This is a genomic window from Gilliamella sp. B3023, from assembly GCF_026536845.1.
Lineage (GTDB): Bacteria > Pseudomonadota > Gammaproteobacteria > Enterobacterales > Orbaceae > Gilliamella > Gilliamella apicola_E.
On record NZ_JAFNNH010000006.1, the window covers coordinates 59,474 to 117,144 of the forward strand.

The 57,671-nt window shown below is 35.8% G+C and carries 54 protein-coding genes (1 of these 54 cut by a window edge); 36 read left to right on the forward strand and 18 right to left on the reverse strand.

Annotated elements, in window-relative coordinates; all coding sequences use genetic code 11:
• Positions 1–212: 212 nt before the first annotated feature.
• The gene (locus J3U16_RS05300; RefSeq protein ID WP_065735230.1) at positions 213–1,355 is read left to right on the forward strand and encodes an iron-containing alcohol dehydrogenase; all 1,143 of its coding nucleotides are present in this window, start codon (positions 213–215) and stop codon (positions 1,353–1,355) included.
• Between the two features lie 57 nt (positions 1,356–1,412).
• Here J3U16_RS05300 and J3U16_RS05305 read toward each other — a convergent pair whose 3' ends face one another.
• Positions 1,413–2,162, reverse strand: a complete 750-nt coding sequence (locus tag J3U16_RS05305; protein ID WP_267331004.1) for an IclR family transcriptional regulator — start codon at positions 2,160–2,162, stop codon at positions 1,413–1,415.
• Between the two features lie 256 nt (positions 2,163–2,418).
• On the opposite strand from J3U16_RS05305, the gene pgi reads away from it, so the two are divergent.
• A complete protein-coding gene (gene pgi, locus J3U16_RS05310; protein WP_220225518.1) occupies positions 2,419–4,068 on the forward strand; it encodes a glucose-6-phosphate isomerase in 1,650 nt (549 codons plus the stop codon).
• 93 nt (positions 4,069–4,161) lie between these two features.
• Here pgi and crr read toward each other — a convergent pair whose 3' ends face one another.
• From crr to J3U16_RS05330, 4 genes are all read right to left on the reverse strand, one after another.
• On the reverse strand, positions 4,162–4,665 hold the full coding sequence (gene crr, locus J3U16_RS05315; protein WP_065561785.1) for a PTS glucose transporter subunit IIA: 504 nt from the start codon (positions 4,663–4,665) through the stop codon (positions 4,162–4,164).
• 9 nt (positions 4,666–4,674) lie between these two features.
• Complete coding sequence (gene ptsI / locus J3U16_RS05320) at positions 4,675–6,402, reverse strand: phosphoenolpyruvate-protein phosphotransferase PtsI (RefSeq protein ID WP_220225519.1); 1,728 nt, start codon at positions 6,400–6,402, stop codon at positions 4,675–4,677.
• Positions 6,403–6,454: 52 nt separating this feature from the next.
• Positions 6,455–6,712: a phosphocarrier protein Hpr gene (ptsH, locus tag J3U16_RS05325; RefSeq protein WP_065561787.1), complete on the reverse strand. Its 258-nt coding sequence runs from the start codon at positions 6,710–6,712 to the stop codon at positions 6,455–6,457.
• 140 nt (positions 6,713–6,852) lie between these two features.
• Positions 6,853–7,179 carry a hypothetical protein gene (locus J3U16_RS05330; RefSeq protein WP_065561788.1) on the reverse strand — a complete coding sequence of 109 codons (327 nt, stop codon included), beginning with the start codon at positions 7,177–7,179 and terminating at the stop codon, positions 6,853–6,855.
• Between the two features lie 129 nt (positions 7,180–7,308).
• Here J3U16_RS05330 and J3U16_RS05335 point away from each other — a divergent pair, with 129 nt between their 5' ends.
• Positions 7,309–7,851 carry a YecA family protein gene (locus J3U16_RS05335; protein WP_065561789.1) on the forward strand — a complete coding sequence of 181 codons (543 nt, stop codon included), beginning with the start codon at positions 7,309–7,311 and terminating at the stop codon, positions 7,849–7,851.
• Positions 7,852–7,884: 33 nt separating this feature from the next.
• Positions 7,885–9,198 (forward strand): Xaa-Pro aminopeptidase, encoded by a 1,314-nt coding sequence (pepP, locus tag J3U16_RS05340; RefSeq protein ID WP_220225521.1) that lies wholly within the window; start codon positions 7,885–7,887, stop codon positions 9,196–9,198.
• Positions 9,199–9,289: 91 nt separating this feature from the next.
• On the opposite strand, the gene J3U16_RS05345 is transcribed toward pepP, so the two are convergent.
• Entirely contained in the window at positions 9,290–10,105 is an 816-nt protein-coding gene (locus J3U16_RS05345) for a TonB family protein (protein WP_267331005.1), read from the reverse strand.
• Positions 10,106–10,259: 154 nt separating this feature from the next.
• Here J3U16_RS05345 and ispB point away from each other — a divergent pair, with 154 nt between their 5' ends.
• Positions 10,260–11,243, forward strand: coding sequence for an octaprenyl diphosphate synthase (ispB, locus tag J3U16_RS05350; protein WP_267331006.1), 984 nt, complete (start codon positions 10,260–10,262; stop codon positions 11,241–11,243).
• A gap of 109 nt (positions 11,244–11,352) precedes the next feature.
• A complete protein-coding gene (locus J3U16_RS05355) occupies positions 11,353–12,225 on the forward strand; it encodes an EamA family transporter (protein ID WP_267331007.1) in 873 nt (290 codons plus the stop codon).
• Between the two features lie 68 nt (positions 12,226–12,293).
• On the opposite strand, the gene ffh is transcribed toward J3U16_RS05355, so the two are convergent.
• The gene (ffh, locus tag J3U16_RS05360) at positions 12,294–13,661 is read right to left on the reverse strand and encodes a signal recognition particle protein (protein WP_267342593.1); all 1,368 of its coding nucleotides are present in this window, start codon (positions 13,659–13,661) and stop codon (positions 12,294–12,296) included.
• A gap of 146 nt (positions 13,662–13,807) precedes the next feature.
• On the opposite strand from ffh, the gene J3U16_RS05365 reads away from it, so the two are divergent.
• From J3U16_RS05365 to galU, 6 genes are all read left to right on the forward strand, one after another.
• Complete coding sequence (locus tag J3U16_RS05365) at positions 13,808–14,191, forward strand: RidA family protein (RefSeq protein WP_267342595.1); 384 nt, start codon at positions 13,808–13,810, stop codon at positions 14,189–14,191.
• 264 nt (positions 14,192–14,455) lie between these two features.
• Positions 14,456–15,652: an aromatic amino acid transaminase gene (locus tag J3U16_RS05370; RefSeq protein WP_267342596.1), complete on the forward strand. Its 1,197-nt coding sequence runs from the start codon at positions 14,456–14,458 to the stop codon at positions 15,650–15,652.
• Between the two features lie 63 nt (positions 15,653–15,715).
• Positions 15,716–15,826 (forward strand): entericidin A/B family lipoprotein, encoded by a 111-nt coding sequence (locus J3U16_RS05375; RefSeq protein ID WP_370632592.1) that lies wholly within the window; start codon positions 15,716–15,718, stop codon positions 15,824–15,826.
• A gap of 95 nt (positions 15,827–15,921) precedes the next feature.
• The gene (locus J3U16_RS05380; protein WP_267339171.1) at positions 15,922–16,371 is read left to right on the forward strand and encodes a hypothetical protein; all 450 of its coding nucleotides are present in this window, start codon (positions 15,922–15,924) and stop codon (positions 16,369–16,371) included.
• Positions 16,372–16,381: 10 nt separating this feature from the next.
• The gene (locus J3U16_RS05385) at positions 16,382–16,915 is read left to right on the forward strand and encodes a DUF2569 domain-containing protein (protein WP_267342598.1); all 534 of its coding nucleotides are present in this window, start codon (positions 16,382–16,384) and stop codon (positions 16,913–16,915) included.
• Positions 16,906–17,820: a UTP--glucose-1-phosphate uridylyltransferase GalU gene (gene galU, locus J3U16_RS05390; protein WP_065561799.1), complete on the forward strand. Its 915-nt coding sequence runs from the start codon at positions 16,906–16,908 to the stop codon at positions 17,818–17,820. Before J3U16_RS05385 ends, galU begins: the two co-directional genes overlap by 10 nt.
• Before the next feature lie 80 nt (positions 17,821–17,900).
• Here galU and J3U16_RS05395 read toward each other — a convergent pair whose 3' ends face one another.
• From J3U16_RS05395 to orn, 5 genes are all read right to left on the reverse strand, one after another.
• Positions 17,901–19,322, reverse strand: coding sequence for a cation:dicarboxylate symporter family transporter (locus J3U16_RS05395; RefSeq protein ID WP_267342599.1), 1,422 nt, complete (start codon positions 19,320–19,322; stop codon positions 17,901–17,903).
• Positions 19,323–19,444: 122 nt separating this feature from the next.
• Entirely contained in the window at positions 19,445–20,770 is a 1,326-nt protein-coding gene (locus J3U16_RS05400) for a CoA-disulfide reductase (protein WP_267342601.1), read from the reverse strand.
• Between the two features lie 158 nt (positions 20,771–20,928).
• Positions 20,929–21,903 carry a ferrochelatase gene (gene hemH, locus J3U16_RS05405; protein WP_267342603.1) on the reverse strand — a complete coding sequence of 325 codons (975 nt, stop codon included), beginning with the start codon at positions 21,901–21,903 and terminating at the stop codon, positions 20,929–20,931.
• Positions 21,900–23,177 carry a lipid IV(A) 3-deoxy-D-manno-octulosonic acid transferase gene (waaA, locus tag J3U16_RS05410; protein ID WP_267342604.1) on the reverse strand — a complete coding sequence of 426 codons (1,278 nt, stop codon included), beginning with the start codon at positions 23,175–23,177 and terminating at the stop codon, positions 21,900–21,902. Before waaA ends, hemH begins: the two co-directional genes overlap by 4 nt.
• A gap of 2 nt (positions 23,178–23,179) precedes the next feature.
• A complete protein-coding gene (gene orn / locus J3U16_RS05415) occupies positions 23,180–23,734 on the reverse strand; it encodes an oligoribonuclease (protein ID WP_416380113.1) in 555 nt (184 codons plus the stop codon).
• Positions 23,735–23,815: 81 nt separating this feature from the next.
• Here orn and rsgA point away from each other — a divergent pair, with 81 nt between their 5' ends.
• A complete protein-coding gene (gene rsgA, locus J3U16_RS05420) occupies positions 23,816–24,841 on the forward strand; it encodes a small ribosomal subunit biogenesis GTPase RsgA (protein WP_267332375.1) in 1,026 nt (341 codons plus the stop codon).
• Positions 24,842–24,922: 81 nt separating this feature from the next.
• Here rsgA and J3U16_RS05425 read toward each other — a convergent pair whose 3' ends face one another.
• On the reverse strand, positions 24,923–25,474 hold the full coding sequence (locus J3U16_RS05425; RefSeq protein ID WP_065561805.1) for an HdeD family acid-resistance protein: 552 nt from the start codon (positions 25,472–25,474) through the stop codon (positions 24,923–24,925).
• Positions 25,475–25,650: 176 nt separating this feature from the next.
• Positions 25,651–27,324: a C4-dicarboxylic acid transporter DauA gene (gene dauA / locus J3U16_RS05430; protein ID WP_267342606.1), complete on the reverse strand. Its 1,674-nt coding sequence runs from the start codon at positions 27,322–27,324 to the stop codon at positions 25,651–25,653.
• Between the two features lie 185 nt (positions 27,325–27,509).
• Between dauA and J3U16_RS05435 the strand changes: the two genes are divergently transcribed.
• Complete coding sequence (locus J3U16_RS05435; RefSeq protein WP_267342607.1) at positions 27,510–28,877, forward strand: histidine-type phosphatase; 1,368 nt, start codon at positions 27,510–27,512, stop codon at positions 28,875–28,877.
• Between the two features lie 3 nt (positions 28,878–28,880).
• Here the strand turns inward: J3U16_RS05435 and dtd are convergent, their stop codons facing one another.
• From dtd to rpsT, 4 genes are all read right to left on the reverse strand, one after another.
• A complete protein-coding gene (gene dtd / locus J3U16_RS05440; protein ID WP_065561808.1) occupies positions 28,881–29,315 on the reverse strand; it encodes a D-aminoacyl-tRNA deacylase in 435 nt (144 codons plus the stop codon).
• A gap of 17 nt (positions 29,316–29,332) precedes the next feature.
• Entirely contained in the window at positions 29,333–30,166 is an 834-nt protein-coding gene (locus J3U16_RS05445) for a virulence factor BrkB family protein (protein WP_065735210.1), read from the reverse strand.
• A gap of 12 nt (positions 30,167–30,178) precedes the next feature.
• Entirely contained in the window at positions 30,179–30,763 is a 585-nt protein-coding gene (locus J3U16_RS05450) for an SPOR domain-containing protein (RefSeq protein ID WP_065735209.1), read from the reverse strand.
• A gap of 117 nt (positions 30,764–30,880) precedes the next feature.
• Positions 30,881–31,144, reverse strand: a complete 264-nt coding sequence (gene rpsT / locus J3U16_RS05455) for a 30S ribosomal protein S20 (RefSeq protein WP_025316521.1) — start codon at positions 31,142–31,144, stop codon at positions 30,881–30,883.
• A gap of 229 nt (positions 31,145–31,373) precedes the next feature.
• Between rpsT and pgk the strand changes: the two genes are divergently transcribed.
• The 22 genes from pgk to J3U16_RS05565 all read left to right on the forward strand — a co-directional run.
• Positions 31,374–32,537: a phosphoglycerate kinase gene (gene pgk / locus J3U16_RS05460; protein ID WP_065561811.1), complete on the forward strand. Its 1,164-nt coding sequence runs from the start codon at positions 31,374–31,376 to the stop codon at positions 32,535–32,537.
• 73 nt (positions 32,538–32,610) lie between these two features.
• Positions 32,611–33,690 carry a class II fructose-bisphosphate aldolase gene (gene fbaA, locus J3U16_RS05465; RefSeq protein ID WP_065561812.1) on the forward strand — a complete coding sequence of 360 codons (1,080 nt, stop codon included), beginning with the start codon at positions 32,611–32,613 and terminating at the stop codon, positions 33,688–33,690.
• 169 nt (positions 33,691–33,859) lie between these two features.
• Positions 33,860–34,288, forward strand: coding sequence for a 50S ribosomal protein L11 (gene rplK / locus J3U16_RS05470; RefSeq protein ID WP_034884321.1), 429 nt, complete (start codon positions 33,860–33,862; stop codon positions 34,286–34,288).
• A gap of 3 nt (positions 34,289–34,291) precedes the next feature.
• Positions 34,292–34,993 carry a 50S ribosomal protein L1 gene (rplA, locus tag J3U16_RS05475; protein WP_065561813.1) on the forward strand — a complete coding sequence of 234 codons (702 nt, stop codon included), beginning with the start codon at positions 34,292–34,294 and terminating at the stop codon, positions 34,991–34,993.
• Positions 34,994–35,216: 223 nt separating this feature from the next.
• On the forward strand, positions 35,217–35,714 hold the full coding sequence (gene rplJ, locus J3U16_RS05480) for a 50S ribosomal protein L10 (protein WP_065561814.1): 498 nt from the start codon (positions 35,217–35,219) through the stop codon (positions 35,712–35,714).
• Positions 35,715–35,772: 58 nt separating this feature from the next.
• Positions 35,773–36,141, forward strand: a complete 369-nt coding sequence (gene rplL, locus J3U16_RS05485; protein ID WP_065561815.1) for a 50S ribosomal protein L7/L12 — start codon at positions 35,773–35,775, stop codon at positions 36,139–36,141.
• A 243-nt stretch (positions 36,142–36,384) separates the two neighbouring features.
• Entirely contained in the window at positions 36,385–40,413 is a 4,029-nt protein-coding gene (gene rpoB / locus J3U16_RS05490; protein ID WP_267331018.1) for a DNA-directed RNA polymerase subunit beta, read from the forward strand.
• A 90-nt stretch (positions 40,414–40,503) separates the two neighbouring features.
• Positions 40,504–44,721, forward strand: coding sequence for a DNA-directed RNA polymerase subunit beta' (rpoC, locus tag J3U16_RS05495; protein ID WP_065561817.1), 4,218 nt, complete (start codon positions 40,504–40,506; stop codon positions 44,719–44,721).
• Positions 44,722–44,801: 80 nt separating this feature from the next.
• Entirely contained in the window at positions 44,802–45,113 is a 312-nt protein-coding gene (locus J3U16_RS05500; protein WP_065735208.1) for an antibiotic biosynthesis monooxygenase family protein, read from the forward strand.
• A gap of 436 nt (positions 45,114–45,549) precedes the next feature.
• Positions 45,550–46,146 (forward strand): LemA family protein, encoded by a 597-nt coding sequence (locus tag J3U16_RS05505; protein WP_065561819.1) that lies wholly within the window; start codon positions 45,550–45,552, stop codon positions 46,144–46,146.
• 370 nt (positions 46,147–46,516) lie between these two features.
• Complete coding sequence (locus J3U16_RS05510) at positions 46,517–47,443, forward strand: TPM domain-containing protein (protein ID WP_267331019.1); 927 nt, start codon at positions 46,517–46,519, stop codon at positions 47,441–47,443.
• A 181-nt stretch (positions 47,444–47,624) separates the two neighbouring features.
• A complete protein-coding gene (locus J3U16_RS05515) occupies positions 47,625–48,527 on the forward strand; it encodes a TPM domain-containing protein (RefSeq protein WP_267342609.1) in 903 nt (300 codons plus the stop codon).
• Between the two features lie 713 nt (positions 48,528–49,240).
• Positions 49,241–50,149 carry a TPM domain-containing protein gene (locus tag J3U16_RS05520; protein WP_267342610.1) on the forward strand — a complete coding sequence of 303 codons (909 nt, stop codon included), beginning with the start codon at positions 49,241–49,243 and terminating at the stop codon, positions 50,147–50,149.
• A 321-nt stretch (positions 50,150–50,470) separates the two neighbouring features.
• Positions 50,471–50,800, forward strand: a complete 330-nt coding sequence (locus J3U16_RS05525; RefSeq protein ID WP_065561825.1) for a PRD domain-containing protein — start codon at positions 50,471–50,473, stop codon at positions 50,798–50,800.
• A 45-nt stretch (positions 50,801–50,845) separates the two neighbouring features.
• Positions 50,846–51,214, forward strand: coding sequence for an SFCGS family glycine-rich protein (locus J3U16_RS05530; RefSeq protein WP_065735204.1), 369 nt, complete (start codon positions 50,846–50,848; stop codon positions 51,212–51,214).
• 13 nt (positions 51,215–51,227) lie between these two features.
• A complete protein-coding gene (locus J3U16_RS05535) occupies positions 51,228–51,524 on the forward strand; it encodes a DUF4312 family protein (RefSeq protein ID WP_065561827.1) in 297 nt (98 codons plus the stop codon).
• 15 nt (positions 51,525–51,539) lie between these two features.
• Positions 51,540–52,292, forward strand: coding sequence for a DUF4311 domain-containing protein (locus tag J3U16_RS05540; RefSeq protein WP_065735203.1), 753 nt, complete (start codon positions 51,540–51,542; stop codon positions 52,290–52,292).
• A gap of 18 nt (positions 52,293–52,310) precedes the next feature.
• Positions 52,311–52,964: a DUF4310 family protein gene (locus tag J3U16_RS05545; RefSeq protein ID WP_065561829.1), complete on the forward strand. Its 654-nt coding sequence runs from the start codon at positions 52,311–52,313 to the stop codon at positions 52,962–52,964.
• Between the two features lie 49 nt (positions 52,965–53,013).
• Positions 53,014–54,150, forward strand: coding sequence for an amidohydrolase/deacetylase family metallohydrolase (locus J3U16_RS05550; protein WP_267342611.1), 1,137 nt, complete (start codon positions 53,014–53,016; stop codon positions 54,148–54,150).
• The gene (locus tag J3U16_RS05555) at positions 54,128–55,267 is read left to right on the forward strand and encodes a DgaE family pyridoxal phosphate-dependent ammonia lyase (RefSeq protein ID WP_220225543.1); all 1,140 of its coding nucleotides are present in this window, start codon (positions 54,128–54,130) and stop codon (positions 55,265–55,267) included. The genes J3U16_RS05550 and J3U16_RS05555 overlap by 23 nt, the downstream gene beginning before the upstream one ends.
• Positions 55,267–56,007 carry a 2-dehydro-3-deoxy-phosphogluconate aldolase gene (gene dagF, locus J3U16_RS05560; protein WP_267331121.1) on the forward strand — a complete coding sequence of 247 codons (741 nt, stop codon included), beginning with the start codon at positions 55,267–55,269 and terminating at the stop codon, positions 56,005–56,007. Before J3U16_RS05555 ends, dagF begins: the two co-directional genes overlap by 1 nt.
• Before the next feature lie 3 nt (positions 56,008–56,010).
• Positions 56,011–57,671: the 5' portion of a BglG family transcription antiterminator gene (locus J3U16_RS05565; protein ID WP_267331122.1), read on the forward strand. Its footprint extends 259 nt past the window's final position; only the first 1,661 of its 1,920 coding nucleotides appear in the window; the start codon lies at positions 56,011–56,013; its stop codon lies beyond the right edge, outside the window.

Here is a 57,671-nt window from a genome sequence, read left to right on the forward strand (position 1 = left end):
TTGTTCACTGAGTAGAACATAATTTCTTTGTTGCGAACAAATTATTGGTGAAAAAATTTCGAATTGCAATCAATTAATACAAAAGAAAATTAATTTTGTGATCATTCTCTCATTGTAAAGATTATTTTTTTTTGAAGTTTATTTTTTCCGTATAATGAAATTAAGTTCTTTTCTGGGAATTTTTTAAAGTGTTATTAATTTAAGAGGTAAATATGATTTATTACATTCCACCCGTTAATTTATTAGGTAAAGGTTGCCTGTCTGAGTTAGGCGTACCAGTGAAAAAATTAAATTGCAAAAAAGCATTCGTTGTTAGTGATAAGTTTTTAATTGGTAATGGCACTGTAGATAGAGTGGTTGATATCTTAAAAAAAGAGGGTATTGAATCAGTTATTTTTTATGATGTGAAACCAAATCCAACGGTTGCCAATGTTGAAAATGCATTAAAATTATGTCAAGAATCAGAGTGTGATTTTATTGTATCAATCGGTGGAGGTTCACCTCAAGATTGTGGTAAAGCCGTTGCTGTTTTGGCCACCAACGGTGGCAAAATTACCGATTATGAAGGGATGCATAAAAGTAAACAAAAATGTTTACCTATTGTGGCAATAGCAACCACTGCAGGTACTTCTGCTGAAGTTACCATTAATTATGTTATTACCGATGAAAGTAGACATGTAAAAATGATTATGGTCGATCCCAATACGCTGGCATCAATAACCGTTAGCGATCCTGATTTAATGATTTCCAAACCTGCCAATTTAACCGCTGCAACAGGTATGGATGCGTTAACTCATGCAATTGAAGCGGTAGTTGCTAAAGGTGCGATGGATGTTACTGATTCAACCGCATTATATGCTATAGCTCAAACTTTTAAATATTTAGCCAGAGCAGTTAAAAACGGTAATGACATTCAAGCCAGAGAACAGATGAGTTATGCCTGCTTTTTAAATGGTATCGCTTTTAGTAATGCTGGGCTAGGTAATGTGCATGCTATGGCACATCAACTAGGTGGGCTTTATGATTTACCTCATGGTGTTTGTAATGCGATGCTATTGTCGGTAGTCGAAAAAGAAAATGCTAAACATGCACCACAAAAATTTAGAGTGATTGCTGAAACAATCGGGTTTGATACAAAAGATAGAAGTGATCAAGAATGTGTTGATTATGTGATAAAAAGAATTGAAGATTTAGCGCAAGAAGTCGGTATTCCTAAATCATTAAAGGAATTGGGGGTTAATAATCCTGATTTTGAATTATTGGCGGAAAATTCAATGAAAGATGCCTGTGCTGGCGCCAATCCCGTATTTTTTGATAAACAAAAACTTATTGAGCTATTTAAACAGATCGCTTAATAACTTCTTGAATAAAATAGTTAAAATAATATTGAATTATAATTATTCAATATTATTTTAAAACTTATTGGTTAACTGTTGGCAGGCTTTACGGACTAACTCTGAGTATTTTTCAATTTTATCAACCGGTAGTTGAAAAAGAACGCCGGAAATACTTATAGCCGCAATTGGTTCATGATTTTTATTAAATATCGGTGCTGCGATACAATGTACGCCTTTTACATCTTCCTGATTATCGTAAGCCCAACCTTGCGACCGGATTTTAGCTAGCTCTTTTTTTAACTGTTTTTTGCTGGTTATAGTGGTGTCGGTATATTTGGGCAATTTGTCTTCGGGTATCAGTTGGTCGATTTTCTCATCAGGTAACCAAGCTATTAATGCTTTACCAATACCAGAACTATGTAATGGTAATTTTTTGCCAATCCAAGTACGAATACCAATAGCTTGGTCATTTTCAATTTTTGCAATATAGACAGAGTAAAGCCCATCAAGAACACCTAGATGACAGGTTAAGTTGGTTTGATCTCTTAATTTAGTCATCAATGGTTCTGCGATTTTTGTGATATCGAACTGTTCTAACGATTTATCTCCCCATTCATGCAATTTTAGTCCAAGATAAAACTTATTTTGATCTTGACGTAAAATACCATGCATAACTAACGCATTAAGCAGTGTCGAAGTACTACTTTTAGGTAAATTAAGGTCTTGAAATATTTGACTAAAAGTTGCACCTTTATTTCCATCTAAATAATCACAAATGCGAACAATTTTATCCAAGGCTGGTACTAGAGTCTGAATATTTGGCATGAAATATCCTAATATAATAATGTAAGAAATTTATTTAGTTTATTGGTTCTAATTTATTAAAAAATCATTTTTTGAACGGTTATGTGTATCAAATATCTTATTTTTTACATTATATTCAAGTTATTTGATTTGGAAAAGAAAATAACTTCTATTATTTTTCTATCAACTCGATTTGAAAGGATAAATCCTTATCTTGCATCATGTTATCCATAGTTATATCATGGTTAATAGTGCTATATTAATTAAGGAATAAGTTATGTTAAAGTCAATAGATCCAACTACTACATCCGCTTGGAAGTCCCTTCAAGTTAGTTATCAGAAGCATTGCGATAAGACGATTGCTCAAATTCTAAAAGATGAACCTAAACGAGTTGAAAAGTTAAGTATTCCTTTTGAAGATGAGTTCTTGGTTGATCTGTCTAAAAACCGCATTACTGAGGAGACCCTAAAGCAACTTTATCAGCTCGCTGACGAGTGTGATTTAAGCGGGGCTATTAATGCCATGTACAGTGGTGAAAAAATTAATCGGACCGAAAACCGAGCCGTTTTACATATTGCGCTTCGCAATGTATCAAATTCACCAATTTATGTTGATGGTAAAAATGTTATGGATGACGTCAATGCTGTGCTGGCGAAGATGGAATCCTTTAGTAAAAAAATTATTAGTGGTGAATGGAAAGGCTATACTGGTAAAGCGATTACTGATGTAGTTAATATCGGAATTGGAGGTTCAGATTTAGGGCCAGTGATGATTACCGAAGCATTACGCCCTTATAAAAACCATCTAACTATGCACTTTGTTTCTAATGTCGATGGTACTCACATTGTTGAAGCTTTAAAAGGTTTAAATCCAGAAACAACGCTATTTTTAGTTGCATCGAAGACCTTTACAACTCAAGAAACTATGACTAATGCACAAACCGCTCGTCAATGGTTACTTGATGCTGCAAAAGATGATAAAGCTGTTGCGCTTCACTTTGTAGCTTTATCAACCAATGCCAAAGAAGTAGAAAAATTTGGTATTGATACTGCCAATATGTTTGAATTTTGGGATTGGGTTGGTGGTCGTTATTCTTCTTGGTCTGCAATCGGCTTATCAATTGTACTTTCAATTGGTTTTGAAAACTTTAAACAGTTTTTAGCTGGTGGACATGCGATGGATAAACATTTCCAAAGCACACCAATTGAAAAAAATATCCCAACATTACTTGCTTTAATTGGGATTTGGTACAATAACTTCTATGGTGCAGAAACCGAGGCAATTCTACCTTATGATCAATATATGCATCGCTTTGCAGCTTATTTTCAGCAAGGGAATATGGAATCAAATGGTAAAAGTGTTGATCGTAATGGCAACAAGACTACTTATACTACAGGTCCTATTATTTGGGGTGAACCAGGGACAAATGGTCAACATGCGTTTTATCAATTAATTCACCAAGGTACTAAACTTATTCCTTGTGATTTTATTGCACCGGCAATTAGTCATAATCCAGTTGGCGATCATCATCCTAAATTGCTTTCTAACTTTTTTGCTCAAACAGAAGCTTTAGCTTTTGGTAAGACTGCTCAACAAGTAGAACAAGAGTTTCTTGCTGCTGGTAAAAAGCTTGAAGAAGTTAAATCTATTGTTCCATTTAAAGTTTTTGAAGGCAATAAACCGACTAACTCTATTTTAGTGAAAAAAATTACACCGTACACTTTAGGCGCATTAGTGGCGATGTATGAGCACAAAATCTTCACGCAAGGTGTTATTTTAAATATCTTTAGCTTCGATCAGTGGGGGGTTGAATTGGGTAAACAGTTAGCTGGTCGCATTTTACCTGAACTTGCTGATGATAAACCAGTCAGCTCGCATGATGAATCAACCAACAGCTTGATTAATCAATACAAAAAATGGCGTTAAACGAATTATTTGAACTCTATGTTTGATTATTTTCAATAAAAAACCTTCAGTGAAAACTGAAGGTTTTTTTATGAGTAGTAACTTTGTGCGATGTTATTTTTTAACACGCATAATTGGTGTTTTACCTGCCTCAACTGAGCCGGATAACTTAGTTAATTCAACAACAGTTTCCATATTAGATATCACGACTGGTGTTAACACTGATTTGGCTTTACTTTCAAGTAAAGGCAGATCGATTTCGATGATAGTATCTCCAATTTTAACTTGTTGTCCTTCTTCGGCAACTCGTGTAAAACCTTCACCTTTTAATTCCACCGTATCTATACCGAAATGAACAAAAAGTTCGATACCTTCATCTGATTCAATAGCAAATGCATGATTGGTTTCAAAAATTTTACCAATTTTACCATTTAATGGTGCTACAATTTTATTACCAGAAGGTTTTATAGCAACACCATCACCAACGATTTTTTCTGCAAAAACTACATCTGGCACATCTTCGATCTTAACGATTTCACCACTAAGAGGTGCAATAATTTCGATGCTGTTTTTGTTATCATCAGATACAAATTGCTTTATTTTATCGAATAAACCCATCATTGCCTCCTAACAAATTTGCTTTTCAGCAGTATATTTTTCAATTAAATCGGTTATTTCTTTAGCTGTTGCTTTTTCAAGAACAGTATCAGCAAATTTCTTCGCTTCTTCATAATTAGTATTACGAATTAATTTTTTGATTTTAGGAATTGATACCGCACTCATACTGAACTCATCAAGCCCCATACCTAGTAATAAAATTGTTGCTCTTTCATCACCAGCAAGCTCTCCACACATTCCTGTCCATTTACCTTCTTTGTGAGAAGCATCAATTACATTTTTAATCAATGTTAATACTGATGGTGAAAGTGGATTATAAAGATGTGAAATAAGCTCATTACCACGGTCAACAGCAAGGGTATATTGGGTTAAATCGTTAGTTCCAATACTAAAGAAATCAACTTCTTTAGCTAAATGTCTAGCAATAACCGCAGCAGCTGGTGTTTCGATCATCACACCAATTTCAATGCTTTTATCGAATGCTTTACCTTCAGATGTTAATTGTTCTTTAAGGATATTAATTTCAGATTTTAGAATACGAATTTCTTCTACCGAAATAATCATTGGGAACATAATACGCAATTTACCAAATGCAGAAGCGCGTAAGATTGCTCGTAATTGTGCATGTAGTATTTCTTTACGATCTAAACAGATACGAATTGCACGCCAACCTAAGAATGGATTTTCTTCTTTTGGTAAATGCATATATGGTACATCTTTGTCTCCACCGATATCCATTGTACGAACAATAACTGATAGGCCATTAGTTGATTCAGCAACCTCTTTATATGCTTTGAATTGTTCATCTTCATTAGGATAAGCTTCACGATCCATGAATAAGAATTCTGTACGATAAAGCCCAACACCTTCATAACCATTACGATCTGCACCAGCAATATCACGAACAGTACCAATATTTGCACAAATTTCAACTTGATGACCATCAAGTGTAACAGCCGGCAGATCTTTTAATTTTGCTAACTCTTCTTTATCCGCAAGATATTTCGTTTGTACTTGTTTTAGTTTTTCTTGAGTTGCATGATCTGGATTAATGTAGATAGCATTGTTGATTGCATCTAAAATAACAAAATCACCTTGTTTGATTTCTTGTGTTGCATTAGATGTACCCACGATTGCTGGAATTTCTAATGAACGGGCCATGATTGATGTATGTGAAGTGCGCCCTCCCGCATCAGTGATGAAACCTAACACCATATCTAAATTTAATTGTGCAGTTTCAGACGGTGTTAAATCAGTCGCAACTAAAATACAAGGTTGGCTAATAGCACTTAGATCAACAATTTCAATGCCTAAAATATTTTTTAGTAGTCGTTTACCAATATCACGGATATCGGCAGCACGTTCTTTTAGATATTCATCATCTAAATTTTCTAACTCTTTTGCTTGGGTTTCAAATACAGATTGGACAGCTGCGTCAGCACTTGAGTGTTTACTTTTAATGCGTGAAATAACTTCTTGTTCAAGATCTTCATCTTCAAGAAGCATGATATGACCTTCAAAAATAGCAGCTTTATCCTCACCTAAAGTGGTTTTAGCTCGTTCCATGATCGCATGTAATTGTTCGCTTGATTTTTCACGTGCTTCTTTAAAACGATCAATTTCAGCGTCAATTTTGTTATCAAGAATTTGCCTATTATTTATAACAATAGGTTCTTCTTTTAATAATAGCGCTTTTGCAAAAGCGATACCTGGGGAAACAAGTATACCTGATACCATAACATTTAATCCTTATCTAATATTAAAACCGTTCAACGCTAACATGGGAGTATTATTCCAATTCAGGAATTAATTTTACTAAATGAGTTACTGCTTCTTTTTCATCTTCACCTTCGGCTGAAATAGTAATAGTTGTACCTTGAGTTAAGCCTAATGTTTGTAATTTGAATAAGCTTTTAGCACTTGCACTTTTTCCATTTGATGTGACAGTAATTTCAGAATTGAAGTTTTTAGCTTCCTTTACAAATTGTGCAGCAGGGCGGGTGTGAAGACCGTTCGATGCAGTAATAGTTACATCTTGCTTGTACATAATTATTTTACTCCCAAAAATATATTTGTTCATGCGACAATATAAATAAAAACAGCTTGAAAGGCTAGTAAGATTTCACGGATATGTGACAATTAGTCAATCTTATTAGCGATACTTTACAAAGTAAGCTGAAATATTTATTAATATCGGTAAATTCGAGTGACTCTATCACTACATTTTTTAAATTCAACCTGACCGTGAATTCCTCGTTTGATATTTTCAAATACCATCTCTTCACTACCATCTAGTTGTGAGGCACGGATCTCGTCTCGGCAGAAAGCTTCAAACTTATCAAGTTCTTGTTCTCCATTGCCTAACTGATAATCTTTAGGTAAGTCTTGGCTGGTTATATAGGTATTATTCTGTACATCAAGAACAATCACACCTTTATTTTTCAGCCATGAACTACAAGCAGTTAACGATATAACTATATATAGTGATGTTAAAATTAATCTAAAAATGTTCAAAATAATTCCTTTATAAAGCACAATAACCTGTTTATTATTTACAGCTAGGCACAAATTATATACTAATAATGAGTGAAAGTGCAGAGGGATGTATTTTCACTATTATTATAAACTAATAAGGTGGAGTTAATGACTAATACCAAGATTTATGACGAGCTTAATCGTCAACTTATCCAAAATAAAGTTGGCATAACTGCAGCTGAATTACATGGATTCTTATCTGGCTTATTAGCTGGAGGAAATCATGACGAAAGTTGGAGAGTGTTAGTTCAAGACATGTTGAATGATGGGCAAAAAATAGCTGAACCTTTAAATAAGGAAGTGGAAGAGTTATATCATACAACTAAACAACAATTTATTGATGAAGATTTTGAGTTCCAACTTCTACTTGGTGAGCAAGATTTGTTTACGCAAATTGACGATTTAGTGGGATGGGTAAATCATTTTTTATTGGGTATTGGTTTAGTTCAACCTAAACTTAATCGAGTTAAAGGTGATGTGGGTGAAGCAATATATGATCTAAGACAAATAGCTAAACTCGGTTATGATGAAGATGAAGATCAGCAAGAGCTGGGCTTTGCATTTGAAGAGATCAAAGAGTACGTTCGCATTACGGCGATGTTATGTTTTGATGAATTTAATGAACCCGATATCACACCAACACTTCACTAATATTCAAGATTACTGATTATTAAGGTAAACGCTATGATAGATATTCAGACCAAGACAGAACTGCTAGATCGGCGAAATAAATTATTGGCTCAGATGGAGCCAAATAGCATTGCCTTATTTTTTGCTTCACCAGAAGTTAAACGAAGTAATGATACCCACTATCCTTATAGACAAGATAGTGACTTTTGGTATTTTACTTTTTTTGCAGAGCCAGAAGCGCTTTTGGCAATAATTAAACAACAAGACGGTCAAGGACGATATATTTTATTCAATCGTAAAAAAGATCCTTTAGCCGAAACATGGACTGGCTACCGCTTAGGCCAGCAAGAGGCATTAACAAAGATTTTAGTCGATGAGGCTTATCTTTTCGATGATATAGAGAGTGTTTTACCAAATTTAATAAATGGAAAAAAAGCAATTTATTATGCAGACCAACTATATGATTATGCTGACGAGATAATTAAGAAAGCAATCAATACATTACGGCAAGGTGCTCGATTCAAACTTTCTGCGCCGAGTACAGTTATTGATTGGCGACCAATTGTTCATGAAATGCGAATGTTTAAGTCTGAATATGAAATGGCTCTTTTACGTAAAGCGTGCGAAATCAGTGCTCAAGCACATATTCGGGCAATGCAAAAATGCCAGGCTAATTGGTATGAATATCAATTAGAAGCTGAAATATTACATGAGTTTGCATGGCATGGCGCTCGATGGCCGTCATATAATACTATTGTTGGCGGAGGTAATAATGGTTGTATATTGCATTATGAAAATAATAGCGACACGCTCAAAGATGGCGATTTAGTCTTAATTGATGCAGGTTGTGAATATCATTATTATGCAGGTGATATTACTCGAACATTTCCGATTAATGGTAAATTTAGTCAAGCACAACTCGAAATATATAACATTGTGTTAACTGCGCAATGTACAGCTATCAAATTATTGAAACCAGGCACCTCAATATCATTAGTTAATCAAAAAATTATTCGGATTATGGTTGAAGGATTAGTTAAGCTTGGAATTATGCAAGGTGATGTTGAAACATTGATTACAAACAAAGCTTATTTAGCATTCTATATGCATGGATTAGGTCACTGGTTAGGTATTGATGTGCATGATGTTGGCAGTGATCGTGATCGCATACTCGCTCCGGGTATGGTCTTAACCGTTGAGCCTGGACTTTATATTAATAAAGATGCTGATGTGCCAGAATGTTATAAAGGTATTGGGATTCGTATCGAAGATAATATTTTGGTTACCGAATCTGGCAACGAAATTTTAACCTCAACGGTACCTAAACAACCGCAGGAAATTGAACTTTTAATGCAAAAGAATAGATAAACTATTTATCAACTAAGCACTAATTGAATTATAAAATTAGTGCTTTTACAGTTTTTTATTTAATAATAGTTATTGATTAAGGAATGAGTGATTAATTGCTTCCTAAGCTAATTGAACTATCACGATTGAAAACAATTTTTATTTTGAGATCTTTTCCGGCAATCGGCTTATATTTCCACATTTTCATTGCTGAGATAACCGAGCGATTAAAAATATTATTAGGTTGGGCTTCAATAATCCTAATATTTTCAACACGGCCCTCACTGGTTACATCAAACATAGCAACAACATAACCTTCTAAGCGCATATCTAGTGCTCTTCGAGGATATTCTGGTCGATTACGACTAATTGGAGAGGGATTACCAGAATATTGTCGATTATCAGATATTTTAGGAGCTACTGAAGTATTTGCTATATTATCACTTGTCACATCTTGTCTAACTTGTTGACGAGATGATTTTTGTGTCGGTGGTTTTTTCTTATTTGGTTTAGGTTTAACAATAACTGGTTTATCTGGCTCTGTTGCTGGTTTTTTTTGTTCTATTTCAGGTGTAGGTTCCGGAATCTTTTCTTCAACGACTTCTGGCTCTACGACTGGTTCTTCAATTGGTTTATTGTCAATGATTTCACTGTTTTCAGCACCTTTGATTTCAGGTGTTTCTTCAACCAATGATTGTTCCGGAGCTGCTAACTGAGTAAGGTCAATCATAACAGCTTTAATTGAATTATCACCTTCATCAACAACGATATTATTTGCAAATAGAGCAGAGCTGAACAATAATCCAAATAAAAATAAATGTGATATTACAGAGATCGATGTATATATATAGGCATCCTTTTGCTTATTAGAAGCAGGTGATTGCGGCTCTTTTTCGTTGTTGATATCTATATCAAAGTTGATCTTCATAACAGTAATTAATGTTCATTTAAGGTGTGTATTCTAAATGAAAATGCTTATCATTTGTAGTATTTTTTTAAATATGATTTAGCAGTACTTGTTGCATAAAAATATTTATCAGATAATAGTAAATAAATATCTCCCATTTGTAGTGGTTAGACTGATGAATAATCCATCGATAAAACAAATACTCGATCTAGTGCAAGATGATTTAGTTAAAGTTAATGAAGCAATACAAGCAGAACTTAGTTCCGATGTTGTACTAATTAATCAATTAGGGAATTACATCATTAGTAGTGGTGGAAAACGGATTCGCCCAGTTATTGCCTTGTTAATAGCTAAAGCGCTTAATTATCAGGGTGATAAACATATTATTACCGCAGCTTTTATCGAATTTATTCACACTGCAACTTTATTGCATGATGATGTTGTTGATGAATCTGATTTACGGCGAGGTAAATCAACTGCTAATGCGCTATTTGGTAATGCGGCAAGTGTCTTAGTTGGTGATTATATTTACACAAGATCTTTCCAAATGATGGTACGCACAGAATCATTCAAAGTCTTGACGATAATGTCAGAAGCAACAAATATTATTGCTGAAGGTGAAGTTCAACAGCTGATAAATTGTAATGATCCTGATATTACTAAAGAGCAATACTTACAAGTTATTTATCGCAAAACAGCAAGACTGTTTGAAGCAACATCGCATTCAGCAGCAGTATTAGCAGGAGCAACACCAGAGCAAGAATTTGCACTGCAAGAGTATGGAAAATACTTGGGAACCGCCTTTCAAATTATTGATGACTTATTAGATTATAGTGCGGATAGTAATCAAAAATTAGGTAAAAATTTGGGTGATGATCTCAATGAAGGTAAACCAACCTTACCATTATTGCATGCAATGCATCATGCTAATTCAGAAGATGCGACGTTAATCCGTCAAGCTATCGAGCAAGGTAATGGCAGGCATTTATTAGATCATATTTTAAAAGTTATGCAGTCGTGTGGATCTCTTGAATTTACTTTAAAAACGGCTCAACAAGAGGCCAATAAAGCATTCAATGTTATTTCAATCTTACCTGATTCCCCTTATAAAAAAGCGCTACAAGATCTGGCTTTACTATCAGTAAAAAGGGATAACTAAACGTGATGTGATATTTAAAAAATATTATTTATACGAAAATTGATTTTACGTTGCTGTATAAACAAATTGCTTCCCTTAATATGCAATTACTTTAATCTAGGTAGTCATTATGCTCAAAAGATCTTGGCCTGTTTTTTTAATTTTTATTTCGATGATATCAGTGCAAGCAAGTGCTTCATTTGCTAAATACTTGTTTCCTGTACTAGGGCCTGAGGCGATGACAGCATGGCGGTTGTTTTTCTCAGCGATTTTATTGGTAATAATCTTTAAACCTTGGCGTAAAACTATTACTAAGTCAGCCATTAAATATATTATTCTGTATGGTGTCGCTATGGGATGTATGAATTTGGCTTTTTATAATGCCATATCTCGAATCCCAATAGGAATTGCTGTGGCAATAGAGTTAACTGGACCAATTATGGTTGCGATGTTTTCTGGGCGCCGATTAACTGATTTTGTTTGGTTAGCTATTGCGATCATTGGATTGGGGATGTTGCTTCCTATTCATCAGGCTTCTAACGATTTGGATCCTATCGGTATATTACTAGCTTTATGTGCAGGAAGCTGTTGGGCTGGTTATATTGTTTTTGGGCGAAAAGCGGGTGAAATTTATGGTGCCTCAAGTGTTGCGGTAGGTTCGATTATTGCCTCAATATTACTCTTTCCTATTGGTGTATGGCACAGTGGTAGCACCATGTTTTCGATGGATCTGTTGCCTCTCGTTTTTGTCGTTTCATTATTGGCGTCTGCTATTCCATATGGCCTGGATATGATCGCTTTGCCACGATTACCCGCACAAACTTTTAGTACTTTGATGAGCTTGTCACCTGTATTTGCTGCGTTTTCTGGATTAATTGTTTTACACGAACAGTTAACTCATTATCAATGGATTGCTATTTTATTTATTATAGTTTCATCGATTGGTACTGTATTAACTATGCAGCGTCCAACTAAAATTAAAGCGCTAAATCGAGAAAATTGAGTTTATTGAAATACTATCGTGTAACTTTGCACGATAGTATTTTATTGAAAGAAAAGCGAAGTAAAATGTTATCTAGGTGGGAAGCCCATGCCTCCACCCATTAGACCTTTCATTTGGCGCATCATCTTCATCATGCCACCACCTTTCATCTTTTTCATCATTTTTTGCATATCTTCAAACTGCTTAAGCAGCTTGTTAACATCTTGCACTTGGGTACCTGAACCATTAGCAATACGGCGTTTGCGTGAGCCTTTGATGATTTCGGGATTAGCTCGTTCTTTTAATGTCATCGAACCAATTATGGCTTCCATCTTGATGGTGATTTTATCATCCATTTGTGCTTTGATATGATCAGGAAGTTGACCAACGCCAGGTAGTTTAGCCAGCATAGCGCCCATTCCACCCATATTACGCATTTGTCGAAGTTGATCTTGGAAGTCATTAAAATCAAACTTATCACCTTTTTTGAGTTTTTTGGCGATTTTCTCTGCCTTTTCACGATCAACATTACTCTGTAACTCTTCAATTAAAGAGAGTACATCACCCATCCCTAAAATACGTGAAGCGATACGGTCAGGATAAAAAGGTTCTAATGCATCCGTCTTTTCACCCATCCCTAAGAATTTGATTGGTTTACCGGTAATATGACGAATCGATAACGCTGCACCGCCACGAGCATCACCATCCACCTTAGTTAAAATAACCCCGGTCAAAGGTAATGCATCATTAAATGCTTTTGCCGTATTAGCAGCATCTTGCCCGGTCATGGCATCGACCACAAATAACGTTTCAATTGGATTGATTGCATCATGCAGTGCTTTGATTTCATCCATCATCTCGCTATCGACATGTAATCGACCAGCGGTATCGACAATAAGGACATCAAAAAATTGTAATTTAGCATGTGAAATTGCTTTGTTAACAATATCAATAGGTTTTTGATTGATATCTGACGGGAAGAACTCCACATCAATTGCTTTAGCTAGTGTTTCTAACTGTTTTATTGCCGCAGGGCGATAAACGTCGGCAGAGACAACTAACACTTTCTTTTTCTGTTTTTCTTTTAAAAATTTTGCTAGTTTTGCAACGCTGGTAGTTTTACCCGCACCTTGCAAACCTGCCATGAGAATGACGGCTGGAGGCTGGGTGGCTAAGTTAAGTGAACTATTAACTTCACCCATAGCTGTAGTAAGTTCTGCTTGAACGATTTTGATGAATTCTTGGCCTGGTGTTAGGCTTTTATTAACATCTAAACCAACAGCTTTTTGTTTAACTTGGTTAATAAATTCTCGTACCACAGGTAGGGCAACATCAGCCTCAAGTAATGCCATACGGACATCACGTAGGGTATCTTTGATATTATCTTCAGATAAGCGTCCACGCCCACTAATATTGCGAAATGTCTGTGATAAACGGTCAGTTAAATTCTCAAACATGCTAACTCTCAACAAATGAAAAAATTTTCAACTATCATATCAGAAAATTGGCAGAAGTCCCATGATCATAAATTTACCATGACTTGACACCAAATTTGGTTCCTGTTGAAATGAGATGCATAACAAGATGAAAGGAGAAATCATATATGGTAAAAGTTGTTAATACCAACAAAGCACCAGCAGCTATTGGCCCTTATGTTCAAGGTGTTGATTTGGGCAACATGTTATTTGCTTCAGGTCAAATTCCAATTAATCCAGCTATAGGTGAGATGCCAAGTTGTGTCAAAGAGCAAGCTAAACAAAGTTTAGCGAATGTAAAAGCAATTGTTACTGAGGCAGGATATCAAGTTAAAAATATCGTTAAAACGACGATTTTTTTAGCGGATATGAATGATTTTGCGGATGTGAATAGTGTCTATGAGGCATTTTTTACAGAGAATCAGGCAACATTCCCTGCTCGTTCTTGTGTGCAAGTTGCTCGCATTCCTAAAGATGCGAAAGTTGAAATAGAAGTTATTGCGGTTAAATAATCGACTTATAATTGTTAGCACCGAAAGGTGCTAATGAAGTAAAAAAAGTTGAGGAACGGGGTTTTTGAGGTTTTTTTATTTAAAATCCCTTTTTTGACCATCTATTCTAACGTTTTATATCCAAATCAGTCTTTTAAACGGTCTATTTTATTATCCTAAAATTATTTATATTTAAACTATTATTTAGTGATTGATTGCCAATTAAGTTGGTGCAATAATCTACAATTATCTATTGATATTTACTGATTTAATTAGGTTGGGAAAATGTTTGAAAAAGTAGAGTCGTACGCAGGGGATCCAATACTATCATTAGTTGCTGAATTCAATAATGATAAGCGCGAAAACAAGACCAATTTGAGTATTGGTTATTATTATGATGAAAAAAGTGTGGTTCCTCAATTATCGTGTATTAAAACGGCTCGTGACTATATTTATCATCATCAACAAGGCGCACAACTTTATTTGCCGATGAGTGGCTTACCGAGTTATTGTCAGGCAATCCAATCATTGCTTTTTGGTGAAGATAATCCTGCTTTTCAAACAAAGCGGATAGCCACTGTTCAAACATTAGGGGGATCAGGTGCGCTGAAAGTCGGTGCTGACTTTTTATATCGTTATTTTCCTGATTCTCAAGTTTGGGTTAGTGATCCAACTTGGGAGAATCATATTGCCATTTTTAATGGCGCAGGATTTAAGGTAAATAAATACCCTTATTTTGATCCTCAGACTTGTGGCGTGAATTTTGATGCGATGCTTGAAACACTTAATACCTTACCAGCTAAAAGTATTGTGTTATTGCATCCTTGCTGCCATAACCCAACTGGTGCAGAATTAACAAACCAACAATGGGACAAAGTGATTGATGTTCTACAAAACCGAGATCTCATTCCATTTATGGATATCGCTTACCAAGGTTTTGGCGAAAGTATCGAAAGTGATAGTTATGCAATAAAAAAAGTGGCTGAGCGAGGATTGTGTGGGTTTATCAGCAATTCGTTTTCTAAAACTTTTTCACTTTATGGTGAGCGAGTGGGCGGTTTATCCGTTTTATGTGATAATAACCAAGTGGCTAATCGAGTGTTTGGTCAATTACAAGCAACGGTTCGTCGAAATTATTCTAGTCCTGCCGCTTACGGTGCACAACTTGTATCATACGTATTAAATAATGCTGAACTTAAAGCTTTATGGTTTAAAGAAGTCGAATCAATGCGTAATCGTATTGTTAGCATGCGCTCAACATTAGTCGATTTATTAAAAACAGCAGCACCTAAACAGAATTTTGACTACCTACTTAAACAAAGAGGTATGTTTAGTTATACCGGTTTTTCTAAAGAGCAAGTCGCACAACTAAAAGATGATTTCGCTGTTTATTTGGTGGGCAGCGGAAGAATGTGTGTGGCGGGTTTAAATCACCATAATATACATCGTGTAGCAGAAGCATTTGCCACAATCAAATCATAATGTGACTAACTAGAGGAGAATCACATGTTACGTAAAGTATTTATTTTATTGGTAAGTATCGCGATGACAACACTTGTAGTAGGTTGTAACACGGTTAAAGGTGTAGGTAAAGACGTGCAATCAGGCGGTAAAGCTATTACCAATACTGCCGAAGATGTTAGTGAAAAATTGTAAATAATAAATGGGTTTGCTTATAGCTTCTTAAAAGCAAACAAAACCATATGTATCGACTATTTATTTTAGCATTTTTACTTGTAGGGTGTGGTTCGTTGAACTTTCGAACTGCACCTTTAATCATGGATAATTGCCAGTATCAAAATCGTTCTGGTGTTGAATTTAAGTTAAACCAACTTGAATCCAATCTTACACAATATCCCCATATTTATCTTTCACAAAGTCGAGCTAGTCGACACTTACCCATGAGTTATGCTGGCTTAAAAGGCAAATTAACAGGTCAAACTTTTGAGCGAGATTATCCAAAAGAGACTTTTTGGCGTAGTACTAATATATTTGAAAGAGCATCAATGTATGATGATGGTTATGATGATCTTTACATTAGCGCCAAACAGAAAGAAGAACGCGATCGTAAAGCAAAGTTTGTTGTTAAAGAAGCTGTGTTAGAAACGTGTCAAATTGTTTATATTTCCATTGATTCTTTAGCTAAAGACAGTGATAATTCGTCATTAATTAAATTTAATGATTTATCTATTATTAATTAAGGATCTTTATATGACGGATAATCCAAAACTTAAAGGATTAGGTGGCTGGCTTATAGTTGTTGCAATATTCATCGTATTTACGCTTGTACTAAATCTATTCACTATTGGCTTTATTGTAATGACTTTGAAGTTCCATGGGAGTGATTTTATTAATCAAGTTTCTGACCAATATATTCCTAATATTAGTTGGATTTTATTTGTAGAAATAGGTCTAAACGCAATTTTAATTCTTTTTGCTATTTATTTGCTCTATCTTTTTTTTACTAAAAACTATAAATTTCCTTATTATATGCTAGGTTATCTAGTCACTTCATGTTCATTTCTTCTTTTGGACCAATATCTTTGTTATCATTATACTAAACTTCCGATCGAATCAAGAGAGATAGCTAAAACAGTAAAACAACTCATTTGGAGCGGTATTTGGGCTGCTTATATATTAAGATCAGAGCGAGTTGTAAATACCTTTGTTGAAGGACAATGTAAAAGTCATAACAATATAATTAATTTATCATTTTATTATTTTAAGGAATTAAAATGCCATTAAATTTTGAATCATCTGTTAAAGGAAAAGTTAAAAAAGCAGTTATTCCTGTTGCTGGTCTTGGCACAAGAATGTTACCTGCAACCAAAGCGATTCCTAAAGAGATGTTACCTGTGGTTGATAAACCACTTATTCAGTATGTTGTCAAAGAGTGTATTGCGGCAGGGATAACTGAAATTATTTTTGTAACGCACTCGTCTAAAAATTCTATAGAAAATCACTTTGACACCAGTTTTGAGCTTGAAGCTATGCTTGAGGCCCGAGTTAAACGTCAACTTTTGCAAGAAGTACAAGGGATTCTGCCAAAAAACGTGACGATTACTAGTGTTCGCCAAGGATTAGCAAAAGGACTTGGTCATGCTGTACTTTGTGCTTATCCTTTAGTTGGTGATGAGCCTTTTGCTGTAGTATTACCGGATGTGATTATTGATGAGTATGATAGTGATCTTGCTCAAGATAATTTAGCGGCGATGATTAATAATTATCATAACACTAAACATAGCCAAATCATGGTCGAACCTGTACCAAAAGATCTTGTTTCATCTTATGGTATTGTTGACTGCCGTGGTGAAGAGTTATCAGCTGGTAATATAGCGCAAATGTATAGTGTAGTTGAAAAACCGTCAATAGAAGAAGCTCCATCTAACCAATCAGTTGTTGGGCGTTACGTTTTATCTGAAAAAATTTGGCCACTTTTAGCTAAAACGCCTTTAGGTGCTGGAGGTGAAATTCAATTGACTGATGCAATTGCGATGTTACTTGATGAAGATCGAGTGGATGCATACTGTATTAAAGGCCGAAGCCACGACTGTGGAAATAAATTGGGTTATGTACAAACTTTTGTACAATACGCAATGCGTCACAAAAGTTTGGGTGATGATGTTAAAGCATGGTTAAAAACCATTTAATTTTGTTTTTCCGCTGATATAAAAAGACGCCAATTGGCGTCTTTTTGTTAATTAAATTAAACTGAAAATTATCTTTATTGTTAAACTTCAGACTGTTCATTATCCAAAGTCACATTAGGATCATTATAAATATCCATATTCATTAATCCGACTTCATGATCGGTTGCTATTGCAGCGGTCATTGATCCAGAAACATTAGCTAACGTTCTAGCCATATCAATGATTGGATCGACGGCTAACACCATACCAATTAATGGGAAGTATTCAGCCATACCCATGCCTGAAAGTACGACAGTTGCTGCAACTGTTGCAGTGCCTGGAATACCAGCGATACCAATTGATCCGATAACTACCACAATGACTAGCATTATATAGAATTGAATATCAGTATTAATACCCACCATATGAGCAACCATAACCGCAAGTAAGGCTGGGAAAAAGCCAGCGCAGCCATTCATTCCCATTGTACTTCCGAGTGAGCCAACTAGATTCGCTGTACCTGTATTGACGCCCATTCTGACGGTCAATGTTGAGATCGTCATCGGTAATGTACCAACAGATGAGCGGCTAGTGAAAGCAAGTAACCATGTGCCAAGTGCTTTTTTGATAAATACGATAGGTGAAATTCCATGAAGCATGACAATCACAATATGCACAACAAGCATTATTATGGTTGCAAGGTAAATCGCTAATACAAAGCTTGATACATCAATAATTGCTGGGATACCGTTTGAAATAATTGTACGAGCAAGTAAAGCAATCACCGCATAAGGCATATATTTAATAACCGTCATGGCAATTGACATGATAATTTTATAAAGTGCTTCAATAAAGGTTTTAAAAAGAGCAATAGGTTGTGGATTCTTTTTTTCCATTCGGTTTGCGGCAAGTCCCATCAATGCTGAAAAGATAACTAAGCCTACAATATTCTCTTTTATCATAGAGCCGATGATATTACTTGGAATAAGATTCACGAAAGTGTCAATAATATTGGTATATTGTTTGGCGGTAGCCGTTTTGGCTGATGCTGAACTCAACTCACCTAATGATAATAAATTTGCTAAAATAATACCGACAATACAAGCGATGGCTGTAGTGAATAGTAACCAAAAAATTCCTCTGAATGCTATTTTCGGCAAATTGTCTTTACCAGAAAAATCAATAATCACTTTTACAATTGAGACAAAAATTAATGGAATCACTAACATGCGTATGAAGGCAATAAAGGCACGACCAAACAAACCATACCATGTTGCTGTTTCTTGCATCCAAACAGTTGAACTTTCTGGAAAACCGGCTGCAGCTTGAATACCTAAACCAATAACAGCACCAAGCACCAATCCGACTAACATTCTAATAGAAAAATTAACTTTTTTGGTTTGCATCGGTCGCATGACGGCAAAAAAGCAAAGCAGTAATAAACCAATCCCGATTAAAGTTTGATAATGGGTGATGGATAAGAACTTTTCGAAAAAAGTGCCCTGAAAAATGGCATCTGACATGTTTACCCCCAGCTTTTGGATAAAATTGAATTAATTTTTAATAATCTTTTATGGTTTGGATTAAAACCAAACCACATATTTTGAATTTTAATAATTTTGCAAATATTTGAAATATTTCAATACTATTTAGCAATGCCCCCAGCGATATTTAAAATATCCCATGGTCTTGAAAAAGGTGGTGCATATAAAAAGTCCATCATGGCTAATTCATCAATTTTCATATTAGCCCAAATAGCGGTGGCTAAACTATTCGTTCTTAATACAGCACCACTGCCCCCAGCAATCTGTCCACCTAATAAAATACGAGTTTCGGCGTGATAAATAAGTTTAGCCGTGACGCTAGTTTGCCCTTCAACATAGTTACTATGATTTTTATCTTTAACTACTACTGTTTTGTATGGGATACCAGCTTTAATAGCTTGTTGTTCGGTTAATCCTGTTCGACCGGCTTCAATATCAAATACTCTTAATGCTGATGTCCCAAGGGTTCCTGGGAATTGATTGTTACCGCCTGCTAAATTGTCACCAACAATTTTACCTAATTTGTTCGCTCCGGTCGCTAATGGAATATAAGTCATTGATTGGCTAACGCGATGATGAAGCGCGACACAGTCGCCTGCAGCATAAATATCAGCTATGTTAGTTTGTCCATAATTATCAACGACAATTGCACCATTACTAAGAGTTTCAATATTGAGATGTTTATAAACTTCGCTATTAGGCTTTACTCCTGTGGCAATAATGACAATGTCGGCGGGATATTTAGCTTTATCGGTGATAACATGAGTAACTTTTTGTTCACCTTCAAAGCCTTGTACTTGCTCTTGTAGATGTAAATCACAATGTTGTTTTAGATTTTCTTCAATTATCTCAGTAAGTTCTGGATCGAAGGCATCGGTCAATACTCTATCATCTAATTGAATTAATTTTACATTTTTATTCAATTTTACTAACGATTCAGTGATTTCTAGCCCGATATAGCCGGCACCAATGACCACGACATTACTATTTTGGTTTAAAGCTTTTTTTATTGCCAGACCATCATACATATCACGTAAAGTGAAAATATTTTCCAATTGTAGATTTTTTAAAGGTGGAATTATCGGTGTTGCCCCAACGGCAATGAGTAACTTATCATAATCGTCTTCAAAACAATTATTGTTTTTGATGTCTTTGATGGTGATTTTTTTTAATTGAGGATCAATAGCAATAACTTCATGTAATGTTTTGATTTCAATGCCATCTTTAGCAAATTGTTCTGGCGTTCTGGATATCATTTCATTTTCATCGCCAAAATGATTGCCAATAAAATAAGGTAATCCACAAGCTCCAAATGAAACTATATCTGATTTTTCATAGATACAGATTGTCGCATTGGGGTCCCTTCTTTTGGCTTTTGCAGCAGCACTTGCTCCAGCTGCTTGAGCGCCAATGATGATTATTTTCATCGATAATTCTCCTTTGAGCGCAGATAATTTTTAACTATCATCCTAACACAGGTTATCATTTAGGTTAAATTAGTTGGTTATTTAGCTTTAATCGTAATCAATTTTATGGTCAGTAGATAATATATGGGATAGTGAGTTATCGTTAAAATAAGTTTTAATTAATCAAAAAAAGTTGAGGAGCGGGGTTTTTGAAGTATATTTTTGATTAATTCCACCTGTAATGGCGTATCGTTTAAGGCTGGAATATAATAAAACTGTTTACCACCCGCATTTAAAAATATTTCTCGGTTTTGCTCATCAATTTCATAAAGTGTTTCAATGCAATCCGCCGAAAAACCAGGGCAGATAACATGGACATGGTCAGTCCCAGTTTTAGCTAAGTTTTCTAATATATCGCTGGTGTTTGGTTCAACCCATTTTCCTTTACCGAATTTTGATTGATAAGCCATTTTGATTGGTAAGTCGATACCATTATCTTGGCATTTTTTTATCAATAACTGGGTTGTTAACTGGCATCTTTGCACATAGTCATCTTGCCGTTTATCAATATAGCGTTGAGGTATGCCATGATAGGAAAGAAGCAATACATCAGGTTGTCCTTGCGTTGAAAAAGCTTGTTGCACTTGTGAATAAAGTGCATCGATATAACTTTCGTCATCTGCATAATCACGAATATAGTTAATCTTGAATGCACTATCACAAATAAGTTGCTTAACTTTATCGAATACTGCCTGTGTTGTAGTTGTAGAGTATTGTGGGAATAACGGTAATAGTGTTACTTTTTGACATGATTTTAAATTATTTAGTGCGGATTGTAAGCTCGGTTCACCATAGGTCATGGCTAATTCGCATTGTATATCAGGTAATGCTTGTTGTAATTGATTCATCAAGCGTTTACTGTAATGGATTAACGGTGATTGATCATTTATCCATATTTTTTGATAATGGTTGATGATGTAGGGGACGCGTTTAGGCAATACTAGGTATTTTAGTATTGGATACCAAATAAAAGCTGGAAGATCGACAACATGACGATCGAGTAAAAACTCTGTTAGGTAAGAGCGAATTGCCTCTGGCGTTGCAGCACTTGGTGTACCTAAATTAACAATCAATACTCCCTGTTTGTTATTCATAGGTTATCCTTATATGGTTCAAGATAGTGATGGATAACCTTAAGTAGGCGATTTAGTGCGCCTTGGTTTCTTTTTAATACTTGGTATGCGTTTTCGCCGATTTGCTGACAACGATTGTCGTCATTCAATAAGCTGTTTACCGTTGAATAGAGTGAATCAGCTGTGCTGTCACATATCAACATACCATTAGCTTCAATTAACTGTTCACAAATGACTTTAAAGTTAAAAAAGTATTTACCGCTAATAATTGGAATATGGTGTAGTGCCGGTTCTAATGGATTGTGACCACCATGTTCAATTAAGCTACCGCCAACAAAAGCGATATTAGCTAAACCATAAAGTTCTAATAGTTCTCCCATGGTGTCGCCCAAAATAACTTGTGTCTGATCTGTAGGGATTTGCTTCGTACTTCGTTTGATATAATTCAACTTATTATCGGAAATTAGTGCTTCGACAGTTTTAAAACGTTCTGGATGACGCGGAACTAAGATAAGTAATAAGTTAGAGTGATTTTTTAGTAGTCGTTGAAATGCTGATAAAATGATTTCATCTTCACCTGAATGCGTGCTCGCTGCTATAAGAACTGGTCGATTTAATTGCCATTGCTGTTTTAATTGCGCAAGACTTTGTTTATCAGTTAGTTCAATATCAAATTTAATACTACCGGTTACGGTTAAATGCTCTTTTGGCAAACCTAACGATAAAAATCGCTCTCCATCTTGTTCGTTTTGAGCGGCGACAGTGCTGATTTTAGTTAATAGTTTACTAATCGCTTTTCCTAATTTGTGATACCTATTGGCTGAACGTTCAGATAATCGCGCATTAGCAATAATTAATGGGATTTTTTTGTTATGGCATTGGCTAATTAAGTTTGGCCAAAGTTCGGTTTCCATGATTATGACTAATTTAGGTTTAACTGCTTTTAGAAAACGATGTATTGAACAGGGTAAATCATAAGGTAAATAGACATGGCTAACGCTATCTTTTAGTAGCGTCTTAACTTGTTTAGAGCCAGTAGGTGTCATTGTTGTAACGGTAATTGGTAACTGCGGATATTGTTTTTGAAGTGTTTTTATCAATGGAATTGCTGCGAGTGTTTCGCCGACAGATACCGCGTGAACTAAAATTCCACCTGATTTGACTTTATTTTTACAAAATCCATAGCGTTCTAACCAACGCTTACGATAATCTGGTGCTTTGCGACTGCGCCAAAGCAGTCTAAACCAGACAAGCGGTTGGATTAAATAAAGTAAAATCGTATATAAAATATTCATGATTACTCATTAGTTAGATTGAAAAAGTGTTGTCGGTAATAAAGTAATTCGGCGATTGAGTCGCGAATATCATCTAACGCTTGGTGAGAACTCTGTTTACTGATACCTTTTAATATTTCAGGTTTCCAGCGTCTGGCTAATTCTTTAATCGTACTGACATCTAAATAACGGTAATGAAAATATTTTTCTAGATTTGGCATATAATTAAACAGAAAACGTCGGTCTTGACCAATCGTATTACCACAGATTGGTGAACAGTTTTCGGGAACCCATTGTTTTAAAAACGCAAGAGTTTGTTGTTCAGCTTGTTGTTCTGAAACCGTACTTTGACGAACACGATCGATTAATCCTGACTTGCCATGCGTTTTTTGATTCCAATCATCCATAAGCGCAAGTTGTTCATCTGTTTGATGAATGGCAATGACTGGACCTTCAGCGAGAATATTTAAATTAGAATCAGTTACAATAGTTGCGATTTCGATAATGCGATCGCTATTTGGATTGAGGCCTGTCATCTCCAGATCAATCCATATCAGATTATTTGATAGAGTAGTCATAATTTGTGGTATAAATTTTCTTTTTAATGCTGAGTAGTGTAGCATAAGTACTAAACTGTTTGACCAAAAAAATTAGCAACCGTGGCAAAAAATCAACTTTCAAAAAATCAAAAAAGGCGTATGGCCGCTAAGCATCAACAACGTTTAGAAACTAAGATGGATGAAAATCTATCAAATTTCTCTGCGCCTCGTGATGGGGTGGTGGTAAGTAGGTTTGGCAAATCAGCGGATGTTGAAGATAATGCTGGGATTATTTATCGATGTAGTATTCGCCGTACTTTACCGTCATTAGTGACGGGGGATAAAGTATTGTGGCGTGAGAGTTTGGAACCGAATACTAATGGTATTATTGAAGCAGTTCATCCTCGTCATTCCGAGTTAGTACGGCCTGATTTTTATGATGGAGTTAAGCCTGTTGCAGCAAATGTCGATCAAATTGTTATTATTTCAGCCGTTTTACCTGAATTATCGTTTAATATCATCGATCGGTATTTAGTCGCTTGTGAGGCGACGAAAATTAAACCTATTATCGTATTGAATAAAATTGATTTACTTGATGAGCAAAAAAAACAAGAAATTGAGCAACAGTTTCTTATTTACACTAAAATTGGTTATCAGGTTTTATTTGTTTCATGTCAGTCACAACAAGGTATTGAACCTTTACAGAAGGTTTTAGATGGTAAAATTTCTATTTTAGTTGGTCAATCAGGTGTCGGTAAATCCAGTATCATCAATTTACTATTGCCTCACAACCAAGCTACGCTAACTGGTGAAGTATCTGAAATATCTGGGCTTGGCCAACATACCACAACTTCAACTCGGCTTTATCATTTACCAAATGGTGGGGATATTATTGATTCACCAGGAATTCGTGAGTTTGGTTTATGGCATTTAGAGCCAGAGCAAGTTATTGCTGGTTTTGTTGAATTTGATGATTATTTAGGAGGTTGCCAATTTCGTGATTGTAATCACTTAGATACACCGGGATGTTTACTCCAGAAAGCTGTTGCACAAGGCGCGATTGCACCATCAAGGTTAGATAATTATCATCGAATATTACAGTCAATGCGCGAAGTCAAAGCGAAAACCAATAAAAGTTATAAATAATTGCTTTTGGTTAGAAAGTTTTATTTTTGAACTGTTGAGGCTTATTGCTCACAAGCCATGTTGTGAGCAATAAAATGAAATTTAAGATCTATGATTTTTCAGTGCAAAACCAATTGCAATATAAGCAAAGCCTTGGAAAACTAAATCTATACCTAAAAACATTCCTAATACCCAAACGCTATCATATGGCCAGCCTGCCATTAACATAAGTCCTAAAATGATGTTAATCACCCCAGAAAAGACGACCCATCCCCAACGAGGTATGTTGCGGTTGCTCATTGCAGCAAAAATTTGAGTAAATCCACTAATCGTCAATAATAAAGAAATTAATAATGTTAATGCGCTTGAGACCGCGATCGGTTGGAAAAACGACATAGCGCCAATGAAGATATATAAAATCCCCATGATTGCCCATAAAGCAGTTTGGCCAAATCCTTTGATGTTAAAAGAGTGGATTACTTGGATAATCCCTGCGATAAAAAGGAGTGAACCGATAAAATAAACAGAAAAAACGGTGGCTATGAATTGATACCCTAATGCCAAGCAACCGAGAATAATTAAAACTATACCAATAATAATAAACCAATTTGATTTTTGTTTAAAACTTTGAATAGTGTTTTCATTAGCTATCATATTTATTTCCTGTTGTTAATGTAATGTATTAAATGAACACCATCTTTCTGAGTTAATCTTGACTCATATGAAAAAGGGAAGTGTACATAGCTGATAAAAAATACTTAGTGAAAACTCGGACGATTTACTTTCACTAAGTATAATATTTAATCAATATAATAAAATCAATTTTGATATTAAATTTTATCTTTCAGTGCTTCATCTAAAGTTGAATAAAACATTAATTTATTTGATACAGGTACAATTCTCGCCCGAGCTAAGGTTTTTAATGGTTGGAATTGCAATTCGCAAATAGATAGATCAACTGACTCAGGTAATTCATCAATAAAATGGATAAGTGCATTTAAGCCTCCTGCATCTAGGATAGGTACCGCATCCCATTGTAAAACAATATGTTGATAACCATTGATTTTTTGGTATAACTCTAAAAAAGTCCGTTCAGCAGCCGCAAAGAATAATGGACCATTAATTCTTAGCACTAACGTCTTTTCATTGCTTTGGTTCAATTCGACTAAACGAGTCATACTAGCAATACGACGCATAAACAAGATTGAGGCTAATACAATTCCAAGCGTAATAGCGATTACCATGTCGAATAATACGGTAAGGGACATGCAAATAAGCATGATCATGATATCGTCTTTAGGTGCACATTTAATAATGTAGATAACGCGTTGAATGGCACTCATATTCCATGCAACAATTAATAATAATGCTGCCATAGCTGATAATGGAATAAATGATAAAAGTGGGGCAAAACAGATAAGTGCCAATAATACGATTAATGAATGCAATACGGCGGCAATTGGCGATGTTGCGCCCGCTTTGACATTTGCCGCTGAACGCGCAATAGCCGCTGTTGCTGAAATGCCACCAAAAAATGGCGCAATGATATTTCCTAAACCTTGGCCAATCAGTTCGCTATTTGAATGATGTTTGGTATGGGTCATTTCATCTAATACAACTGCGCATAGTAGTGATTCGATCGCACATAACATAGCCATCGTTAATGAGATTGGAATTAAAGCGGTTATTGTTGACCAATCCCATGTGAAACTTGCATGTTCCCATGGTAAGATAAATTCTGGTAAAACAGGCGGAATACCATGACCAACAGTGTTATCGGCTAATGTATAAGTGAATCGTGAACCGATTGTTTCGATTTGATAGCCAAATTGATTGAATACTAACATGGTTAGTATGCCTGCAATTAAAGCCGGTAAATGGCCAGATATTTTTACTCGAAATTTTGGCCATATGATTAAAACAATCAGTGTAACTAAGCCAACAAAGGTATCTGCGATATTAATGGTTGGAATAGCTTTAACTAGTTCAATAACTTTATTAACATAATTTTCTGGCATGTGTTCTAGCGTTAAGCCAAAAAAATCTTTTATCTGCATGGTGGCGATGGTTATTGCAATACCAGAAGTAAAACCTAGCACCACTGGTAGAGGAATGTATTCGATTAATCGACCTAAACGAATTACACCCATCAATATTAAAAAAATGCCTGAAAGTAGAGTGGCAATTAATAGACCTGATAAGCCAAATTGTATGGAAACAGGATATAGAATGACCACAAACGCCGCAGTTGGGCCGGAAACACTAAAACGTGATCCTCCAGTGAGAGCTATCACGAAGCCTGCTATAATTGCGGTATAGAGGCCATGTTGAGGGGCAACACCACTTGCAATAGCTAAAGCCATAGCAAGCGGGATAGCAATAATGCCAACCGTTATTCCGGCAATTAAATCTTTAAGAAAACGAGTTGTGTTGTAAGGAGTATTTATGCATGCAGATATAAACGCACAGCTTATTTTAATACCAGAAAGGCCATATAATTTCATTATGTTTTAAAGCAGTTAAATGAGTTATAAAAAGTAGCTAATAAGATAATCTTTTTTTAAAAAATTGAAAGAGTATTCTAAAAATAATTGTATGATTTTCAGTTAAATTATGTGATTAATGGTATAAAATGCTTTAAAAGCACGCTCTTGTTATTTTGCTCTTATATTATTAGGTAGGAGTCATTATGTCTTTTATAAAACAATCTTTTTTTATCCAATTTTTAATCTTAGTCATCAGTTTACTGATGTTTTCACCATTAAGTTTTGCAGAAATGATAACATCAAGTTCAAAGACCGCGTATCAGTATGATAAACAACAGACTCCTGCACCAGATGGATATCAAGCATTTTATATTGATCATATTGGTCGGCATGGTTCACGTTATATTAGTAAACCTAAATATGAAGATATTGCTTATAACGTATTAATTTTAGCTGATAAAAATAATCAATTAACCGAAATGGGAAAATCATTATTAAGGCAAATTATTCGTATTAAAGCATTGAATAAAAATCATTATGGTCAGCTTACTGATCTTGGTCGAAAAGATATTAGTTTAATTAGTCAACGCATGTTAGCCAATAACCCAACGGTTTTTAAAGGACAAAAAATCGAAGTGATATCATCAACCTCACCAAGAGCTAAAGAAACAGCAGAAATTTTTATTAAAACATTTAAAAATAACTATTCTGATATCAATATTTATCAACAACCAGAAGATCAACAAACTCTATTACGTTTTTTTGAATATTCTCCGACTTATAAAGAATATAAAAAGAGTAAAAGTGTTAAAAATGCCTTAAAATCGCTAGAAAATTCGACTAAAACAGTAGAGATGAGTCAAAATGTTGCAAGTTTGATATTTACTCAAGGCTTTTGTAATGAGTTGAATAATGGGATTTCTTTACCTGAAAAATCTTCAATTAAAACAGCAGATTTTGTCATTGCAGTTTATCAACTTTACCAGGAGTTATTATCATTTTCTCCTGAAATTTTAGCTGATAACCATCTTGATTTTAGCCTTTATTTCACTAAAAATCAGTTATCATGGTTTGACACGGTAGTCACTTCTAAAAATTTTTTACAAATTGGTCCAGCGTTTGATGCGAATGGTATCCAGATTAAAATTGCTGCGCCATTATTGTTGGATATGTTAAAAACAGCTGATAAGGCAATAACTGATAAAAATATTGATGTTAATTTACGGTTTGCTCATGCTGAAACTATTTCGCCATTAGCAACATTGCTTGAACTTGAAGGCACTTATACTGCTGTTAACTCAGTCGCGGATTATCCATTCGTTTGGCAAGCAGAAAAAATTATTCCTATGGGCGCTAATATTCAATGGATTTTTTACCAAAGCAATCAACCCCATCAACCCATTTTAATCAAAGTGATGTTAAATGAAAGAGAAGTGCATTTACCATTGAAAACCGATAATTATCCGTACTACCGTTGGGACGAGGTAAAACAGTTTTATAAAAATAAGCTGAGTAAACTAGGTTTTACTGATAATAACGCATCTTTAGAATGGCTAAATAAAGTAAAATAATTTTTAAACTTGTAGCCAAAAAGTTACGGGTCCATCGTTAATAAGAGAAACCTGCATGTCAGCGGCAAATTGTCCAGTTTGTGTCTCAATTTGTTGCTGACATTGTCTAACAAAAAATTGATAAAGTTCATTAGCTTTATCGGGTGGAGCACCTTTTGTGAAACTTGGGCGCATACCTTTTTGAGTATCAGCGGCCAGGGTGAATTGAGAAACAACCAACAATTTTCCATTTATTTGCTGAACATTGAGATTCATTTTGTCATTAATATCACTGAAAATACGATAGCCGAGTACTTTTTCACTCAAGCGTATTGCTTTTTGCTCGTTGTCATCTTGTTCAACACCGAGTAAAACAAGTAATCCCTGATCGATTTGACCAATAATTTGATTATCAACAGAAACCGATGCTTGTTTTACACGTTGGATTAAGGCAATCATAATTTATATTATTCCAGTTAAGATTGGGGCTTTAATAGCGCTTTTTGTTGTTTATTATAGTCAGCGAGTGTTGCTGCAAATTCGGCGCCAAACAAAACAATACACCATGAGCAGTAGATCCAAACTAACATAATGGGAATTGAGGAAACTACCCCATAAATAAGTTGATAAGTCGGAAAAGAAGTAACATACAGCGCAAAAGCGCGTTTACCAATTTCGAATAATATTGCTGCAACTAACGCACCAATTGCTGCTTCTTTAAATGGAATTGATTCAGTTGGAATAATGCTGTAGAGCAACCAAAATCCAACAACCGATATGATAAATGGTAAAGTACTTAGTAGGAGATCACCACTAGCAGCATTCGATAGCCATTTTAGGGAAAATATATAAGAACTTACTGCAACACTTGAGCCAACTAAAATAGGACCTAATGTCAAAATTGTCCAATACATGGTTAAGTTATACATGAATGAACGTTTACGTTTGGTTTGCCAGATACGGTTTAGTGCATTATTAATAGAATTAATAAGTAGTAATGATGTTACTATTAAACCGATAATTCCGATAAATGTCATTTTTTTTGTATTGGCAATAAATTGTTCTAGGTAATTTTGAATGGTGTCACTTGCAGTAGGGACAAGATTGCTATAAATGAGCTGTTTTAATGATTGGCTAACTTCATTAAACATAGGAAACGCAGAAAGTAAAGAAAACACAACAGTTATTAATGGGACTAATGCAAGTATTGTCGTATAAGCTAGTTCTGCCGAGGATGAGGTTAAACGATCATGATTTATACGAGACCATAACATTACCAAAAAGGTCTGTATATGCTTAAGTATATTCATAATATATCTTATTTAATTAGAAATAATACAGTTATTAATTCCATTCGTTTTTAAAGTGTTTAATGCTTTTTGCACATCACCTTTATTTGTATAAGGCCCAACGGTAACTCGATATAACTGCTGACTTAAAGATATGTTACCACTAATACCGGTCATTGCCAAAGATGCTTTTAATGTATCTGCATTTGTTTTATCTTTAAAAGCACCACATTGTAGTAACCATTTATTATTATCATTACTTGATGATATAGTCGATGTGGTCGTGGTGTTATTCATAAAGCTATCTAATATTTGTTGCCGTTCACTTGCCATTTTATTTGAGTTGCTACTAGCATTTGGTGTTTCCAATTCTTTAAGGTAAGTCCAGCGTTCTTGTGGTTTTTCCGGCAGGGTTATTGCTGGAGATTCAGTTTTGACTTTTGGTTTTTCAACTGGTTTTTCAGAAGAATTGGTTGAAAGATAATATAGAATAGAAGAAAACAAAATAATAATGATGATTGCAAGGAATATCATTAAAGATGGGAATAATCGTGACTTATTTTTTTTAGCTTTTCCTTTTGATTGGCTCTTTTTTCTTACATAATCACGCTGAACCACAATACGCTCTCTTTTCTTTTATTCACATAAATTTAAATAATAGTATATAAATAAAAAAAGTGGCTTACACCACTTTTTTTTAATTTTCTTTAACTCTATTGTCAACAGATTAGAAAATTAAGCTAATGCTTTAATCTGTTTAATTAAATTCGCTTTATGACGTGCTGCTTTGTTTTTGTGGATTAGACCACGAGCCGCTTGACGGTCAACAACTGCTTGCATGTCTTTGAATGCTACTTCAGCTGTTTGTTTATCACCAGCTGCTACAGCTGCGTAAACTTTTTTAATATAAGTACGCATCATTGAACGGTTACTAGCATTATGTTTACGGCGTTTTTCGGACTGAACCGCACGCTTCTTAGCTGATTTGATATTAGCCAAAGTCAACTCCCAAGTTTAGATAAAAAATACATATTAATAAGGCGGGGAAATATGCCTGATTTTCTTTCTATTGTCAATGCTGTTACATAAAAAAATTTCCTATATAGTATAAATTACTAATTTCTACTAAATGTTTACTATATAACCGATAATGGATGTAACCTAAAAAGAAATTTTATGTTAGAATAGCAAAAATTTTATTGTTTTTATATTTAAAAGAGGAAGTCTCATGTCTATCATTAGAATGCAAGATCTTGATCTAAAAGGGAAACGTTTATTTATTCGCTCAGATCTTAATGTGCCGGTCAAAAATGGTAAGGTTACTTCTGATGCTCGAATTAAAGCATCATTACCGACTATTGAAGAAGCCATTAAAAAAGGCGCTAAAGTAATGGTTACTTCTCATATTGGCCGTCCAACTGAAGGCGAATATAACCCTGAGTTCTCTCTACAACCAGTGGTTGATTATTTAAAAGAACATGTTTCTTTCCCTGTTCGTCTAGTAAAAGATTATCTTAACGGTGTTGACGTTAAGGAAGGCGAACTAGTTGTTCTTGAAAACGTACGTTTTAATGTAGGCGAAGGTAAAGATGATGAAACTTTATCTAAAAAATATGCAGCACTTTGTGATATCTATGTAATGGATGCATTTGGTACTGCTCACCGTGCTCAAGCTTCAACTCATGGAGCTGGTAAATTTGCGCCAGTTGCTTGTGCCGGTCCATTATTAGCAGCTGAACTTGATGCTTTAGGTAAAGCGTTAGATAATCCAGCTCGTCCAATGGTTGCGATTGTTGCTGGTTCTAAAGTATCAACAAAATTGACTGTTCTTGATTCTTTATCAAAAATCGCTGACCAAATTATTGTTGGTGGTGGTATCGCAAATACATTCATCGCAGCTGAAGGCTATAATGTGGGTAAATCACTTTATGAAGCTGATTTAATTCCTGAAGCAAAAAAATTAATGGCTAATTGTCATATTCCAGTTCCTACTGATGTTCGTGTAGCAACAGAGTTTAGTGAAACTGCGACAGCTACTGAAAAATCAGTTGCTGATGTAAAAGAGAATGAACAAATTCTTGATTTAGGTGATAAATCAGCTGAAGCATTAGCAGACATTATCAAAAAAGCCAAAACTATATTATGGAATGGCCCTGTTGGCGTATTTGAGTTCCCTAATTTCCGTCGTGGTACCGAGATTGTTGCTAAAGCAATTGCTGACAGCCAAGGTTTCTCAATCGCAGGTGGTGGTGATACATTAGCTGCAATTGATTTATTTGGTATTGAAGATAAAATCTCTTATATTTCAACTGGTGGTGGTGCCTTCCTAGAGTTTGTAGAAGGTAAAAAACTTCCTGCTGTTGCAATGCTAGAAGAGAGAGCAAAAGCGTAATAATTTTCTATATGAAGGATGAGCCAATCACTCATCCTTTAATTTTTATATAAATAAATCTATAGGTATTAAAATGGCTACAAAGATTTCTGATGTCGTTAAACCTGGTGTTGTAACCGGTGATGATGTTCAAAAAGTGTTTCAAGTTGCTCGTGAAAATAATTTTGCATTACCAGCTGTTAACTGTGTTGACACTAATACAATTAATGCAGTAATCGAAACTGCGGCTAAAGTTGGTTCTGCTGTTATCGTTCAATTCTCTAATGGTGGTGCTCAATTCATCGCAGGTAAAGGATTGAAATTAGATGGGCAAGAAACTGCTGTTTTAGGTGCAATTTCTGGCGCTAAACATGTTCACCTTATGGCTGAAAAATATGGTGTGCCAGTTATCGTTCATACCGACCACTGTGCTAAAAAACTTCTTCCATGGGTTGATGGATTACTTGACGCAGGTGAAGCTCACTTTGCTAAAACGGGTAAACCTCTATTCTCTTCTCACATGATCGATCTTTCAGAAGAATCTTTAAAAGATAATATTGATATTTGTTGTCAATATCTTGCTCGTATGTCAGCAATGAAAATGACATTAGAATTAGAGCTTGGTTGTACTGGTGGTGAAGAAGATGGTGTTGACAATAGCCATATGGATAGTTCAGCACTTTATACTCAACCTGAAGATGTTGCTTATGCTTATGAGCGTTTAAGTGCAATTAGCCCACGTTTCACTATCGCAGCTTCATTCGGTAACGTTCATGGTGTTTATAAACCAGGTAATGTTAAATTAACGCCAAAAATTTTAGATAACTCTCAAAAATATGTATCTGAGAAATTCAATTTACCAGCTAAATCATTGAACTTTGTGTTCCATGGTGGTTCTGGCTCTACTCCTGAAGAAATTGCAGAAGCAGTAAGTTACGGTGTTGTTAAAATGAACATCGATACTGATACGCAATGGGCAAACTGGGCTGGTGTTTTAGAATATTACAAAGCAAATGAAGCTTATCTTCAAGGTCAATTAGGTAACCCTGAAGGCGTTGATGCTCCAAATAAAAAATATTATGATCCACGCGTATGGTTACGTAAAGGTCAAGAATCTTTAGTTGCTCGTTTAGAACTTGCATTTAAAGAACTTAATGCGATCGACGTACTTTAATATCATTCATTATTATATAAAAGCAGGGCTATTCCTGCTTTTATTTTATCCGCTAATAAAAAGTCTTGCATTTTTGTATTAGTTGTAGGATAATTTCGCCCTCATTTAACTTAGGGGAGCTGTCTATTGATTAATAGAAGCGTTTGCACCCGAGAAAAAGGAAACTAAAATGGCAAAAAAAGTACAAGCCTACATCAAGTTGCAAGTTGCAGCTGGTGCAGCAAATCCTAGTCCACCAGTTGGTCCAGCACTTGGTCAACATGGTGTTAACATCATGGAATTCTGTAAAGCATTTAACGCTAAAACAGAAAGCATGGAAAAAGGTCTACCTATTCCTGTTGTTATTACAGTATATTCTGACCGTTCATTTACTTTTGTAACTAAGACTCCTCCTGCGGCTGTATTATTAAAGAAAGCAGCTAAAATCAAGTCTGGTTCTGGTGAGCCTAATAAGAAAAAAGTAGGTAAAGTAACAAGCGCTCAAATTCGTGAAATTGCTGAATTGAAAGCTGCTGATATGAATGGTGCAACTATTGAAACGATGATGCGTTCTATTGAAGGTACTGCTCGTTCAATGGGCTTGGAAGTGGAGGGTTAATTCATGGCTAAATTATCTAAGAAAGCTAAACTTATCCGCGAAAAAGTAAACGCGACTAAACAATATGAAATCAATGAAGCAATCGCTTTATTAAAAGAATTTGCTACTGCTAAATTTACTGAAAGCGTTGATGTTGCAGTTAATTTAGGTATTGATTCACGTAAATCAGATCAAAATGTGCGTGGTGCTATCGTTCTTCCTCATGGTACCGGACGTAGTGTACGTGTTGCTGTATTTACTCAAGGTGCAAACGCTGATGCTGCTAAAGAAGCTGGTGCTGAATTAGTTGGTATGGATGATCTAGCGGATCAAATCAAAAAAGGCGAAATGGACTTTGATGTTGTTATTGCATCTCCAGACGCTATGCGTGTTGTTGGTCAATTAGGTCAAATTTTAGGGCCACGTGGTTTAATGCCAAACCCTAAAGTTGGTACTGTAACACCTAACGTTGCTGAAGCAGTGAAAAACGCTAAAGCTGGTCAAATCCGTTACCGTAATGATAAAAATGGTATTATCCATACTACTATCGGTAAAGCTGATTTCGATGCAGATAAGCTTAAAGAGAATTTAGAAGCATTACTTGTTGCATTAAAACGTGCAAAACCAGCATCTTCAAAAGGTGTATTTGTGAAGAAAGTTAGTCTTTCTACTACAATGGGCGCTGGTGTTGCTATCGACCAAGCAACTTTAAATGCATCTGTTTAATTAATTGTTAAACAAAGAATCGGTTGGTGTCTGGCCTTAACCAGACCCCGTCCAAGACCGTAGGTGTAATTGATATTTAATTACTTAATCTTCCTACGTAGACGGTGACAGAACCTGATAAGATATAATACAGGCATTCTGCTCATCGTGATTGTGCTAACTACATTTGTAGTTAGTTTAAATAATTCTAGGCTTTGCCTAGTTTAATCCAGGAGCAATACCAATGGCACTAAATCTTCAAAATAAACAAGAAATTGTTGCTGAAGTTAATGAAATCGCCAAAGGTGCGCTATCTGCAGTTGTAGCTGACTCTCGTGGCGTAACTGTAGAAAACATGACTGCATTACGTAAATCTGCTCGTGAAGCTGGTGTTTATATGCGTGTTGTTCGTAACACCTTATTACGCCGTGTTGTTGAGGGAACTCAATACGAGTGCTTAAAAGATTCGTTTGTTGGTCCAACTCTAATTGCATTTTCAAATGAGCACCCAGGTGCTGCTGCGCGTATTTTTAAAGCGTTTGCAAAAGAAAATGATAATTTTGAGATTAAAGCCGCAGCCTTTGAAGGTGAGTTAATTACTGCAGCGAACATTGATCGCTTAGCAACATTACCTACTTATGAAGAAGCATTAGCTCGCTTGATGTCAACCATGAAAGAAGCCGCAGCTGGCAAATTGGTTCGTACTCTTGCAGCGGTTCGCGATCAAAAACAAGCTGCTTAATAGCGCTGTGATTGTGAATTTTATTAATTAAAAAAATGTAAATTTGGGAAACTATATTATGTCTATCACTAAAGAACAAATTTTAGATGCAGTTGCAGAAATGTCTGTAATGGATGTTGTTGAACTTGTATCAATGATGGAAGAAAAATTTGGCGTTTCTGCAGCAGCAGCTGTAGCAGTTGCAGCAGCTGGTCCAGCTGAATCAGCTGAAGAAAAATCTGAATTTGATGTAATCTTAAAAGATGTTGGCGCTAACAAAGTAGCTGTTATCAAAGCAGTTCGTGGTGCAACTGGCCTAGGCTTAAAAGAAGCAAAAGACCTTGTTGAATCAGCTCCAGCAACAGTTAAAGAAGGTGTTAGCAAAGCTGACGCAGATGAACTTAAAAAGGCACTTGAAGAATCTGGTGCAGTTGTCGAACTTAAGTAAGTTTATCAATAGCAAGCTAAACGGCTGGGGGTTTTATACCTCCAGCCTTTTTGCGCTGTAATAAGTCAAATAATTTTATTTGAAGATTATCAATAAAAAGTAATAAAGAAATAATATATTTATTAAGCCTAATCAATTGATATTTATAGATATTTTCGATGAGGTGTCAGGCGTTATCATTTCGTAGTACCCTGATGAATATTTAATCATGCTAAAATAGCAGATAAGCAAGTTGAGGAACTAATGGTTTACTCTTATACCGAGAAAAAACGAATTCGTAAGAATTTTGGTAAGCGTCCACAAGTCTTGGATATACCGTATCTTCTTTCTATTCAACTTGATTCGTTCCAGAAGTTTATTGAGCAAGACCCAGAAGGTCAATATGGTTTAGAAGCCGCATTCCGTTCAATATTTCCGATAAAAAGTTATAGTGGTAGCGCTGAGTTACAATACGTAAGCTTTAAAATGGGCGAACCTGTGTTTGATGTAAAAGAATGTCAAATCAGAGGGATCACTTACTCAGCACCATTGCGCGTTAAATTACGTTTAGTTATTTATGATAAAGATGCGCCAGAAGGAACAGTTAAAGATATTAAAGAGCAAGACGTCTATATGGGCGAAATCCCTTTAATGACGGACAATGGTACTTTTGTGATTAACGGTACTGAACGTGTTATCGTTTCACAATTACATCGTAGTCCAGGTGTGTTCTTTGACAGTGATAAAGGTAAAACGCACTCTTCTGGTAAAGTTTTATATAATGCTCGGATTATTCCTTATCGTGGCTCTTGGCTTGATTTCGAATTTGATCCAAAAGATAATCTTTTTGCTCGTATCGACCGTCGTCGTAAACTTCCAGCAACAATTATTTTACGTGCGTTAGGTTATGAAACTGAAGAAATTTTAGATATGTTCTTCGAAAAAACTATTTTCGAAGTAGGCAAATCAAAATTAAAAATGGAGCTTGTGCCAGAGCGTTTACGTGGTGAAACAGCGCTATTTGATATCGAATCTAAAGGCAAAGTTTACGCAGAAAAAGGTCGTCGTATTACAGCTCGTCATATTCGTGAGCTTGAAAAAGATAAAGTAACTAAAATCGACGTTCCAGTTGAATATATTGTAAATAAAGTTTTAGCAAAAAATTATGTTGATGAAGAAACTGGTGAGGTTATTGCTTTTGCCAATACACCAATTTCTTTAGAACTATTACTTGAATTAACCAATGCTGGTTATAAGAAAATTGAAACATTATTCACTAATGATTTAGATCATGGACCATTTATTTCTGAAACATTAAATGTTGATTCAACACGTGATCGATTAGGTGCATTAGTTGAAATTTATCGAATGATGCGTCCAGGCGAGCCACCAACAAAAGAAGCAGCCGAAGCGTTATTTGATAATCTATTCTTCTCCGACGAACGTTATGACTTATCAGCGGTAGGTCGTATGAAGTTCAATCGTTCTTTAGGACGAGACGATATTGAAGGCGAAAGCGTCTTAACAAAAGCTGATATCGTTGATGTAATGAAGAAATTAATCAGCATCCGTAATGGTCATGGTGAAGTTGATGATATCGATCACTTAGGCAATCGTCGTATCCGTAGTGTTGGTGAAATGGCTGAAAACCAATTCCGTATTGGTTTAGTTCGTGTTGAACGAGCTGTAAAAGAGCGTCTATCTTTAGGTGATCTTGATTCATTAATGCCACAAGATATGATCAATGCTAAACCAATTTCAGCGGCAATTCGTGAGTTCTTTGGTTCTAGCCAATTATCTCAGTTTATGGATCAAAACAATCCATTATCTGAAATTACTCACAAACGTCGTATTTCTGCATTAGGTCCAGGTGGTTTAACTCGTGAACGTGCAGGCTTTGAAGTGCGTGACGTACATCCTACACATTATGGTCGTGTATGTCCGATTGAAACGCCGGAAGGTCCAAACATCGGTTTGATTAACTCATTAGCGGTTTATTCACGTACCAATGAGTATGGATTCTTAGAAACGCCATATCGTCGAGTGATTGACGGTGTTGTGACTGATGAGATTAACTATTTATCAGCAATCGATGAAAGTGAGTTTGTTATAGCTCAGGCTAACTCAAATCTTGATGACGATGGTCGCTTTAAAGAAGATTTAGTGACCTGCCGTTTAAATGGTGAATCTGGTTTATATAGCCCGGAACAAGTTCATTATATGGACGTATCAACACAACAAATCGTTTCTGTTGGTGCTTCATTAATCCCATTCCTTGAGCACGATGATGCGAACCGTGCCTTGATGGGTGCGAACATGCAACGTCAAGCTGTACCAACATTAAAAGCAGAAAAACCTTTTGTTGGTACTGGTATGGAACGTGCGGTTGCGGTTGACTCAGGTGTAACTGCGGTTGCTCGTCGTGGCGGTACAGTACAATATGTTGATGCTTCACGTATTGTTATTAACGTTAACGATGATGAAATGTATGCCGGTGAAACAGGTATTGATATTTACAACTTAACTAAATATACCCGTTCTAACCAAAATACTTGTATTAACCAAATTCCATGCGTGGAATTAGGTGAAAAGGTTGAGCGTGGCGATGTACTTGCAGATGGTCCATCAACGGATTTAGGTGAGTTAGCACTTGGTCAAAATATGCGCGTGGCATTTATGCCATGGAACGGTTATAACTTTGAGGATTCTATTTTAGTCTCTGAAAAAGTGGTACAAGATGATCGTTTCACTTCGATTCATATTCAAGAACTATCTTGTGTATCTCGTGATACTAAACTTGGTGCCGAAGAAATTACTGCTGATATTCCAAATGTGGGTGAAGCAGCACTTTCTAAACTTGATGAGTCTGGTATTGTTTATATCGGCGCTGAAGTAAAAGGTGGTGATATTCTTGTTGGTAAAGTAACGCCTAAAGGCGAAACGCAATTAACACCAGAAGAGAAATTACTACGTGCTATTTTCGGTGAAAAAGCATCTGATGTTAAAGATACTTCATTACGTGTACCAAATGGTGTTTCAGGTACGGTTATTGATGTTCAAGTCTTCACTCGTGATGGTGTACAAAAAGACAAACGTGCACTTGAAATTGAAGAGATGCAACTCAAGCAAGTAAGAAAAGATTTAACTGAAGAACTTAAAATTTTAGAAGCAGCATTGTTTGCTCGTATCCGTGATGTATTAATTTCTGGTGGTATTAAAGCAGACAAATTAGATGCTTTACCACGTGAAAAATGGTTAACCATTGGTATTTCTAATGAAAGTAAGCAAGCTCAATTAGAACAACTTGCTGAACAACATGATGAAATCAAAGCTGAATTTAATAAGAAGCTTGAAGCTAAACGAATGAAGATTACTCAAGGTGATGATTTACAACCTGGAGTTCTCAAAATTGTTAAAGTTTACTTAGCAGTTAAACGTCAAATTCAGCCTGGTGATAAGATGGCGGGTCGCCATGGTAACAAAGGGGTTATCTCTAAAATCAACCCAATTGAAGATATGCCATATGATGATAAAGGACGTCCAGTTGATATCGTATTGAATCCACTTGGTGTTCCGTCTCGTATGAATATCGGTCAGATTTTAGAAACTCACTTAGGTATGGCGGCAAAAGGTATTGGTCAGAAGATCGATGCAATGCTAAAAGAACAGCAAGAGTTAGCTAAATTACGTGATTTCATTCAGAAAGCTTATGACCTTGGTTTAGGGGCAGCACAGAAAGTCAATGTTGCTGAATTTACTGACCAAGAAGTGATGACATTGGCACAAAATTTACGTAATGGTATGCCTCTTGCAACGCCAGTCTTTGATGGTGCAAAAGAGCAAGAAATTAAAGCATTACTTGAACTTGGTGATTTGCCAACGTCAGGTCAAATTACATTGTTTGATGGTCGTACAGGTGAGCAATTTGAACGTCCAGTAACTGTAGGTTACATGTATATGCTGAAATTGAATCACTTAGTTGATGATAAGATGCATGCGCGTTCTACAGGTTCATATAGTCTGGTTACACAACAACCATTGGGTGGTAAAGCTCAATTTGGTGGTCAACGTTTCGGTGAGATGGAAGTATGGGCACTTGAAGCATATGGTGCTGCTTATACTCTACAAGAAATGTTAACTGTTAAATCAGATGATGTGAATGGTCGTACTAAGATGTATAAAAATATTGTAGATGGTGATCATCGTATGGAGCCTGCGATTCCAGAATCATTTAATGTATTATTAAAAGAGATTCGTTCGTTAGGTATTAATATCGAGTTAGATGAAGAGTAATCTTAACTAACTGAAATGATTTCTATTTATAGGGATAACTTATCAGCAATGATAAGTTATCTAATTGGTTTAACTCCATAGGAGTCAATTGTGAAAGACTTACTAAAGTTTCTAAAAGCACAAACTAAAACTGAAGATTTTGATGCTATCAAGATAGGCCTTGCTTCTCCTGATATGATTCGTTCATGGTCTTTTGGTGAAGTTAAAAAACCTGAAACAATTAACTACCGTACGTTCAAACCTGAACGTGACGGATTGTTTTGTGCACGTATTTTTGGACCAGTAAAAGATTATGAATGTTTATGTGGAAAATATAAACGTTTAAAACACCGTGGTGTAATTTGTGAAAAATGTGGTGTAGAAGTCACACAAGCTAAAGTACGTCGTGAGCGTATGGGGCATATTGAGCTTGCATCACCTACTGCACATATCTGGTTTTTAAAATCATTACCATCACGTATTGGTCTATTATTAGATATGCCACTTCGTGACATTGAACGTGTGCTTTATTTTGAATCATTTATGGTTCTTGACGGCGGAATGACAAACTTAGAACGCGGTCAAATTTTAACAGAAGAACAATATTTAGATGCGTTAGAAGAGTTTGGTGATGAATTCGATGCTCGTATGGGTGCCGAAGCAATTCAAGAATTACTACGTAATATCGATGTGCAAGCTGAATGTGAAGCACTACGTGATGAGCTTGAAACTACCAATTCTGAAACTAAGCGTAAAAAACTGACTAAACGTATTAAGATTATTGAAGCATTCATTCAATCAGAAAATAAACCAGAATGGATGATCTTAAACGTATTACCTGTGTTGCCACCCGATTTACGCCCATTAGTACCACTAGATGGCGGACGTTTTGCAACATCAGATTTGAACGATCTATATCGTCGAGTGATTAACCGTAATAATCGTTTAAAACGTTTATTAGATTTGGCAGCGCCAGATATTATCGTACGTAACGAAAAACGTATGTTACAAGAATCTGTTGACGCATTACTTGATAATGGTCGTCGTGGCCGTGCAATTACCGGTTCAAACAAACGTCCATTAAAATCACTTGCCGATATGATTAAAGGTAAGCAAGGTCGTTTCCGTCAAAACTTATTAGGTAAACGTGTTGACTACTCAGGTCGTTCAGTAATCACTGTAGGTCCATACTTACGATTACATCAATGTGGTTTACCGAAGAAAATGGCACTTGAATTATTCAAACCATTTATTTACGGTAAATTAGAGCGTCGTGGTTATGCAACTACCATTAAAGCAGCCAAGAAAATGGTTGAACGTGAAGATGCAATTGTTTGGGATATCTTAGATGAAGTTATTCGTGAACATCCGGTATTACTAAACCGTGCACCAACACTTCACCGATTAGGTATTCAGGCATTTGAACCTATCCTAATTGAAGGTAAAGCGATCCAATTACATCCATTAGTTTGTGCGGCATTCAATGCTGACTTCGATGGTGACCAAATGGCGGTTCACGTACCATTAACGTTAGAAGCTCAATTAGAAGCGCGTGCGTTAATGATGTCAACCAATAACATTCTTTCGCCTGCGAGTGGTGAACCTATCATTGTTCCTTCTCAGGACGTGGTATTAGGTCTTTACTACATGACTCGTGATAAAGTCAATGCGAAAGGTGAAGGCATGATTTTAACCGGACCTAAAGAAGCAGAAAAACTGTATCGCTTAGGTCTTGTTGAGCTACATGCTAAAGTTAAAGTACGTATTACTGAAAGCCACCGTAATAGTATTGGTGAGTGGGAAGATACAACTTCTGTGGTTGATACTACAGTTGGTCGTGCTATCTTATGGTTAATTATGCCTAAAGGTATGAGCTTCTCTGTCATCAATCAACCACTTGGTAAAAAGGCGATTTCACGAATTTTAAATATTTGTTATCGCCAATTAGGCATGAAAGAAACTGTTATCTTGGCTGACCAAGTAATGTATACCGGATTTGCTTATGCAGCACGTTCTGGTGTATCGGTTGGTATTGATGATATGGAAATTCCAGCTAAAAAATTACAAATCATCAATGAAGCTGAAATTGAAGTTGCTGAAATTCAAGAACAGTTCCAATCAGGTTTAGTTACCGCTGGTGAACGTTATAACAAAGTTATCGATATCTGGGCAGCAGCCAATGAACGTGTTGCTAAAGCGATGATGGATAACTTATCAACTGAAAAAGTGATCAATCATGAAGGTAAAGAAGAAGTTCAATCTTCATTTAACAGCATCTATATGATGGCCGACTCTGGTGCGCGGGGTTCTGCCGCTCAGATTCGTCAGTTAGCAGGTATGCGTGGATTGATGGCAAAACCGGATGGTTCAATCATCGAAACACCAATTACGGCAAACTTCCGTGAAGGGTTAAACGTTCTTCAGTACTTTATCTCGACCCATGGTGCGCGTAAAGGTCTTGCCGATACCGCATTAAAAACTGCGAACTCAGGTTACTTAACTCGCCGTTTAGTTGACGTAGCTCAAGATCTAGTCGTTATTGAAGATGACTGTGGTACGTTAGAAGGTGTAGTGATGACACCAGTTATCGAAGGTGGAGATGTTAAAGAGCCACTTCGTGAACGCGTATTAGGTCGTGTAACCGCGGAAGATGTATTAAAACCAGGTAGTGCGGATATTTTAATTCCTCGTAATACGCTACTTGATGAAAACTATTGTGATTTACTTGAAGAAGAATCTGTTGATAGCGTTAAAGTTCGTTCAGTTGTTTCGTGTGATACTGACTTTGGTGTTTGTGCGAAATGTTATGGTCGTGACTTAGCCCGTGGTCACCTAGTAAATAAAGGTGAAGCAATCGGTGTTATCGCTGCTCAATCAATCGGTGAGCCGGGTACACAGTTAACCATGCGTACGTTCCATATCGGTGGTGCGGCATCACGAGCAGCAGCAGAATCAAGTGTTCAAGTTAAAAACAAAGGTAGCATCAAATTATCTAATGCTAAATTTGTAACTAACCCAGATAAGAAACTGGTTATTACATCTCGTAATGCTGAATTAACGATTATCGATGAATTAGGTCGAATGAAAGAAACTTATAAAGTTCCTTATGGTTCGATTCTAACTAAAGGTAATGGTGCAGCGGTTGATGCCGGTGAAACAGTTGCTAACTGGGATCCACATACCATGCCAGTTATCTCTGAAGCGAAAGGCTTTGTTAAATTTGTTGATATGGTTGATGGTCAAACTATCACCCGTCAAACCGACGAATTAACAGGTTTATCATCAATTGTTATTTTAGATGTCGCTGAACGAACAGGTGTTGGTAAAGATTTACGTCCAGCAATCAAGATTGTTGATGCTAAAGGTAAAGATATTTATGTTGCAGGTACAGAGATGCTTGCTCAATATTTCTTACCAGGTAAAGCATTAGTACAATTAGAAGATGGTGCTGAAATCAATGTGGGTGATACACTTGCACGTATTCCACAAGCATCGGTTGGTACTAAAGATATTACCGGTGGTTTACCACGTGTTGCTGACTTATTTGAAGCACGTAAACCTAAAGAGCCAGCAATTCTTGCTGAAATCGATGGTATTATCTCGTTTGGTAAAGAAACCAAAGGTAAACGTCGCTTAATTATCACTCCACTAGATGGTAGTGATCCATATGAAGAGATGATTCCAAAATGGCGTCAACTCAACGTATTTGAAGGCGAACAAGTTGGACGTGGTGATGTGATTTCTGACGGTCCAGAATCTGCACATGACATTTTACGTTTACGTGGTGTTAATGCAGTGACACGTTACATCGTTAACGAAGTTCAAGAAGTTTATCGCTTACAAGGTGTAAAAATCAATGATAAACATATTGAAGTTATTGTTCGTCAGATGTTACGTAAAGCGACAGTTATTCATCCGGGTGGTTCTCGTTTACTTGACGGCGAACAACTTGAAGTTTCACGCTTGAAGATTATTAATCGTGAGCTTGAGGCACAAGGTAAAGAGCCAATTGTTTACTTGCATGATTTGCTTGGTATTACTAAAGCATCACTTACTACTGAATCATTTATTTCTGCGGCATCGTTCCAAGAAACGACTCGCGTATTAACTGAAGCAGCAGTTGCTGGTAAAAATGATGAGCTTCGTGGCTTGAAAGAAAACGTTATTGTTGGTCGCTTAATTCCAGCTGGTACTGGTTATGCTTATCATAAAGAACGTTTGCGTAAACGTACAATGCCTATTGATGATGAAATTCAACCAACTGTTTCAGCTGAAGAAGCAACAGCTAACTTAGCAGAATTACTCAATTCTGCAGAAGAAAATCAATAGTCAGTAGGACTAAGTTATTAAAATAGCACGTGTAAGCACGTGCTATTTTTTTATGTGTATTTAAAAAAAGGAGTTTTGATATGTATATTGTCATGAACCGATTTAAAGTAAAACGAGGTAGTGAAGAGGCTTTTATTGAAATATGGCGTAATCGTGATACCCATTTAAAAGAGATGAAAGGCTTTAATCGTTTTTATTTTTTAAAAGGGAAAACTGAGGAAAATTATACGTTATTTTCATCATTTGCCGAATGGGAATCAAAAGCCGATTTCGACGCTTGGGTAAACTCAGAACAATTCAAACATACACATCGTAATACCGGAAATAGACCAAATAATAACGATATTTACTATGAGCCGGCACAGTTAGAATGCTTTGAAAGTGTATTATAAATAATTATCAAATAATAAACCGCTTATTATAAATTGGTAAAATCTACCTAAATCATCATTAATAAAAGTTTTATGATCAAGAATAAAAATAAGCGGTATATTTTTTATGCGTAAATTAGGATTATACATAGCATGCATTATAAAAATGGCTATAATAATATTGAGTAAATTATCTTAAACGGTGTGGATTAAGCCGACATTAATTTGCAATATAGCCAATTCAATATAAGTGAGTCCACAGATTGATAACTTACATTCCTTGTTTTTTTCAGAGCTTGTTCTTTTTATCGAAATATCGGTATAAATTTGTTAGTGAGATTTAAACTTGAGGTATAAATAAGTGTTTAAAAATCGCAGATAGCTTATTTTAATTCTATTTTTTGATGTATTCATTTGTTAAGCTATCCATAAATTCAACTATTTATAGGAATATACAATGAAATCAAAATTTCTATTATGTGTTTTGGTATTAATTATTGTTGGAGCATTTTTTTGTTTTAGTCGATACAATGATATCCAAACCCGTGACGAAGGTGTAGCAGCTGCATGGTCAGAAGTTGTCAACCAATATAAGCGCCGGGCTGATTTAACTCCAAGTTTAGTTAATACGGTTAAAGGTTATACTACACACGAAAAAGAAGTGTTAACTCAAGTGACCGAAGCAAGAAGTAAAGTTGGCTCAATTCAAATCAACGCTGATCAGCTAACCGATCCGGCTTTATTTGCTAAATTCCAACAAGCGCAATCAGAATTAAGTACTGCCTTAAGTCACTTAATTGCTGTCAGTGAAAACTATCCAGATCTTAAAGCCAGTTCACTTTTTCAGGATCTTATGAGCCAGTTAGAAGGCACTGAAAATCGCATCGCAGTTGCCCGAGGACGATATATACAAGCAGTTCAATCGTTTAATATTTATATCCGAAAAATACCAAATAAGTGGATTGCTGGCTTTATAGGTGTAGAACCTAAACAGCAATTTACGGTTGATAATGAAAAAGAAATTTCAAATGCGCCCGCAGTTAACTTTCAATAAACATAATTGTCAAAAAATATTGAGCGTTAAGTTTTCTGTTAATCATCAGTTGGTATTGATCAACTGAAATTCTCATCCTTTAAGATCGAGTTATGACCATACGTTAACTCGATCTCATAGAAATATTTTACAATAAAGCTCTATTAAGTTTCCCCAATACAAAATAAATAGTGCCAAATTTCCATGACGGCAAAACTTGATAAAAAAAGCAGATGTTAATAGCAAAATTGTTATCTGGCTATATAATAGTCATTTCTACCCATTGATGTCTTATACTACTTAAACCTAAAATAGAGTCGATTAGCTTTTGATATGCGTTTTTTAAAAGTAATAATATTATTCTATTGCAGGTCATTTTGGTCAAAATATAATGAAAAAATATGTTTTCTTTAGTATGTTGTTAATGCTTAGTTGGTTTAGTTATGGTTTGACTGAAATTCCTGCTTTTAATAGCCATATTATTGATACAACCAATACTTTAAGTGCATCGCAAGTCAAGTCTTTAGAATCAAGCCTAATTCAATTTGAACACTCGAAAACTGATGGGGCGCAAATAGCGGTTTTGATGATCGCAAAACTCGACAACGAAACCATAGAGCAGTACGCGCAGAGAGTTTTTAACCAATGGAAAATTGGAAGAAAAGGGCTGGATAATGGTATTTTATTGTTAGTAGCAAAAGATGACCGACAGATGCGTATTGAAGTGGGGTATGGGCTTGAAGGCATTGTTACTGATTTAGTTGCTAGCCACATCATTCGGGAACAGTTAGCTCCACAATTTAAGCAAAATAATTATTATCAAGGTATTAATGATGCAATTTCGGTATTAAAAGATGTCACAATAGGTAATGAAATTCATCCAGAGAAACAAACCCAGAATAATCATAGAATTGGGTTAAGTGAAATGTTAGATATGTTGTTTAACTGGATTATTCAACAAAGCTGGAAAGTGTTTTCCTTTTTTGTTTGTTTAGCCTTCACGGTTAAATTCGAAAAAAATGTATTTAAACGCATTATCATTACATCACTATCAAATAGTTTATTTATCCTAATTGTAACTTGGTGTGTTCACGGTTTTACTTACTTATATCTAACCGATGTCGTTTTTATTTTTGGTATAAATTATGTAGTTGCTAACTTGCTATTCATCGCTATCAGTTTTAAAAACGGCACTAGAAGAAGTCGTAGCGGGAGTGGCAGTAGCAGCCGATCTTCATATAGCCATTCGAGTAGAAGTTCCCAAACCGGCGGAGGCGGCGGTCGCAGTGGTGGTGGCGGTGCATCTGGTCGTTGGTAATGAGATGAACAAAGATAATACTCATTAAGTTTTAATAGTAATATTATGATTCGGCTATATATTAGTTTTAGTTAACCAATGATATCTTGTCTAAACGCTTTATTAAATGGATCGCAATTAACTGTTTGTTGTAAAAAGTAAAATTTTATTTAGCGTTGTTAATCATAAGGCAAAAAATACAATGAAAAGATATTTTCTAAGTAGTTTATTGTTAATATTCAGTTGGTTTTGTTATGGGCTAACAGACATCCCGGAATTTGCACATCGTGTTATCGACACGACTCATACTTTAACCGATTCTCAAAAAGAGTCATTAGAATCAAGCCTAATTGGCTTTGAAAAGCCTCGAACAGATGGTGCCCAGATAGCGGTTTTAATGATTCCCAAACTGGATGATGAAACGGTAGAACAATACGCAGATAGAGTCTTTATTCAATGGAAAATCGGTCGAAAAGGACAAGACAATGGTATTTTATTACTTATTGTTAAAGATGATAAACTCATGCGAATTGAGGTTGGCTATGGGCTTGAAGGAACTATTACTGACTTAGTGGCCAGTAAAATTATTCGTGAACAATTAGCGCCAGAATTTCGACAAAATAACTATTATCAAGGAATTGATAATGCCTTATCTGCACTGAAACAAAAAATCGATAATCCTGCCCCGAAAAGTGAAGATAACGAACAAGGCTTTAACTTGTTATCATCAGAAGATTTTACTTCCATGTTGAGTAATTATGCGCTGGTGTCATTCGTTATTTGTCTTATACTTGCCAAATTATTGTATCGTAAAGATAAAACCAATCAATGTCTTCTTACTGGTTTATTTAACGCTCTATCTGTTGGTGGATTTACCCTTTGGCATATGCGCGATATATTTATTATAGTATTTATCATGTTTGTGGTATTTATTTTGAGTACCATTGCCAGCCGCATTGTGACTCCCGGAGCAGGCGGCGGAAGAGGAAATCATCGAGGAGGAGGCGGTTTTGGTGGTTCTAGCGGTGGCTTCGGCGGAGGTGGTGGCTTTAGCGGCGGCGGTGGTGGTCGCAGTGGTGGCGGTGGCGCTTCCGGTAGCTGGTAAATAGGATAAAAAATAAGGCGCTATATGCGCCTTAATCATATCGATTAATAGCAGTTTATTTTTTACAACAATCGCTAGCCACATCATTTGGGAACAGCAAACCCCACAATTTAAGCAAAAGAACTATTATCAAGGTATTAATGATGCAATTTCGGTATTAAAAGATGTCATAATGGGTAATGAAATTCATCCAGAGAAACAAACCCAGAATAATTATAGAATTAGGTTAAGTGAAATGTTAGATATGATGTTTAACTGGATTATTCAACAAAGCTGGAAAGTGTTTTCTTTTTTGTTTGTTCGTTTTCACGGTTAAATTCGAAAAAAGTGAATTTAAACGCATTATCATCACATCACTATCAAATAGTTTGTTTCTCCTTATTGTAACTTGGTATGTTCACGATTTTAGTTACTTATATCTTACCGATGTCGTTTTTATTTTTGGTATAAATTATGTGTTTGCTAACTTGTTATTCATCGCTATCAGTCGTAAAAACGGCATAAGAAGAAGTCGTAGCGGGAGTGGCAGAAGCAGTCGATCTTCATATAGCTATTCGAGTGCCGAGGCGGAGGTGGCGGCCGCAGTGGCGGTGCATCTGGTCGTTGGTAATGAGATGAACAAAGATCATACTCATTAAGTTTTAATAGTAAGATTTTGATTTGACTATATAATAGTTTTATTTAGCGTTGTTAGTCATGAGGCAGAAAATATAATGAAAAGATATTTTCTAAGTAGTTTATTGTTAACATTCAGTTGGTTTTGTTATGGGCTAACTGACATCCCGGAATTTGCACATCGTGTTATCGACACGACTCATACTTTAACCGATTCTCAAAAAGAGTCATTAGAATCAAGCCTAATTGGCTTTGAAAAGCCTCGAACAGATGGTGCCCAGATAGCGGTTTTAATGATTCCCAAACTGGATGATGAAACGGTAGAACAATACGCAGATAGAGTCTTTATTCAATGGAAAATCGGTCGAAAAGGACAAGACAATGGTATTTTATTACTTATTGTTAAAGATGATAAACTCATGCGAATTGAGGTTGGTTATGGGCTTGAAGGAACTATTACCGACTTAGTGGCCAGTAAAATTATTCGTGAGCAATTAGCACCACAATTTCGACAAAATAACTATTATCAGGGTATTGATAATGCCTTATCTGTGCTAAAACAAAAAATCGATAATCCTACCCCGAAATGTGAAGATAATGAACAAGGCCTTAGGGTTGAACGGTTATTTACAGAAAACTTTGCTTATTATGCGCTGGTGTCATTCGTTATTTGTTTTATACTTGCCAAATTATTGTATCGTAAAGATAAAACCAAACAATGTTTTCGTACTGGTTTATTTAACGCATTATCTGTTGCTGGATACACTCTTTGGCATGTGGAATATATACTTGAGATAGCATTTTTTCTGTTTGTTATAATGTTTGTCGTATTTTTTTTCAGCCTTCTGGTTAGCAACTTTTTAACTCCTGAAGCTGGCGGAGGAGGAAATAGTCACGGAGGAAGTGACGATTTTGGTGATTCTAGCGGTGGTTTTATCGATAGCGGCGACTTTAGCGGTGGCGGTGGAGGTTCTAGCGGTGGAGGTGGTGCCTCCGGTAGCTGGTAATTTTTAATAAAACGATCTTGGTTATATATCTTCTCCACAAAATTCAGCTTTAACATAAAAAACCCGGTCACCATAAAAAAAGTTGAGGAACGGGGTTTTTTAATATTAATTTAGGGTGTTAATGACGTTTTTAATCGTTTTTAATGATTAAGTTTAAAATCAATTTACTCAATTACTTGTCCAACACGACAATCCTTGTTAGTTACAGAACTCACTCATCATGACAATAAATTTCCTTTTGCAATAGGAAAAAGTCTCTCTCCACATTGATTGTTATTTCATTTAGGCTAAGTCATCTTATAAATAAACAAGAGAATAATAATGACTATGCCACAATTCCGAATGGTCGAAGATGATTTAGATCCCGAAGTTGTTACTGAGCAAACGATAAAAATCATTAATCATTGGTTAGCTGAGCATCAAATCACTCAAAATGATGTGCAAAAAGCGATGCTGTTATCACATGTTAAAGCGATGGTAGAAAGAGCAAAAACTTTAGAAAAACTCCCCGAAGTCGATCCCACTATATTTGATGAATTATCAGAGCAAGCTTTAGCTCTTTCGCGTAAAACAGTAGAACTATTCAATAATCTTCCAATGGAAGAGGTTTATTTATTGGCTGTTCATTATGAGGTGGCCATGGCCAACTAAACAAGTTACTAGATATAAAAAACGATAATTAATAGGAGAACAATTATGGCTGAATTAGTCATCGTAATCGGCGATAGAATGGGAAAAGGACAAAAAATTGCAGAAGGAATCAATTCTATTGATGGATGTCGCGCAATTGTTATACCAGGTATGGCCGCCGATATGAAATTAGGTGATGTGATGAATCAAGAAAATGCGGATTTAGGGCTTTCGTTTTGTGGAAGTGGTGGCGCGGGTGCGATAACAGCCCAAAATAAGTATGGTTATTCACAACGACATGGTATGCGTTCGATTGAAGAAGGTGAAACTGCCATTAATGATGGTTGTAAAGTGCTTGGTTTTGGTTTTATGGATACGGTAGAGCTTGGTCAGCGTATCGCCCAAGCATTTTTAAAAAAATACCCTCGTTCTTAAATAGGTTTGAAATATGAAAAAAACTGAGCAGATACAAGTAAGAGTAACCGGGCAAGGGGATTCAAAGCAGCGTGCATTTGCCATAGCCTTAAGCCAAGTGCAGAAACAGGTGCTTAAAAATACGAATAATGTAATGTTACGAATTGAACCCCTAGATATTAGTGTTGTTTCTGCTACAGAAAAGATAACTACAGAACGTTTTTTATTTATCTTTTTACCTAGAAAAAAAGCATTTTATGACATCACTCTTGATGTATCAGTAAATGTTACGTTTATCGATCTAAGCGATATTAAATTTATCTCTAAATAACGTAAAAGGAAAGTCATGGAAATTCTAATTATAGCGTTAAAGTCTATTGTAATTGGTGGACTGTGTGGATTTGGAGTAGGAGCGGGTGCCGCTCGAATGTTTCATGCTCCAACCTATCAAGGTATGGGGGCATTTCGTACCCTAGGTGAGCTCAATTCATGTGAGGGTGATCCAGCTGCTCACTTTTCATTTGGTTTAGGATTCTTTTTTAATGCATGGGCTTCATCAGTTGCTGCGGGTTCATTCACGCAAGATGTTGATCATCGTATTATCCCAAACTGGGGTGCTGCATTATTGATGATAAAAAACCGAAATTTAGCTCAAACGCTACATGATCCTAAGAAAATGGCGTTTGCTTGCGCATTTATCGGTGTGATTGTTGTGTTATTTTTAAATACAACGACATCAGTTATTCCTGATTCATTAAAAATTACGGCAACAAAAGTCCTAGTTCCAGCTGCGAATTTGCTTGTGGCTACAGTGATGCCAGTTATTTTCTGGTTAGCTGCCTTAGATGCTGGTCGAAGAAGTGGTTTTTGGGGGACATTGTTTGGTGGCCTTGCCCAATTAATTATGGGTAATGCAGTGCCAGGATTAGTTCTGGGAATCTTGATTGGCAAAGGTGTAGATGACAGTGGTTGGAATCGGGTAATGAAAATCATGCTTGTTGCAGTAATCATCTTATTTGTCATGAGCGGATATTTCCGTGGTTTTGATATGAAGATGATAAATTCATTTCGAGATGGTTTGTCTTATTGGTTTAAATAATATAGGGAACAACACATTATGAATACTCAAACAACCATTAATAAAAGTTTTTGGTATGCAGATTGGTCTTTCCCTATTCTTTGTGGATTACTTTCTGCTGGTATTTTTGCTGGGACGCATACTTTCTATGTATATGGTATTGGCGCTTTTAATGAAATTGCCTTTGTTGCAATGCTTAAATCAGGAATGACAACGGGCGACTATGGCGCTGTAGCAGCTTTTGGGGCGAGCTTTTTATTTGCACGTGTTATTGAAGGATCGCTAGTTGGTATCCTTGATATCGGCGGTGCACTACAAACCGGTATTGGTTTAGGGGTACCTGCGCTGTTATTAGCTGGTGGCTATACATTGCCAATTGAGAATTTTTTTGTGGCATTAGTAACAGGTTTAATTCTCGGTTTAGCAATAGGCTTAATTATCATCCTGATACGTAAATTTACCGTTAACAGTGGCGGTGGCTCAACCTTTGGGGCTGATGTCATGATGGGCGCGGGGAATGCTTCAGGTAGATTTCTTGGTCCAATGATTATTTTATCAGCTATGGTTGCTTCTATTCCAATCGGTATAGGTTCACTGCTTGGTGCACTACTATTTTATGTGTGGAAAAAACCTATTACTGGTGGTGCAATCTTGGGTGCCATGATCTTTGGTGGTATCTTCCCAATTATATAACGTCATGTTCCCCTCTATTTATAACATGGTGGAGGGGTTGGATTAAATTATGTATGACTTAATTATAAAAAATGCCAAACTTATTAATGATTCAGTAACTGATATCGCTATTAACCATGGCAAAATTGTTGAAATTGGCAAGGATATAACAGCCCCATCTGAACAGGTGTTGGATCTAAAAAGTCAACACTATATCAGTGCTGGTTGGATCGATTCTCACACTCACTGCTTTGCGCGCTCACCTATATATCATGATGAACCCGATCTAATTGGTGTTAAGGCTGGGGTGACGACAGTTGTTGACGCCGGCAGTGTTGGTGCCCTAGATATTGATGAGTTTTATGATTTAGCTATGCAAGCTAAGACTCATGTTTATTCTTTTTTAAATATCTCAAAAATTGGCTTAATAAGGCAAAATGAGCTTGCTGATATGCAAGATGTTGATGTTGCGTTATTTGACAAATCACTCGCTAAATATCCTCATTTTATTATTGGAATAAAAGTTAGGATGAGCCGTAGCGTTGTTGGTGACAATGGTATTTTACCATTAATCAAAGCGAAAGAGATGCAGAAAAAGACTGGTTTACCACTGATGATTCATGTTGGTAATAATCCTCCTGAACTTGATGAAATTGCAGATTTATTAACTAAAGGCGACATTATTACTCACTGTTTTAATGGTAAACCAAATCAAATATTCGATAAACAAAATAATCTGCGAGATTCAATTAAACGCGCTATTGAGCGTGGCGTCATTTTAGATATTGGTCATGGCGGTGAAAGTTTTAGTTTTGCTGTTGCCGAGCGCGCTAAATGTTTAGATGTTTATCCTAACACTATCAGTTCTGATATTTATTCTAAAAATCGCTTACAAGGCCCAGTATTTAGCTTGGCTAATGTCATGAGTAAATTTATTTGTTTAGGTTATAGCAAAACTAGAATTATAGATAGTGTGACGAAAAATGCGGCACAAATATTACATTTAAAAAACAAAGGAGAAATAGCAATTGGCTATGATGCTGATTTGACTATTTTTGATGTAAGAAAGCAGACTGTTTTGTTTACTGATTCAGAAGGTGATGTGCGTGAATGTCATGAGCAGTTTGTTCCTTTGGCTTCTATCGTTAATAATATTATTGAAATAATACAAGAAGGTAGTAAAAATGAGCTCAGAATCTCAAACTGAAAAAGAAATATACAGTAAATACCATTTGAAAAAAGTGATTAATGCTTCCGGGCGAATGACTATTTTAGGTGTATCAACCCCTAGAGCAGAAGTGGTAGATACCGTATCTCATGGCTTAAATGAATATTTTGAAATAAAAGATCTTGTTGATAAAACAGGCCAATACATTGCTAAATTACTTAATGTAGAAAATGCTGTAGTTGTGTCATGTGCTTCTGCTGGAATTGCGCAAGCTGTCGCGGGTTTAATTGTTAAAGATGATCGTGATTTGCTATTTAATCTCCATAGTTCTGATAAATATGTACCTCGTGAAATTATCGTTCCCAAAGGACATAACGTTAATTTTGGTGCTCCTATCGGTACGATGGTGTCTTTGGGTGGTGGGCTTGTCGTTGAGGCGGGGTATGCGAATGAGTGTAAACCAGAGCATATTGAATCACTAATTAATCCTGATACTGCAGCTATTTTATATGTTAAATCACACCATTGCGTGCAAAAAAGTATGTTATCCGTAGCTCAAACCGCCACGATTGCCAAAAAATATAATATTCCTTTAATTGTTGATGCCGCTGCAGAAGAGGATTTACAAGCCTATTATCAACAAGGTGCGGATTTAGTTATCTATAGTGGTGCAAAAGCTATTGAAGGGCCGACTAGTGGATTAGTCATTGGTCGTCATCAAGCAATTGAGTGGCTTAAACTTCAGTCCCAAGGTATTGGAAGACCAATGAAAGTGGGGAAAGAAGGTATTTTAGGTTTAACAAAGGCTATTGAATTATATATTAATGATCCAAAACAAGAAACTGGACAAGAAATGGTTTCTAAAATGACACCATTTATTGAAAAATTAAATTCAATTGATGGCATATCAGCAAAAGTTGTTTGGGATGGGGCAGGGCGCGATATTGCTCGAGCAGAAATATCATTTGATTCAAAAGTTATTGGTAAAACCGCAATTGAAATGATTGAGCTGATGAAGCAAGGTGAAGTTGCAGTCTATTTTAGGGAATATAAGGCCAATGAAGGCAAAGTAGATGCAGATGTTCGCAGTGTCACTGCCGAACAGCTTGATATTATCTATAACAAAATTAAAAAAATTATCCAAGGAGTAAAATAATGCAATTAACACCAAATTATTTTAATGACCGTGTTTGTTTGAATGTACTAGCCAATTCAATTGATAATGCGCGTGCTATTTATGAAGCTGCTCAAACTTATGTTGTTGTTGGCGTCTTATCAAAAAACTATCCAGATAATGAGCAAGCAATTACTGATATGAAAAAATATGCTTTAGCCATTGATAATGCAATTTCAGTTGGTCTTGGCGCGGGTGATCCAAACCAATCTAACATGGTGTCTGAAATATCAGCCGTTCTTCAGCCTCAACATGTCAATCAAGTTTTTACTGGAGTAGGAACAAGTCGCGCTTTGTTAGGGCAAAAAGAAACTGTAATCAATGGACTTGTATCACCAACAGGTAAAGTGGGCTTAGTTAATATCGCAACCGGACCATTAAGTTCGAAATCACCCGCTGCAATCGTACCTGTTGAAACCGCTATTGCGTTATTAAAAGATATGGGAGGGAGCTCTATAAAATATTTTCCTATGGGTGGTTTAAAACATGTAGATGAATATGAATATGTAGCTAAATGCTGTGCTGAATTTGATTTTTATTTAGAACCTACAGGGGGAATAGATTTAGACAATTATGAAGCCATTTTGAAAATTGCTTTAGATGCAGGTGTAAAAAAAGTGATTCCACATATTTATACGTCAATTATTGATAAAGAAACTGGTGCGACAAGAACTGAAGATGTTAAACAACTTTTAGCTATTACGCAAAAATTAGCAGGATGAGTAATGGCATCTAAATTGCTATTCCCTTATCAACGATTAGCTTATATTTTTGATACGATAAAAAATGAATTGCTACCTCAAAAAGAGCTAGCAAATCGTTTTTCAGTATCGATAAGAACTATTCGTTCGGATATTTCTGCTTTAAATGATGTGTTACAAACTTATGGTGCGCAGGTTGATTATATTAAAAATATTGGTTATCGCCTTGTAATAGTTGATTCTAACCTTTATGCAACAATACCCATCGTTCAGCAAATTGAACGGGTTCCTCGCACTAATAAAGAACGCGTTTCCGCCTTACTTATTGCATTTTTAACACAATCTAAATCTGTAAAATTGGATGATATTGCTGGTGAATGGTTTTTAAGCCGTAATACATTGCAAAATGATGTTATTGAAGTTAAGCAGTATTTAGACAAATACCATTTATCGCTCGATAATCGTCCTTATTCTGGTATGCGATTAGTCGGAGAGGAATCAGCTATCCGAGCTTGTTTAACTGATATTTTATGGCAACACCATATAACGGGCGATACTATCAATGTTAATCGTTTAATACAGGCAATATTGCCTGATATTGATTTAGAGTATCTTGAAAGCCTATTACAAGACCAGTTTGAACGTTTTGAATTGAAATTAACTTCGGAAGGGCAAGGGTATTTGCTCTATTGTTGTGCAGTCTCGATAACTAGAATTACGCAAGGTCATGAATTATTGGACTATCAAGTGGATCATATTGATTCTACAGTAATTGGAGCTGCACGAGAGGTCTCTGAAGGATTTTCTTATTTTTTAGGCAGTGCACTTTCAGATGCTGAATTTAATTATTTATGTGTGCAGATTATGTCGCGCACTATTATGCAATCACCTAATCAAGCTAAAAGCCTAGAGTTATTTGAACATATCTTGTCTTATATCAATGATTCTTATCACTATAATTTGAAAGATGACATGAAACTTCGCCAAGATATGTTAATCCATATTTCATCGATGCTATCTCGGATCAAGTATAAAATTCATACTTCCAATCCATTACTACATGAAATTAAGCAATATTACCCTTTTGCCTATGATATTACTTTATCAGCATTAGCGAATATTCATAAATTTACTGATGTTAAAATGACTGAAGATGAAATTAGTTATTTAGCAATTCATATAGGCGTCGCATTAGAGCGTAACTATAGTGCTGGATATGAAAGATTAGTGCAAATTTTACTCGTTAGTGAATTAGGTAATGCCACCTTGCGTATGATTGAATCAAAGATTAAACGAGATTTCCCTCATATTTTAATTAAACGAACGCTTTCTTATCGAGAATACGAGCAGTTATCTCATATTGAGGAAGATTTTGTTGTCTCTACCGTTCGCTTGACCGAAAAAGATAAGCAAATAGTAAAAATAGCGCCATTTCCAACACCTTATCAACTTGAACAATTAGGGCGATTGTCTATGGTAGATCGTACAATGCCATATATTATTGAGCGCTTTTTTAATGAAAAGTTTTTCCTAATTATTGATAAGCCAATGACACAAAATGAACTGTTTCAGATAATTTGTCAGCGCCTTGAGAAATCAGGATATGTTGGATCAGATTTTCATTCATCGGTGGTGGAGCGAGAGAATATTGTATCAACCTTAATTGGTGAAAATATTGCTATTCC

Excerpts from the sequence above, each read along its gene's own strand:
- J3U16_RS05435 (WP_267342607.1), top strand. The coding sequence starts at position 27,510 with ATGTCTTTTATAAAACAATCTTTTTTTATCCAATTTTTAATCTTAGTC.
- J3U16_RS05305 (WP_267331004.1), bottom strand. The coding sequence starts at position 2,162 with ATGCCAAATATTCAGACTCTAGTACCAGCCTTGGATAAAATTGTTCGC.
- rplJ (WP_065561814.1), top strand. The coding sequence starts at position 35,217 with ATGGCACTAAATCTTCAAAATAAACAAGAAATTGTTGCTGAAGTTAAT.
- J3U16_RS05345 (WP_267331005.1), bottom strand. The coding sequence starts at position 10,105 with ATGAAGATCAACTTTGATATAGATATCAACAACGAAAAAGAGCCGCAA.
- dauA (WP_267342606.1), bottom strand. The coding sequence starts at position 27,324 with ATGAAATTATATGGCCTTTCTGGTATTAAAATAAGCTGTGCGTTTATA.
- J3U16_RS05355 (WP_267331007.1), top strand. The coding sequence starts at position 11,353 with ATGCTCAAAAGATCTTGGCCTGTTTTTTTAATTTTTATTTCGATGATA.
- J3U16_RS05370 (WP_267342596.1), top strand. The coding sequence starts at position 14,456 with ATGTTTGAAAAAGTAGAGTCGTACGCAGGGGATCCAATACTATCATTA.
- pgi (WP_220225518.1), top strand. The coding sequence starts at position 2,419 with ATGTTAAAGTCAATAGATCCAACTACTACATCCGCTTGGAAGTCCCTT.
- orn (WP_416380113.1), bottom strand. The coding sequence starts at position 23,734 with ATGACTACTCTATCAAATAATCTGATATGGATTGATCTGGAGATGACA.
- J3U16_RS05385 (WP_267342598.1), top strand. The coding sequence starts at position 16,382 with ATGACGGATAATCCAAAACTTAAAGGATTAGGTGGCTGGCTTATAGTT.
- J3U16_RS05550 (WP_267342611.1), top strand. The coding sequence starts at position 53,014 with ATGTATGACTTAATTATAAAAAATGCCAAACTTATTAATGATTCAGTA.
- dtd (WP_065561808.1), bottom strand. The coding sequence starts at position 29,315 with ATGATTGCCTTAATCCAACGTGTAAAACAAGCATCGGTTTCTGTTGAT.
- waaA (WP_267342604.1), bottom strand. The coding sequence starts at position 23,177 with ATGAATATTTTATATACGATTTTACTTTATTTAATCCAACCGCTTGTC.
- J3U16_RS05300 (WP_065735230.1), top strand. The coding sequence starts at position 213 with ATGATTTATTACATTCCACCCGTTAATTTATTAGGTAAAGGTTGCCTG.
- ptsH (WP_065561787.1), bottom strand. The coding sequence starts at position 6,712 with ATGTACAAGCAAGATGTAACTATTACTGCATCGAACGGTCTTCACACC.
- J3U16_RS05395 (WP_267342599.1), bottom strand. The coding sequence starts at position 19,322 with ATGTCAGATGCCATTTTTCAGGGCACTTTTTTCGAAAAGTTCTTATCC.
- J3U16_RS05505 (WP_065561819.1), top strand. The coding sequence starts at position 45,550 with ATGAAATCAAAATTTCTATTATGTGTTTTGGTATTAATTATTGTTGGA.
- dagF (WP_267331121.1), top strand. The coding sequence starts at position 55,267 with ATGCAATTAACACCAAATTATTTTAATGACCGTGTTTGTTTGAATGTA.
- J3U16_RS05425 (WP_065561805.1), bottom strand. The coding sequence starts at position 25,474 with ATGATAGCTAATGAAAACACTATTCAAAGTTTTAAACAAAAATCAAAT.
- pepP (WP_220225521.1), top strand. The coding sequence starts at position 7,885 with ATGATAGATATTCAGACCAAGACAGAACTGCTAGATCGGCGAAATAAA.
- J3U16_RS05520 (WP_267342610.1), top strand. The coding sequence starts at position 49,241 with ATGAAAAGATATTTTCTAAGTAGTTTATTGTTAACATTCAGTTGGTTT.
- J3U16_RS05365 (WP_267342595.1), top strand. The coding sequence starts at position 13,808 with ATGGTAAAAGTTGTTAATACCAACAAAGCACCAGCAGCTATTGGCCCT.
- ptsI (WP_220225519.1), bottom strand. The coding sequence starts at position 6,402 with ATGGTATCAGGTATACTTGTTTCCCCAGGTATCGCTTTTGCAAAAGCG.
- rplA (WP_065561813.1), top strand. The coding sequence starts at position 34,292 with ATGGCTAAATTATCTAAGAAAGCTAAACTTATCCGCGAAAAAGTAAAC.
- J3U16_RS05535 (WP_065561827.1), top strand. The coding sequence starts at position 51,228 with ATGAAAAAAACTGAGCAGATACAAGTAAGAGTAACCGGGCAAGGGGAT.
- hemH (WP_267342603.1), bottom strand. The coding sequence starts at position 21,903 with ATGAATAACAAACAGGGAGTATTGATTGTTAATTTAGGTACACCAAGT.
- J3U16_RS05525 (WP_065561825.1), top strand. The coding sequence starts at position 50,471 with ATGACTATGCCACAATTCCGAATGGTCGAAGATGATTTAGATCCCGAA.
- rplK (WP_034884321.1), top strand. The coding sequence starts at position 33,860 with ATGGCAAAAAAAGTACAAGCCTACATCAAGTTGCAAGTTGCAGCTGGT.
- J3U16_RS05510 (WP_267331019.1), top strand. The coding sequence starts at position 46,517 with ATGAAAAAATATGTTTTCTTTAGTATGTTGTTAATGCTTAGTTGGTTT.
- J3U16_RS05545 (WP_065561829.1), top strand. The coding sequence starts at position 52,311 with ATGAATACTCAAACAACCATTAATAAAAGTTTTTGGTATGCAGATTGG.
- rpoB (WP_267331018.1), top strand. The coding sequence starts at position 36,385 with ATGGTTTACTCTTATACCGAGAAAAAACGAATTCGTAAGAATTTTGGT.
- ispB (WP_267331006.1), top strand. The coding sequence starts at position 10,260 with ATGAATAATCCATCGATAAAACAAATACTCGATCTAGTGCAAGATGAT.
- pgk (WP_065561811.1), top strand. The coding sequence starts at position 31,374 with ATGTCTATCATTAGAATGCAAGATCTTGATCTAAAAGGGAAACGTTTA.
- J3U16_RS05445 (WP_065735210.1), bottom strand. The coding sequence starts at position 30,166 with ATGAATATACTTAAGCATATACAGACCTTTTTGGTAATGTTATGGTCT.
- ffh (WP_267342593.1), bottom strand. The coding sequence starts at position 13,661 with ATGTTTGAGAATTTAACTGACCGTTTATCACAGACATTTCGCAATATT.
- galU (WP_065561799.1), top strand. The coding sequence starts at position 16,906 with ATGCCATTAAATTTTGAATCATCTGTTAAAGGAAAAGTTAAAAAAGCA.
- J3U16_RS05500 (WP_065735208.1), top strand. The coding sequence starts at position 44,802 with ATGTATATTGTCATGAACCGATTTAAAGTAAAACGAGGTAGTGAAGAG.
- J3U16_RS05335 (WP_065561789.1), top strand. The coding sequence starts at position 7,309 with ATGACTAATACCAAGATTTATGACGAGCTTAATCGTCAACTTATCCAA.
- crr (WP_065561785.1), bottom strand. The coding sequence starts at position 4,665 with ATGGGTTTATTCGATAAAATAAAGCAATTTGTATCTGATGATAACAAA.
- J3U16_RS05530 (WP_065735204.1), top strand. The coding sequence starts at position 50,846 with ATGGCTGAATTAGTCATCGTAATCGGCGATAGAATGGGAAAAGGACAA.
- J3U16_RS05555 (WP_220225543.1), top strand. The coding sequence starts at position 54,128 with ATGAGCTCAGAATCTCAAACTGAAAAAGAAATATACAGTAAATACCAT.
- J3U16_RS05515 (WP_267342609.1), top strand. The coding sequence starts at position 47,625 with ATGAAAAGATATTTTCTAAGTAGTTTATTGTTAATATTCAGTTGGTTT.
- J3U16_RS05400 (WP_267342601.1), bottom strand. The coding sequence starts at position 20,770 with ATGAAAATAATCATCATTGGCGCTCAAGCAGCTGGAGCAAGTGCTGCT.
- rplL (WP_065561815.1), top strand. The coding sequence starts at position 35,773 with ATGTCTATCACTAAAGAACAAATTTTAGATGCAGTTGCAGAAATGTCT.
- J3U16_RS05375 (WP_370632592.1), top strand. The coding sequence starts at position 15,716 with ATGACAACACTTGTAGTAGGTTGTAACACGGTTAAAGGTGTAGGTAAA.
- J3U16_RS05540 (WP_065735203.1), top strand. The coding sequence starts at position 51,540 with ATGGAAATTCTAATTATAGCGTTAAAGTCTATTGTAATTGGTGGACTG.
- fbaA (WP_065561812.1), top strand. The coding sequence starts at position 32,611 with ATGGCTACAAAGATTTCTGATGTCGTTAAACCTGGTGTTGTAACCGGT.